The sequence below is a fragment of the Streptomyces sp. NPDC043896 genome (genome assembly GCF_056435605.1).
In genome coordinates, this window is the sequence record NZ_JBWKEE010000004.1 from 146,520 (window position 1) to 204,190 (window position 57,671).

Sequence of the window (57,671 nt, forward strand, 5' to 3'; positions counted from 1 at the left end):
GAAACAAAAACAGAAAAAAAGCAAAAAACCACAGCATCCACAAAACCCCCCCCCCCCCCCCCCCCCCCCCCCCCCCCGGGGCCCTGTGGTCGCGCTGGAGCCCGGTGGTGCCCCCGGGTCAGGCGGCCGAGACCGGCACGCCGTGTTCGGCGGCCAGCCGCTGGAGGTCTTCCAGCTCGGCCTGTTCCACATCCGCGAGGTAGTCGTCGCCCGTCTCACGGGCCTTGCTGAGGTCCGACTGCGTGGCCTTGATGCGCTGCAGGAGACCCGCGGTGAATGCGTCCATGGTGGGTGCGCCCCCTCTGCGTGGGTCGGCGGCGGGAGAGCATGGTGCAGTCCGCCGCGTCAGGGTGTGGTTGGGGTGTGCTGTCGTCCTCCCCGGCACCCTGGGCCCAGAAACCTCGTAAGGCGAGGGAATCCTCACTTCCACCCCGCCCACACGCCCCAGGAGGGCCCCAGGGGCGCCTTACAGCCGGTTTACGGCCGAAACCGGCAGGATGGAGGCGCAACACACGTGTGCCCTGAAGGGGCTCGAAGGAAGGAAACGACGTGCGCGTACTCGTCGTCGAGGACGAGCAGCTGCTCGCCGATGCGGTGGCCACCGGCCTGCGCCGGGAGGCCATGGCCGTGGACGTCGTGTACGACGGCGCCGCGGCACTGGAGCGCGTCGGGGTGAACGACTACGACGTCGTCGTGCTCGACCGGGACCTTCCGCTGGTGCACGGAGACGACGTCTGCCGGAAGATCATCGAACTGGGCATGGCCACGCGCGTGCTCATGCTCACAGCCTCCGGGGACGTCAGCGACCGCGTCGAGGGCCTGGAACTGGGTGCCGACGACTACCTGCCCAAGCCGTTCGCCTTCACCGAGCTGACCGCCCGCGTGCGCGCCCTCGGCCGCCGCACCACCGTCGCGCTCCCGCCCGTACTGGAGCGGGCCGGGATCAAGCTGGACCCGAACCGGCGCGAGGTGTTCCGCGAGGGCCGCGAGGTGCAGCTGGCGCCCAAGGAGTTCGCGGTGCTGGAGGTGCTCATGCGCAGCGAGGGGACCGTGGTGTCCGCCGAGCAGCTGCTGGAGAAGGCCTGGGACGAGAACACCGACCCGTTCACCAACGTGGTCCGGGTGACCGTCATGACCCTGCGCCGCAAGCTCGGGGAGCCGCCCGTCATCGTGACCGTGCCCGGCTCCGGCTACCGGATCTGACCCGATGGCCCCGACGCCGGCGCCACCCGCGGCGCCACCGAAACCGACCTGGGACCCCGGCCAGCCCGAGGGTCCCTTCCCTTGGCTGCGGCCGACCATCCGGATAAGGCTCACGCTGCTGTACGGCGGCATGTTCCTGATCGCCGGCATCCTGCTGCTGTCGATCATCTACCTGCTGGCCGCGCAGGCCCTGAGGGAGGGCAACGCTCTCCCCTTCAAGATCGTCGGCGGCTCGAAGGTCGAGGTCTCCAGCACCACCTGCTCCGGCGTGGGCATCGACCAGTCGATCGACCAGTTCAACGCCGCGATCTCGCAGTGCATCCTCGACCAGCGCAAGCACGCCCTGGACGACCTGCTCAGCCGCTCCCTGATGGCCCTGCTGGGCCTCAGCATCATCGCCTTCGCCTTCGGCTACGCGATGGCCGGCCGGGTGCTCTCGCCGCTCGGCAAGATCACCCGTACGGCCCGCCGGGTGGTGGGCTCCGACCTGACCCGGCGGATCGAGCTGGACGGGCCGGACGACGAGCTGAAGGAGCTCGCCGACACCTTCGACGAGATGCTCGACCGCCTGGAGCGGGCCTTCACGGCCCAGCAGCGGTTCGTGGCCAACGCCTCGCACGAACTGCGGACCCCGCTGGCCATCAACCGGACGCTGCTGGAGGTCCACCTCTCGGACCCCGGAGCCCCGGTGGAGCTCCAGCAGCTGGGCAAGACGCTGCTGGCCACCAACGAGCGCAGCGAGCAGCTGGTCGAGGGCCTGCTGCTGCTGGCCCGCAGCGAGAACCAGATCGTCGAACGCAAGCCGGTCGACCTGGCGGAGGTCGCCTCGCGCGCCATCGACCAGGCCCGCGGCGAGGCCCTCGCCAAGGGCGTGGAGATCCGCGGCGAGCGCGCCCTGGCCGTGGTCCAGGGCAACGGCGTGCTGCTGGAGCGGATCGCCCTCAACCTGGTGCAGAACGCCGTCCGGTACAACGTCCCGGAGGGCGGCTGGGTGGAGGTCACCACCGAGGTCCAGCACGGCCAGGCGGTGCTCGTCGTCTCGAACACGGGTCCCGTGGTTCCCGCGTACGAGGTGGACAACCTCTTCGAGCCCTTCAGGCGGCTGCGTACGGAGCGAACGGGCAGTGACAAGGGTGTGGGGCTCGGCCTGTCGATCGCGCGCTCCGTGGCGCGCGCGCACGGCGGCCGGATCCTGGCAACCCCGCGAGAGGGCGGTGGCCTCGTGATGCGTGTCACGCTGCCCCTCTGATCCGACCGGAACCTGTTCGCCGTCAGCGGAACCGGAGGGCGGCGGACAGGGGCGGTTCCTGTGTGATCGATCACAGTGCCGAGTGTCGGGGCATGCGCGTTCTGTGACCCCAAGGCGGCCGGAAAGCCCGGGAAGTCCGGGTTTCCGGCCCCCCTGGTGGCGGGAATTAGACGGGGTGGCGTTCGTGCAAGACGGCCCCGGGACCGTGTACGGTCCCGCTCGACATCCCGGCCACGGAGTCCTTCGGGTGCGTGGCTGGGTGTCGATTGAGTAACAGACCTTGATGTGAGGCAAAATCTCCGCCTCAGGTCGGGCACAAGTCCGGCCTCTCGCGCGTTACGTGCGCTGAGACACCGCTAAATCCCAGAGGGGGAGAGCGAAAAAATGGCAACGGACTACGACACCCCACGCAAGACCGACGACGACGTCGACAACGACAGCATCGAAGAACTCAAGGCCCGGCGCAGTGACAAGGTCACGTCGAGCGTCGACATCGAGGACTTCGACGGCGCCGAGAGCCTGGAGCTCCCGGGTGCCGACCTCTCCAACGAGGAGCTGGCCGTCCGGGTGCTGCCCAAGCAGGCCGACGAGTTCACCTGCATGAGCTGCTTCCTGGTGCACCACCGCAGCCAGCTGGCGCGCGAGAAGAACGGCCAGCCGATCTGCCGCGACTGCGACTGAGGACGGCCGTGACCGGCTCGACGCCCTTTCGGAAGCGACGTTTCCGGAAATCTGGCGATCCGGAGGCGCAGGCACCGGCGGTGGCCACGGGCCCGGAAACGGGCCCCGCGGACGCCGACGGCCGGCCCTTCGGAACGACTGTCGTGCCGTCCGACACCGCCGCGGCGGTGCCGTCGGCCACAGTGGCGGACGAGGAGTCCCGGGGCAGGCCCGGGACGCGTCGGATGCAAGCCGTCAAGAACGGTGTGCGCAAGGGCGGCGATAGCGCGAAAGCCGCCGCCCTGTACATCACCGAACGGATCATCGAGAACGCCCCGCGCGTTCCGGTACGGGACCTCGCGACCCTGCGCGCGCAGTTCCCCGGCCTCGGCCCCGATCAGCTGGCCGACAAACTGATCGCCGGGGCGGCCAACGGCACCTCGACCGTGGGCGCCGGCATCGGTGCCGCGGCCATGCTGCCCGTCCCGCCCGCGATGCCGGCGGAGCTGGCCGCCGAGATCACCGCGGTCGCCGCGATCGAGCTGAAGCTCATCGCCGAGCTGCACGAGGTCTACGGGCAGCGCCCGCCGGGCGGCCTGAAGGACCGCAGCCTCGCCTACCTCACCTCCTGGACCGAGGAGCGCGGGATCGACCTGACCAAGCCGACCACGCTCAACGCGGCGCTCGGCGGTCAGATGAAGCGCGAACTGCGCCAGCAGATCATGAAGCGGATGTTCCGCAACCTGCCCAACCTCATGCCGTTCATGGTCGGCGCGGCCGTCGGAGCGGTGATGAACCGCCGGGACACCAGGAAACTCGCCGAGAAGGTCCGTGGAGACCTGCGGCGGCGCGCCGTGCCCTGGAACGCCCTGCCCGTCCTGCCGCCCCTGGAGCGCCCCTCCGAGCCCCTTCCCGAGGCCATCAGGCCCGCGATCGAAGGCCCCGACGACCGGGGCTGACCGCCCCGGCCCGGCCGGTGCCGTGACCGGAGGGGCCCGCCGGGCCGCGGCGTCAGGCGCTGGCCGTCCGCGCCGCGCGGATCGCCGCCGCCAGGGCCAGGGGCTCGCGGGTGGAGACGTACACGTACGGGGTCGGGTCCGCCGGGTCGGTGACCTCGATCCGGACCGCCGTCGGGACGTAGCTGCGCATCAGCATGAAGGCCCGGGTGTCGGCCTTGTACGTGCGCCAGGCGCGCGCCTCCTCCGCCTCCAGCACCTCCGGCTCGCCCAGGGCCGCCACCGGGATCCGGGCGTCGCCGGCCGCCAGCGCTCCGTTCACCACGCGCACGCGCGCGGAGCCGTACGAGCTCACCAGCATCCCCGTCAGCGCGGCGCCGCCGACCAGCCCCGCCAGCAGGGGCAGGGTGCCGAGCGGCAGCAGCATCAGCGCGCACGCCACCCCGGTCAGTGCGGCGATCCCCCACCAGGAGCGGGGGGCGGAGAGGCGTTCGTCGTGGTGCGCGGGGGAGGGCTGCATGGGACCAAGCCTCCCACGAGGCGACCGGCGGGTAGCCGCGCGGGTAAGGTCAGCGGCTGTGAGTGGACGAAACACAGCGTTGACGCCTCCGGCCGACGCCGCCGCACCGGTCCGGCACCCCGACGCCCCGGCGCCCGGGGAACTCCTCGGCGCGCACTACGAGCACTGTTTCGGGTGCGGCGGGGGCCAGCCGCACGGGCTCCACCTGGAGGCGCGCGCGGGCGAGGGCGTACGCGTCACCGCGGAGTTCACCGTCAAGCCCGCCCACCAGGGCGCACCCGGTCTGGCCCACGGCGGCGTACTGGCCACCGCGCTGGACGAGACGCTGGGCTCCCTGAACTGGCTGCTGCGCGTGATCGCGGTGACCGGGCGGCTGGAGACCGACTTCGTGCGGCCCGTCCCCGTGGACACCGTGCTGCACCTGGAGGCCGAGGTCACCGCCGTCGCCGGCCGGAAGATCTACTCCACGGCGGTGGGCCGGATAGGCGGCCCGGACGGCCCCGTCGCCGTCCGCGCCGACGCGCTCTTCATCGAGGTGAAGGTCGACCACTTCATCGACAACGGTCGGCCCGAGGAGATCCGGGCGGCGATGTCCGACCCGGACCAGGTCAGGCGCGCACGCGCCTTCGAGGTGAACCCCTGATGTCCCAGAACAACCACGCTCCCGTCGACGTGCTGATCCGCCGCGTCGACCCCGAGGTGCCCATCCCCGCCTACGGCCACCCCGGCGACGCGGGCTGCGACCTGGTGACCACCGTCGCCGCCGAGCTGGAGCCCGGGGAACGGGCCGTGCTGCCCACCGGCGTGTCCATCGCCCTGCCCGACGGCTACGCGGCCTTCGTGCACCCGCGCTCCGGGCTGGCAGCTCGCTGCGGGCTTGCGCTCGTGAATGCCCCGGGGACGGTGGATGCCGGGTACCGTGGGGAGATCAAGGTGATCGTGGTCAATCTCGACCCGCGCGAGAGCGTCCGGTTCGAGCGCTTCGACCGCATTGCCCAGCTGGTTGTCCAGCGGGTCGAGAAGGTGCGCTTCCACGAGGTGGCGGAACTTCCCGGCTCGGCCCGGGCCGACGGGGGGTTCGGCTCCACCGGCGGTCATGCGGCCGTGGCCGGATCCGGGGCTGGTCAGCAGCAGGGTGGGAATGGCTACGCTTCGGTCGTATCCGACCGGGAAGGACAGTGACGTGTTCGGACGTCGCAAGAAGAACGACTCCGCCAAGGACGGCGGCGCGGCCGAGCAGGTCGTGAACGGCGTGGCTGCCGACGAGCAGGCCGGCGACGACTCCGCCGCGCCCCGCAGGCTGAACCTGCCCCCCGCCCCGCGGCCCGACGGCCCGTGGGACGTCTCCGAGGTGCCCGGCAACCCGGCCGACGGCCGCGTCGACCTGGGCGGCATCCTCGTCCCCGGTGTCGAGGGCATGGAACTGCGCGTCGAGGTCGCCGGTGACGCGATCGTGGCGGCCACCGTCGTCCTGAACGACAGCGCCGTGCAGCTCCAGGCCTTCGCCGCGCCCAAGAAGGAGGGCATCTGGGGCGAGGTCCGCGACGAGATCGCCTCGGGCATCACCCAGCAGGGCGGCATCATCGACGAGGTCGACGGCCCGCTGGGCTGGGAGCTGCGCGCGCAGGTCCCCGTCCCGCTGCCCGACGGCCAGACGGGCGCCCAGCTGGTGCGCTTCGTCGGCGTCGACGGCCCGCGCTGGTTCCTGCGCGGCGTCATCTCCGGCCAGGGCGCGGTGCGCCCCGAGTCGGCCGGCGTGCTGGAGCAGATCTTCCGGGAGACCGTCGTCGTCCGCGGCGACGGCCCGATGGCCCCGCGCGACCCGATCGTCCTGAAGCTGCCGAACGACGCCCAGATGGTGCCGGACGGCGTGCAGACGGCCGACGAGCAGGAGGGCTCGCGCTTCTCCGGCGGCATGGGCCAACTGGAGCGCGGCCCGGAGATCACCGAGGTCCGCTGACCCGGACCCGGACCGGTACCCGGACCAGGGTGTCTTCCGGCCCGCGGGCTCCGCTCCCCCCAGGGGGCGGGGGCCGCGGGCCTTCGCGCGTCCGGGACGGGGCGGGCCGCGTCAGGGAAGTGTCAGGGATGTCCGGCAGCCGCCGTTGCGGTACGTGAACAGCGGGAACGTCCCCGAGAATGAGCCCATGGGACGCGGCAGGCTAAGGATCTATCTCGGCGCGGCACCCGGTGTGGGCAAGACGTACGCCATGCTCGCGGAGAGCCACCGCCGGGTCGAGCGGGGCACCGACTGCGTCGTGGGCTTCGTGGAGCACCACGGGCGGCCGCGCACCGAGGTGATGCTGCGGGGCCTCGATCAGGTGCCCAGGCGGGAGCTGTCCTACCGGGGGGCCGTCTTCACCGAGATGGACGTGGACGCGGTGCTCGCCCGCCGCCCCGCCGTGGCCCTGGTGGACGAACTCGCGCACACGAACGTCCCCGGCTCGCGCAACGCCAAGCGCTGGCAGGACGTGGAGGAACTGCTGCGCGCGGGCATCGACGTGGTGACCACCGTCAACATCCAGCACCTGGAGTCCCTCGGGGACGTGGTGGAGACCATAACCGGGGTGCGCCAGCGCGAGACCGTCCCGGACGAGGTGGTGCGGCGGGCCGACCAGATCGAGCTGGTCGACATGGACCCGCAGGCGCTGCGCCGGCGCATGGCGCACGGCAACGTCTACCGGCCGGACAAGGTCGACGCGGCACTGTCGAACTACTTCCGGCCCGGCAACCTGACGGCGCTGCGCGAGCTGGCGCTGCTGTGGGTCGCCGACCGGGCCGACGAGTACCTCCAGCGGTACCGGGGCGAGCACGACATCCGCTCGACCTGGCAGGCCCGCGAGCGGATCGTGGTGGGCCTCACGGGCGGCCCCGAGGGCCGCACCCTCATCCGCCGGGCCGCCCGGATGGCGGCCAAGGGCTCCGGGAGCGAGATCCTCGCCGTCTACATCGCCCGCAGTGACGGGCTGACCTCGGCCTCCCCCAAGGAGCTCGCGGTGCAGCGGACCCTGGTCGAGGACCTGGGCGGAACGTTTCATCATGTGATCGGCGACAACGTCCCCGAGGCGCTCCTCGCCTTCGCCCGCGGGGTCAACGCCACCCAGATCGTCCTGGGCTCCAGCCGCCGCAAGGCCTGGCAGTACGTGCTGGGGCCCGGGGTGGGCGCCACCGTGGCCCGCGACTCGGGGCCCGACCTCGACGTGCACATCGTCACCCACGAGGAGGTGGCCCGGGGGCGGGGGCTGCCCGTGGCCCGCTCGGCGGCCCGGCTCGGCCGGCCGCGGATCGTGGCCGGCTGGGTGGTCGGCGTGGTCTTCCCGGCCCTGCTGTGCCTGCTGCTGACCCACATCGACGCCGATCCCGGCCTCGCCAACGACATGCTGCTCTTCCTGGCGCTGACCGTGGCCGCCGCGCTGCTGGGCGGGCTCTGGCCGGCGCTGGCCTCGGCGGCGTTCGGATCGCTGCTGCTGAACTACTTCTTCGCCCCGCCGGTGCACCGGTTCACCATCTCCGACCCCAGGAACATCATGGCCATCGCCGTGTTCTTCGGGGTCGCCGTGGCGGTGGCCTCGGTGGTGGACCTGGCCGCCCGGCGCACGCACCAGGCCGCCCGGCTGCGGGCCGAGTCCGAGATCCTGTCCACCCTGGCCGGCAGCGTGCTGCGCGGGGAGACCGCCCTGGACGCGCTGCTGGAGCGGGTGCGCGAGACCTTCGCGATGGAGTCGGTGGCCCTGCTGGAACGGCCCGGCGAGGTGGAGCCCTGGATCCGGGCCGGCAGCGTGGGGCCCCGCCCGGCGGCCCGCCCCGAGGACGCCGACGTGGACATGCCGATCAGCGACCACATGGCCCTGGCCCTGTCCGGGCGGGTGCTGCCCGCCGAGGACCGCCGGGTGCTCGGCGCCTTCGCCGCCCAGGCCGCCGTGGTGCTGGACCGCCAGCGCCTGGTGGGGGAGGCCGAGGAGGCCCGCCGGCTGGCCGAGGGCAACCGGATCAGGACCGCCCTGCTGGCCGCCGTCAGCCATGACCTGCGTACGCCCCTGGCCTCCATCAAGGCCTCCGTCAGCTCCCTGCGCTCCGAGGACGTGGACTGGTCCGAGGAGGACCGCGCCGAACTGCTGGCCGGGATCGAGGAGGGCGCCGACCGGCTCGACCACCTCGTGGGCAACCTGCTGGACATGTCCCGGCTGCAGACCGGCACCGTGACGCCCCTGATCCGGGAGATCGACCTCGACGAGGTGGTCCCGATGGCGCTGGGCGGCGTACCGGAGGACAGCGTGCTGCTCGACGTGCCGGAGACGCTGCCGATGGTGGAGGCCGATCCGGGGCTGCTGGAGCGCACCGTGGCCAACGTGGTCGAGAACGCCGTCAAGTACAGCCCCCGCGGGGAGCGGGTCCTCGTCGCCGCCAGCTTCATCGGCGACCGCGTCGAGGTACGCGTCGTCGACCGCGGCCCCGGCGTCCCCGACGAGGCCAAGGACCGCATATTCGCCCCGTTCCAGCGGTACGGCGACGCCCCGCGCGGCGCGGGCGTGGGCCTGGGGCTCGCGGTGGCACGGGGCTTCGCCGAGGCCATGGACGGCACCCTCGCCGCCGAGGACACCCCGGGCGGCGGCCTGACCATGGTGCTCACCCTGCGCGCCGTGGCCCGCGGCGGCCCGCCGGACCCCGCCGGAACCGGGGACGGCCCCGGCGGCGTTGACGGGGCACGGCCCCGGGAGCAGGATCCGACAAGCGGGGACCTCCCCGAACGACAGAAAGCAGGTCCCCGATGACCCGGGTGCTCGTGGTGGACGACGAGCCGCAGATCGTCCGAGCCCTCGTGATCAACCTCAAGGCGCGCAGGTACGAGGTCGACGCGGCTGCCGACGGGGCGGAGGCCCTGGAACTCGCGGCCGCCCGCCACCCCGACGTGGTCGTCCTCGACCTCGGCCTGCCCGACATGGACGGGGTCGAGGTGATCAAGGGGCTCCGCGGCTGGACGCGGGTGCCGATCCTCGTGCTCTCCGCCCGGCACAGCTCCGACGAGAAGGTCGAGGCCCTCGACGCCGGCGCCGACGACTACGTCACCAAGCCCTTCGGCATGGACGAGCTGCTGGCCCGGCTGCGCGCCGCCGTGCGCCGCGCCGAGCCGGCCGCCGGCACCGGCGAGGACGAGGTGGTCGTGGAGACCGACGGGTTCACCGTGGACCTCGCCGCCAAGAAGGCCGTGCGCGAGGGGCGCGACGTACGGCTCACGCCCACCGAGTGGCACCTGCTGGAGGTGCTGGTGCGCAACGGCGGGAAGCTCGTCAGCCAGAAGCAGCTCCTCCAGGAGGTCTGGGGTCCCTCGTACGGGACGGAGACCAACTACCTCCGGGTCTACATGGCCCAGCTGCGCCGCAAGCTGGAGGCGGACCCGTCGCACCCGCGGCACTTCATCACCGAACCGGGGATGGGGTACCGCTTTGAGAAATAACGGGGCTTCGAGAGCCGGCGGGGGCGCCGGTACGCTTCCTGTATGAGTGCTGAACCGCGTCCCGAGAAGCCCGCGAAACCGGCCAGGCCGGCGGGCCGGTTCCGCCGGATGATAGAGCGGCTGTCCACCTCCCAGGAGGAGCTGCATTCGGCGGAACTTCAGGAGGACGCAGAGGCCGCGGGGTGCACGCGGATCTGCGACTGCCACGACCGTCAGATAGTGAAGGTGACCGGGACCCTGCGTACCGTCACCCTCCGGCCCCGCGCGGGCGTGCCGGCCCTGGAGGCCGAGCTGTTCGACGGCTCCGCCGCGCTGGACGTGGTGTGGCTCGGGCGTCGCTCGATCGTGGGAATCGAGCCCGGCCGGCGCATGATCGCTTCGGGGCGGATCTCGATGAGCCACGGCCGCCGGGTGCTCTTCAACCCGAAGTACGAACTCCGACCGCTCGGACAGGAGCACTGACCGGTGACGTCACTCGACAAACCGTCCACGCCGGACCCGGGCGCCGCGCCCGCCGGTGACGACCAGAAGGCGGTCACGCAGGCGGCGCTCTTCGACGCCTTCGGCGGCGTCCGGGGCACCGTGGAGACGATGCTCCCCGGCCTGCTCTTCGTGATGATCTACACGATCAACAAGGACGTGAAGATGTCCGCCATCGCGGCGGGCGTGGTCGCGGTGCTGCTGGTGATCGTCCGGCTGCTGCGCAAGGACACGGTCAAGCACGCCTTCAGCGGTGTCTTCGGCGTCGGCGTCGGTGTCGCCTTCGCCCTCTTCACGGGCAGCGCCAAGGGCTTCTACCTGCCCGGCATGATCTACGGCGTCTGCCTGGGCCTGGCGTTCACGGTCTCGGCGCTGGTCGGGTTCCCGCTGCTGGGCGTGATCCTGGGGCCGGTGTTCCGGGAGAACCTGTCCTGGCGCACCCGCAACCCGGGCCGCAAGAAGGCGTACACCAAGGCCAGCCTGGCCTGGGGCCTTATCTTCCTGGCGAAGTACGCGATCCTCTTCCCGCTGTACTGGTGGGGGGACGAGACGCAGCTGGGCTGGGTGCTGATCGCGCTGAAGCTGCCGCCGATGGTGCTGGCCGTGTACTTCACCTGGGTCTTCCTGGCGAAGGCGCCGCCGCCGATCGACGTGATCGCCGAGTACGAGGCCGAGGAGGCGGCGCAGGCCGCGCAAGCCGCGCAGGCCGGCCCGTCGGCGCAGCCGGGGCAGTCCGGTCGCCACAAGCGGGCCTGAGGACGCGGAGGACGGGAGAAGGGGCGGGGCGGCCACCAGGTCGCCCCGCCCCTTCTCGCGCCGGCCCGCTAGCGGCGCGCCTGGAGGAGGTCCTCCAGCTGCTCCTCGCGGGCCTGGGCGGCCACGAAGAGGAGCTCGTCGCCCGGTTCCAGGGTCTCCTCGCCGTGCGGGGTGAGCACCCGGTTGCCGCGGATGATCGTCACCAGGGACGTGTCCTCCGGCCAGGCGATCTCGCTGATCTGGGTGCCCGCGACGGAGGAGTCGGCCGACAGGGTCAGCTCGACGAGGTTGGCGTCGCCGTGGCTGAAGCGCAGCAGGCGCACCAGGTCGCCGACGCTGACGGCCTCCTCGACCAGGGCCGACATCAGGCGCGGGGTGGAGACCGCGACGTCGACGCCCCAGGACTCGTTGAAGAGCCACTCGTTCTTCGGGTTGTTCACGCGGGCCACCACCCGCGGGACCCCGTACTCGGTCTTCGCGAGCAGGGAGACGACCAGGTTGACCTTGTCGTCGCCCGTCGCGGCGATGACCACGTTGCAGCGCTGGAGCGCCGCCTCGTCGAGCGAGGTGATCTCGCAGGCGTCGGCGAGCAGCCATTCCGCCTGCGGAACCCGCTCCACCGAGATGGCGGTCGGCGCCTTGTCCACGAGGAGCACCTCGTGGCCGTTCTCCAGCAGCTCGCCCGCGATGGAGCGGCCCACGGCCCCGGCTCCGGCGATCGCGACCCTCATGCGTGTGCCTCCTCGGGACCCTCGGCGAAGGCCGCCTCGACCTTGTCGACCTCGTCCGTGCGCATCATCACGTGGACGAGGTCGCCCTCCTGGAGGACGGTCTGCGAAGTCGGCAGCATCGCCTCGCCCAGGCGGGTGAGGAACGCGACACGGACGCCGGTCTCGTCCTGGAGCTTGCTGACCTTGTGGCCGATCCAGGCCGCGGAGGTGTGCACCTCCGCCAGCTGCACGCCGCCGCTCGGGTCGCGCCACAGCGGCTCCGCGCCCGAGGGGAGCAGCCGGCGCAGCATCTGGTCGGCGGTCCACCGTACGGTCGCGACGGTGGGGATGCCGAGGCGCTGGTACACCTCGGCGCGCTTGGGGTCGTAGATGCGGGCGGCGACGTTCTCCACACCGAACATCTCGCGCGCCACGCGGGCGGCGATGATGTTGGAATTGTCACCACTGCTGACGGCGGCGAAGGCGCCCGCCTCCTCGATCCCGGCCTCACGCAGCGTGTCCTGGTCGAAGCCGACGCCGGTGACTCGGCGGCCGCCGAAGGAGGCCCCCAGCCTGCGGAATGCGGTGGGGTCCTGGTCGACCACGGCGACCGTATGCCCCTGCTGTTCCAAGGTCTGCGCGAGAGCGGAACCCACTCTTCCGCAGCCCATAATGACGATGTGCACGGCCGTCCTTCCGGCTGACAGCGGCTCGCTGGTTTCCAGCCTCATTGCATGCTCTGGCTAATCAGGGTCTCAGACCATGGCCCAAGCTACACACGGGCGGTCACCAGTGTGACCATTTGGGGTCCGGCAGGTGCTTCATTGGCGGCGCATTGGTGGGGATCGGGGGCAGGGGGTTCGTCAGCCACATTTCGAACGCTTACGATCCTCTGCGTGTCCAAACTGACCGACGTGCCCAAACGGATCCTGATCGGCCGGGCGCTGCGCAGCGACCGCCTCGGGGAAACGCTCCTCCCCAAGCGGATCGCCCTTCCCGTGTTCGCATCCGACCCCCTCTCCTCGGTGGCATATGCCCCCGGCGAGGTGCTGCTGGTCCTCTCCATCGCGGGTGTGTCGGCGTACCACTTCAGCCCCTGGATCGCCGCCGCGGTCGTCGTGCTGATGTTCACCGTGGTGGCCTCCTACCGCCAGAACGTCCACGCCTACCCGAGCGGCGGCGGCGACTACGAGGTGGCCAACACCAACCTCGGACCGCAGGCCGGCCTCACCGTGGCGAGCGCGCTGCTCGTCGACTACGTCCTCACCGTCGCCGTATCCATTTCCTCCGGCGTGGAGAATCTCGGCTCCGCCGTCGATTTCGTCATCGAGCACAAGGTGCTCTCGGCGATCGTCATGATTCTGCTCCTCACGCTGATGAATCTGCGCGGAGTGAAGGAATCCGGCAAGCTCTTCGCCATCCCCACGTACGTGTTCGTCGGCGCCGTCTTCGTGATGATCGCCTGGGGCGCCTGGCGCGGCCTCGTGATGGGCGACACGATGGAGGCCCCGACCGCCAACCTGGAGATCAAGGCCGAACACCAGGGGCTGGCCGGCTTCGCGCTGGTCTTCCTGCTGCTGCGCGCCTTCTCCTCCGGCTGTGCCGCCCTCACCGGCGTCGAGGCGATCAGCAACGGCGTACCGGCCTTCCGCAAGCCCAAGAGCAAGAACGCCGCCACGACGCTCGCCCTCATGGGCGCCCTGGCCGTCACCATGTTCTGCGGGATCATCGGCCTGGCCATGGCCACCGGCGTGAAGATGGCCGAGGCCCCCGCCACCAACCTGCTGGAGAACGGCGTCCCGGTCGGCGAGGGATTCGTCCAGCACCCGGTGATCTCCCAGGTGGCCGAGGCCGTCTTCGGCAACGGCAGCATCCTGTTCATCGTCCTGGCGACCGCCACCGCGCTCGTCCTCTTCCTGGCCGCGAACACCGCCTACAACGGCTTCCCGCTGCTCGGCTCGATCCTCGCCCAGGACCGCTACCTGCCGCGCCAGCTGCACACCCGCGGCGACCGCCTCGCCTTCTCCAACGGCATCGTGCTGCTCGCGGGCGCCGCCATACTGCTGGTGTGGATCTACGACGCGGACTCCACGAAGCTGATCCAGCTCTACATCGTCGGCGTCTTCGTCTCCTTCACGCTGAGCCAGATCGGCATGGTCCGGCACTGGAACCGCCACCTGAAGACCGAGCGCGACCAGTCCGCCCGCCGCCGGATGATCCGCTCGCGGGCGATCAACACCTTCGGCGCCTTCTTCACGGGCATGGTGCTGGTGGTCGTACTGGCCACCAAGTTCACCCACGGCGCCTGGGTCGCCCTGCTCGGCATGCTGATCTTCTACGGCACGATGAGCGCCATCCGGAAGCACTACGACCGGGTCGCCGCCGAGATCGCCGCCGACGAGGGCCCCAGCGACGACAGCGTGCGCCCCTCCCGGGTCCACTCGATCGTCCTGGTCTCCAAGGTCCACAAGCCGACCCTGCGCGCCCTGGCCTTCGCGAAGCTGACCCGCTCGGACACCCTGGAGGCGCTCAGCATCAGCGTCGACCAGGCCGAGACCAAGGCGCTGCGGACGGAATGGGACCGGCGCGGGATCAACGTCCCGCTGAAGATCCTCGACTCGCCCTACCGCGAGATCACCCGCCCCGTGGTCGAGTACGTGAAGGGGCTGCGCAGCGAGAACCCGCGCGACGCGGTCAGCGTCTACATCCCCGAGTACGTCGTCGGACGCTGGTACGAGCACCTGCTGCACAACCAGAGCGCCCTGCGCCTCAAGGGCCGGCTGCTCTTCACGCCCGGCGTGATGGTCACCTCGGTGCCCTACCAGCTGGAGTCCTCGGAGCTCGCCAAGCGGCGGGCGAAGAAGCGCCAGGAGTGGAACGCTCCGGGCTCGGTGCGCCGTGGCCCCGTCGACACGCCGAGGCCGCGCCAGAAGGACCCGGCGGGCAAGTAGTCCTGGTGGTGAACGGCCGGAGGAGATCCACGTAAACTGGTGGGTCGGTCCTCCGGCCGTTTCCTTTCTTCGATCCACTTTCCTTGGAGCCTCCCCACCATGACCGAGCAGAACGAGAAGCAGTCACTGGTCGGGGAGGAGTACGAGGTCGAGGTCGGCCCCGTCGCGCACGGCGGCCACTGCATCGCCCGCACGTCGGACGGCCGCGTCCTGTTCGTCCGCCACACCCTGCCCGGCGAGAGGGTCGTCGCGCGCGTGACGGAGGGCGAGACGGACTCCCGCTTCCTGCGCGCCGACGCCGTCACCGTCCTCACCGCGTCCAAGGACCGCGTCGAGGCGCCCTGCCCGTACGCCGGCCCCGGCAAGTGCGGCGGCTGCGACTGGCAGCACGCCAAGCCGGGCGCCCAGCGCCGGCTCAAGGGCGAGGTCGTCGCCGAGCAGCTGAAGCGGCTCGCCGGGCTCACCCCGGAGGAGGCCGGCTGGGACGGCACCGTCATGCCGGCCGAGGGCGACAAGCTGCCCGCCGGCCAGGTCCCGCAGTGGCGCACCCGGGTCCAGTACGCGATCGACGAGACCGGGCGCGCCGGCCTGCGCAAGCACCGCTCGCACGACATCGAGCCCGTCGACCACTGCATGATCGCCGCCCCGGGCGTCTCGGAACTCGGCATCGAGAAGCAGGACTGGCCCCAGATGGCGACGGTCGAGGCGATCGCCGCCACGGGCTCCGGCGACCGCCAGGTCGTCCTCACCCCGCGCCCCGGCGGCCGGCTCCCCCTGGTGGAGCTCGACAAGCCGGTCTCGGTGCTCCGGGTCGAGGAGAAGGACGGCGCCACGCACCGCGTCCACGGCCGCCCCTTCGTCCGCGAGCGCGCGGACGGCCGTACGTACCGCGTCGGCATGGGCGGCTTCTGGCAGGTCCACCCTCAGGCCGCCGACACCCTGATCAAGGCCGTCATGCAGGGCCTGATGCCGCGCAAGGGCGAGATGGCCCTCGACCTCTACTGCGGCGTCGGCATCTTCGCGGGGGCCCTCGCGGAACGCCTCGGCGAGACCGGCGCGGTCCTCGGCATCGAGTCGGGCAAGCGCGCGGTGGAGGACGCCCGCCACAACCTGGCGGACTTCCCCCGGGTCCGCATCGAACAGGGCAAGGTCGACACCGCCCTCCCGCGCACCGGCATCACCGAATGCGACCTGATCGTCCTGGACCCGCCCCGCGCGGGCGCCGGCAAGCAGACGGTCCGCCACATCGCGAGCCTCTCGGCCCGCCGCATCGCGTACGTCGCCTGCGACCCGGCGGCCCTGGCCCGCGACCTGGGCTACTTCCAGGCGGCGGGCTACAAGGTCCGCACGCTGCGCGTGTTCGACCTGTTCCCGATGACCCACCACGTGGAGTGCGTCGCCATTCTGGAACCGGCCCGAGAGGACCTCTGACCTGGGGTTTCTTGGGGCTGCTCGGTTTGCTCGACCTGTTTCCTCTTGTGCAACGAGTGGAAGCGGGCGAGGCCGTCCGGCCTGCGGTTTCCGGGGTTTCCGCGGGCGGTCAGCTCGTGGAGTGGGTGGGCGGCGGCAAGTCTTGACGCACGAATGACGCACGTTCTGAGAGTCCGTCAGCCAGGTTGGCCGCGTAGACGTGCGTGCGCGGCAGGGCCGCTGCGCGGGGCAGCCCAAGCGGGTCGCGACATGGCACTCGGAAGGGTCGAGGTGATCCATCCGAGTGCCAGTGACGCGGCTTTCGGGCGGACCCTGTCACGGCTGCGGGTGGAGCCGGTGACCCAGGTGATGCGCAGTCGGCCGCTGCTCTGCTGCGGGCTCCGGTCTCCACGGCAACAAGTACGCCATCGACGCGATGCTCTCTGCCGCGGGCCTTGCCCAGCCAGGCCGGCTGACGATCCTGACTTCCGACGTGGAGGAAATTCGAATGCTCACGGCGGAGCACCCGCGGGTGCTGGCCGAGAAGGTCTGACTGAGGCACCGACGCGGGTGGTTTCGGCGCGGACGAGTGACCGGTCCGCCGCCAGGACCCGCGCTGGTGCCCCGGAGACAAGGTCGGGCCTGGCCCACTGCTGTCGGTCCGGGCGGTTGGCGACGGAGCCCACCCAGGTCAGGAGTAACGCCCCGGTGGCGTGCTTATTACCGGTCGCGGCCATCGGACGGGAGAGAAAGTGCAGTCTCGGGGCCGAATGGCCGGCCTTCGGCCAGGACCAGGCGGACCGCGCGCAGGACGCTCAGGTCGGTCAGTGGGTCGCCCTCGACGACGAGGAGGTCGGCGCGGTGACCGGGGGCGAGCCGGCCGGTGTCGTGGGCGATGCCCAGCGCCTCGGCCGCTCCTGCCGTGGCAAGGTCGATGATCTCGGCCGGCGTCATTCCGATGTGTTCGAAGAACTCCAGGCTGGAGACGAAGCCGTCGAAGACGGCGCGGGGCACACCGGCGTCGGTTCCAGGCAGGAGTCGTACCCCGCTCTCCGTCATCCACCGGATCCGCCCGAACATCTCCTCGGCCCGCTCCGGGCCGAAGCGCTCCGCGAAGCCCCGCCAGTCGGGACTGGCGGCAGGGCAGACGGCGATGCCCTGGTCGGCCATGGCGGCCACCAGTTCTTTGCGTACGTCGAAGCCGTCCCGGGCCATCCAGGTGCAGTGCTCGATGCTGTCGACGCCGGCGGCCACTGCGGCCGCGATGCCCTCCGTGCCGTGCGCGTGGGCGGCCACCGGCAGCCCGGCCCTATGGGCCTCCTCCACGACGACGCGCATCTCGCGCATGGTGAACTGGGCCTGCCAGACAGGTGGTCCGCCCTTGGTGATGCCGCCTCCGGTGGACATCACCTTGATGAGGTCGACACCGCTTGCCGCGTTACGGCGTACTGCGGCGCGGATCGCGCCTTCGCCTTCGACCTCCCCGCCGAGGAACCAACAGTGCCCGCCGGGCGCGGTCAGAGGTGTCCCGGCGGCGAGGATGCGCGGACCCGACAGCCGCCCGGCCGTAATCTCGTCCCGTAGGCGGACGGCCAGTCCTCCCCTGTCGCCGAGATCGCGTACGGTCGTGACTCCTGTGGCTAGGAGCTGTGCCGAGCGCATCGCCATCCCGGCGTACAGGTCGGTGTCGGACGAGGCCCGCAGGGTCTCCACGGGGTCGGGGCCGGCGTCGAGCGCGAGGTGGACGTGGGCGTCGATGAGCCCGGGCAGCAACGTACCTTCGGGGAAGTGAAGACGGGGAACTGCGGGTTCGACCTGTGCCTCGACCTCCGGGCGCGGTCCGGCGGCCACGATCACGCCCCGCCGGACATGCACGGCCCCGTCGCGAACCACCCTCCCGCCGGGGCCGGAGACCATCCGCTCCGCCGAAATCACGGTGTGCATCATGCGCCTTCCTGGTAGGTCCGCAGCGCGTCCGAGAGCGCCACGAGCTGCCTCACGTCGTCGTCAAGGTCGTTGCCTCCGGGCAGGGCCACGGCAATGGCTCGTCCGGGTGCCGGTGCTCCCGCCGTGTACGCGGCCAGCGCCTTGCGAAGGTGTACCGCTGCTCGTCCTGGTGGGAGTGGGGCGGAGGGTTCCATCGGGGCATCCAGCTCTGCGAGATAGGGGCTGATGCGTACGAGACCGTCCCGGCACTCGATGGCGCGCCGGTAGTACCGGCGGTGAATCCCGCGGACGCGCAGCGCGTCGCGCAAGCCCCCTGCAGGCGTGCGGTGGAGGGAGTCCTCCGGGAAAGCCTCGTGCAGAGCCGTCCACAGCGGGGTCAGCCGCCGGTACATCCGACGACGATGCGCCCACAGGCGGCCGGTCCTCCATCGCGTGGCGGCCGCAGGATAGAGAATCCCCGCGACGAACAGCGGGATCGCGATGTCCAGGAGCAGCTTCGCTCCAACTATGAGGGCCGCCGGTACGGATTCGCCGGCCCAGCGCGTCACGGTGAGCGTCTCGCGAAGCGACCCCATCAGCACCATGGCGGTCAACGCGGCCGCCACCAGCCGCAAACCGGTGCGCAGCGGCTCGTTTGACACCCGTACGTAGTGCAATGTCCACCACAGTGCCAAGGCCAGCCCGTAGACGAGGTAGATACCTGCCGCGAGGTAGAAGAGAGCGACTCCCGGTTCGCGCATGTTCGCCGTCGCGTACGTATGGGCGCGTTCTGGCCCCGGTGTGATAGCCATGGCCAATGTGGCGATACCGATGGCGGAGGTCAGGGGTATCAGTTCCCTCCGTGCGCGCTTGTTGCCCGCCGTGCGATCCGATGCCGAATAGAGGAAGACGCATTGCAGGAAGTAGACAAGGACGAGAAGCAGTGCGTTCTGCAGCAGCTTCGCGATTCCGTCACCGGTCAGTGAATCGACGTACCGTGCAACTGAGGTGAGTCCCAGAGGGAATGACAGTGCGGCGCAGAGGATGCATAGCGTTACCGACCGGAGGACCCTGTCGGAGGGTGCCTTGACCAGCTGGCTAATCTTCCAGCAGAGCGCCAGGAGGAGAATTCCTCCGAGGAGTGAGGACAGCACCACGGCTATAACCACCCCAGTCTGTCACCCAGTGCGGAATTAATGCGTCGAGCCGATTGGTCGTCCCCTGTCTTCGGGGTCACGCGGTTCAGTACGGAGGCCCATTCCAGGATGATGGTGGCGACAAGCTCGGCTTCTCGTTCCCGGTCATCGTCGTACGAGGTTCGTCGGAGCGCTCGCTTGATGACGTCGACGGACAGCTCTGGGGCCATCGACTGCCAGAACTCGTCGTCCATTTCGTCGCTCTGGTGGCCTGCCAGAATGTGGCCGACCTCGTGCAGGATGATGTGATCCTGATGGGCCCTGCTGGTCTCCCTCTGGTAGAAGATGTAGTCCGCCGATTTGCTGGCAATCCACACGCCGTAGGGTCCGGGAACAGGCAGGGGGTAGTCGATCAGTCGGATGGGGCGCCGCCTATGCTCTCCCAATGCCCGGCAGAAGGCTGGCACATGAAGTGGTGGCTGGATTCCAAGGGACCGGAGAGTTCGCCTGCATTGGCGTCTCAGCTCTCGCTCTTTCAAGGCGTCTCTCCGATCGCGTTGCCAGGGTGCGATCCCATCCAACAGCGCGGCTCTGCAGGCGGCCAGCAGAGAATCAGTCAATCACGGGGAAGGATTTCCCGTTCCGCCTGCTCCAGGCGATACACGACATCGAGCAGGTCCATCACCTGCTTCCGATGCTCGGGCGACAACTGACCGGCTCGCATGGCCATCAGTTTCACGTCGTCGCCCTTGGACGCCTCGTGGAGCCGGGCTTGCTCGGAGGCGAGGGCTTCCAGCTGTTCCGTGATCCGGTCTGCCGCCTCGTCCTCGACGAAGTAAGCGGTCGGCACGCCGAAGAACCCAGCCAATGCCTGAAGGTGCTTGAGCGTCGGGTTGTTCTTTCGCCCGTTGCGGAGCTGCCAGATGTAGCTCTGGGAGATGGAGACGTCTGCAGTCGACTGCCTGATCGCGGCGGCGACGTACTCGTTGCTGTACTCGTGATGCGGATCGGGACGAACCGTTGCGAAGAGCTGGTTCAGCCTGTCGGCCAGGCTCTGCCCTGCCTTGTCGCTCATGGCCCCTCCGGCCCTCACCGGGTCTCCACCTGTGTCAACAACGATCGTGCCAGTTTTGGGACATGAGTTGAAGGGGGTGGGCCGTCAAGTTATGGTCCCCACACGCAAGTTCCACTGGTGTGCAGACCCTCCGCTCACTGGGTCTTCACCTGAGTTGAGGCAGCCGAGAGGTCTACGCCTCGTTCGCCAGTGGCTCTTTCCGTCCTCAGGCACAGGGGGAGGCACGTCGTCATGCGACCGAGATCAACGATGCCCGAGTGGGTGCCGGCTCTGCACCGCGTCAGCCGGCTCAGCAGCAGAGAGCTCCAGGTGTTCCGGCTACTGGCCGACGGGGCCAGCAACGCCGAGATCGCCGACGAACTGGTGGTGACGGAGCGGACGGTACGCGCCCACACCGGCAGCATCCTCTCGAAGTTGGAACTCCAGTCACGCCTGAAGGTGTGTCTGACTGCGTTCGCATACACGCAAAGACTGGCTCTGAAGCCAATGGGCACGGGGCTGCAGGGGGGGCAGAGTGGAGTCATCACAGCACGGGAGGAGGTGAATGAGATGAAGAAGTTCTACGAGGCCCCTGCTCTGATCGAGCGTGGCGCGTTCGCGGCCGCTACGGCCGGGTTCGGCCGGATCCTCTCCGACCAGCTGGTTGGTCGGCTGATCCCGTAACCGCGGCTCAACGAGGTAGGAAGGTACCCGGCATCCCATGGACAGTTTTGTGGTGGCACCTGACCACGATGCGGCCACTGCGGCTGTCGGGTGCCTTCCCTTCGAGCCGACACACGTCGTGCCCCACCCTTCCGGGCGGCCCTGGATCCTGGCAGACCTGCCCTTCGCCACTCTCTCCGTCGTCCACGCAGACGGGAAGACGCTCGCCCTCATAGGGCCTGGCGACGTGCCCCAGGACCAGATGGCAACTGCCCTTTCAGCATGCGCGAGCGTTGCGGACCTGGACGGATTCATCACCTCGCTGCCCGGGGTGTTCCACGTCATCGCCCGCATTGCCGGGAGATCTCGCGTACAAGGCACCGCGTCGGGGCTCCGGCAGGTGTCCTACACAGAGCACGTCGGCCACATCTGGGCCAGCGACCGGGCCCGCACGCTCGCGCGGCTGACGGGGGCACCGCTGGATCGGTCCGCGCTGGCGCTCCGGCTGCTGGAGCCCGTGCCCCATCCCTTACCCGAGCGTGGGCTGTGGCGCGGCATCGAGACAGTCCCACCGGGGCACTGTCTCGTCCTGAGCAACGGGCGGGACAGGCGGGTCGAGTGCTGGTGGTGCCCGCCGGCACCGAGCAGAACGCTGGCCGCCGGCGCGGATCGGGTACGGGAAGCCCTGAGCCTTTCGGTTCGGCAGCATGCGCGGGGGCGGACGAGAGTCAGCAGCGAACTGTCGGGCGGCTTCGACTCCACGGCACTGTTCTTCCTCGCCGAGCGGGAGCAACCGGTCATGGCCGTGACGGCCGCCAGCCGCGACCCCTTGGACGAGGACGCGGCCTGGGCCGCACGCGCCGTGAGCCACGCCTGCCAGGTCGACCACCGAGTGATCCCGGCCGAACGCCTGCCGCTGGTCTACGCACAGCTGGACCGGGCGACCGAGCCGCTGGACGAGCCGTCCATCGCCGTCGCCAGCCGGGCACGAGTCCTGGCAATGACGGAGATTCCGCGCCGGGAGGGCGCAGACCTCCACCTCACCGGCCACGGCGGTGACCACTTGTTCGTCGGCCTGCCGACCCTGACCGCAGACCTCCTACGCAGCCGGCCCTTGCTGGCCCTGCGCCACATGAATGCCTATCGCGGCATGTTCGGCTGGCCGTGGATCGGCATGGCCAGACAACTGATCAGCCCTGGCTCCTACCAGCGCTGGTTGGCGACGTCGGCGACTTCGGGCACCGGGGCGGACCCGCGGTTCCCCATTCTCACCTGGGGACTCGGGGCGACCATGCCGCCCTGGCTCACACCATCCGCCGTAGAGACGATTCACGAGGAAGTCCGGCAGGCCGCGCAGACGGCGGCACCGCTGGCCTCCACCCCGGGACGCCATCTCGAGCTCGACGGGATTCGCGACGGAGCCCGCCTCGCGCGAGCTCTGACGGACATCACCGCCTTTGCCGGACTGCCCCTCTCCATGCCCTTCTTCGACGACCGGGTAATGGAGGCCGCACTCGCAGTGCGTATCGAGGACCGGGCCCGGCCCTTCGCCTACAAGCCGCTGCTCGCCGCCGCCATGCACGGCATCGTGGCCCCCGACCTGCTCACAAGGACGACCAAGGGGGTAGGAAGCATGGACCTGGCAGTGGGGCTGCGCACTTACGCGCCGCATCTCAGCCAACTCTGGTCCGACTCACGGCTTGCGGAACTTGGCCTGGTCGACGGGCAGCGCCTGGCATGCCTGTGCGCACGCCCGGACTCCGTCGAACTGGACGACGGCGCGCTGCTCACCACCGTGGCCTGTGAGCTGTGGCTCCGCAGCCTGGAGCAGGCATAGCACAGACAGGAGACACTTATGGGTTTCAAGCTGCACGACCACATCTCGATGGTGCCCACCGAATACGGATCGGTCCTGCTGGACGAGCGCACTGGCGCCTACTTCCAGCTGAACCCCACGGGCACGAAAGTGGTGACTGGCCTGATCGAACAGCACGACCCGGCGCACGTCGCGAGGAAGCTCGTGGCCGAGTACGACATCGGCGAAGAGCAGGCGGCCTCCGATGTCGCAGCGCTCATCGCCCAGCTGCGTGAGGCGGAGCTGGTTCAGCCATGAGCGCCGGGATGACCATGCCCACCCGAGAGCCGGGCGGTGTATGGCGGCGGGCGAAGGTAAGTAGCGCCGTGCTGGCCGGGCTGCTCCTGGCGCGCATGGCCCCGCATCGGATCCGCTCCTTCATGCGGCGGGCGGCGGACGGAGCCCGGCAGGCGGAGTACGAGACGGTGGAGCGGTACTACCGTGCTGTAGCCGCGGCCAGCCCCCGCTGTGCCGGGTGGCAGGGATGCCTCCCCCGCTCGATCGCGGTGGCGCTCCTGTGCCGGGCTGAGGGCAGGTGGCCGGACTGGAACGTCGGTGTCCGCCGGACGCCGCCCTTCGCGGCACATGCCTGGCTCGAAGCGGATGGAAGGGTCGTCGCCGAGCCGGGGACGCCGACGGCCTACGGGGTGCTCATGCATGTGGGGGCTGCTGATGTCTCCTAGTCGGGACACGGCCAAGCCCGTGGGGCTCGCGGCACTCCTTCACCTGCTCCGGCCGCACCGGGGTCTTGTCGCCTGTGCGGTCACTCTGGTGATCGCCGCCTCCGTGCTCGGTCTCGCGCAGCCGGTGCTCGCCGGCCGGATCATCGACCGCGTCCGCACGTCCGAGCCCATCGCCGGCCTTGTGCTGACCCTCGCCGCCCTCTTCGTGGCGCAGACGCTGATCGACACCGCCGGCCGCTACCTCCTCGAGCGCAGTGGCGAGAGCGTCGTCCTGGGGATACGGCGGCTGCTCGTTCAGCGGCTGATCCGCCTGCATCTGCCCGTACTCCACACCCATCGCACCGGAGACCTGATATCCCGCGCCACCGGCGACACCCAGGCACTGCGCGACAGCATCACGCGCAGTCTCGTGGAGATCGCCGTGGGAGCCCTCACCGTCGCGGGCGCGTCCGTGCTCATGGTCGCCATCGACCCTGTCCTGTTCCTCGTCGTGCTGGGCGTTTTCGCCGTCGCCGCGCTGGGGGTGGCGGTCGTCCTGGACCGCATCCGACAAGCGGCGGAGCAGTCCCGAACTGCGGTGGGGGTGCTGACTGCGGATCTCGAAAGGAGCCTCTCGGCGATCCGGACCATCCGGATCCACCGGGCAGAGCAAGTGGAGACGGACCGGCTCCTGGCGTCGGCCGAGGCAGCCTTCGCCGCAGGGATCAGAGGCGCACGGCTCGCCGCCACCGCCCAGCCCGCGATCCAGCTCGCCGCCTCTGGTTCCTTCCTCCTCGTCCTCGTGGTGGGCGGCATGCGCGTCGCCTCGGGAGATCTCCAACTCGGCGACCTGGTCGCCGTACTGCTCTACGCCACCTACCTGGTGATGCCCCTCGGCAACCTGCTGGAAGGTCTCACCACGCTCAAGCGGGCCATGGGAGCACTTCAGCGGGTACAGGAGGCCCTGGACCTGCCCACCGAATCAGACGAAAGCGCACCGAGCGCGATCGCAGCAGCCGCTCCAGGTGTCCCCACGCTCTCCTTCGCCGACGTCCGCTTCTCCTACGACGACCGCCCCGCGCTGAGCGGAGTCAGCTTCGAGCTCCCCCGCGGGTCGAGGACGGCACTCGTCGGCACATCCGGATCAGGCAAGTCGACGATCCTCTCCCTGATCTGCCGGTTCTACGAGCCGACGAGCGGCACCATAACCTACCTCGGCCACAACGCAGTTGACTTGACCCGCGCTCAGTGCCGACAGTTCGTGTCCCTCGTCGAGCAGAGCGCACCAGTACTCCACGGAACGATCCGCGAGAACCTGTGTATGGGTCGGCCATCGGATGCGGCCGACATCGACAGAGTCCTGCACCAGGTCAACCTCCACGACTGGGTCCAGGGCCTGCCCGACGGCGTTGACACCCAGGTGGGTGAGCACGGGTCGCAGCTGTCCGGCGGCGAGCGCCAACGCCTGGCGATCGCACGGGCTCTGCTGACCCGGCCCGCCCTCCTGCTTCTCGACGAGCCGACCTCCAGCCTCGATGCGGAGAACGAGAAGACGGTGATGGACGGACTGCGCCGCCTCCACGGGGACTGCGTCACCGTGCTGATCGTTGCCCATCGCCTCTCGACCGTGCGCGATGCCGACCACATCCTTGTCGTCGACGACGGCGAGGTGGTCGCAGCAGGCAGCCACCACGAACTGGCGCATACCAGCGAGCACTACCGGCTCTTGCTGGGCAGCCAGATCACGGACGACGACCAAACCGACTTCTCGGGAGTGCAGAAGTGACCGCCGATCTTGAGTTCGTAGAGGCGGCGAGCGGACTCGCCCCCATCGCGCTCCGCGCTGCCGCCACTCTGCGGATGGCCGACCACATAGCCGCAGGCCACGACACCGCCCTGTCGCTGGCCGAGCGGACGGGCACCGACCCAGACCTGCTCGGTCGCGTGCTCAGCTTCCTCGCATGCCGCGGCGTGTTCGCCGAGCCGAGCCCGGGAACGTACGCGCTCACCCCCCTATCCCTCACTCTCTTGGAGGGCCACCCCTCGGGCCTACGCGAATGGCTCGATGCTTCAGGAGCCGGGGCGCGCATGGACGCCGCTGTCGGAGACCTCCTCGGCGCATTACGCAGCGGCGAGCCCTCCTACCCCAGGCTGCACGGGCGGCCCTTCTACGAGGACCTCGCCCTCCAAAGTCGGGGCCCGACCTTCGACGGCCTGCGCCACACGCACGCCGAGAGCTACGTCACGGACCTACTGGCCGCGTATCCCTGGGACCGGGCCAGGCGCATGGTCGACGTGGGTGGTGGCACGGGAGTTCTCGTCGAAGCCCTCATGCGCACCCACAGCACCTTGCGCACCGTGCTTGTGGACCTCCCCGGTGCGGTGGCGGCCGCCACCGCCCGTATCGCAGCCGCAGGCTTCGGCGATCGGTTCACCCCAGTGACCGGCAGCTTTTTCGACCCCCTGCCGGGCACCGCGGATGTGTACACACTCGTCAACGTCATCCACAACTGGAACGACGAACAGGCGTCCGCCATTCTGCGCCGCTGCGCCGAAGCCGGCCGAAAGGACTCCACCTTCGTCATCGTGGAGCGACTCGTGGACGACGCCGACCCCCGAGCGATCACCGCCATGGATCTGCGCATGTTCCTGTTCCTCGGCGGAAGGGAGCGGACCGCGGCCCAGATCCGCGAGGTCGCGAGCGCAGCTGGCATGGCACACCAGTCGACGATCAAGACCCCACCGGGACTGCATCTACTCGTATTCCGCAAGAAACTCTCCTGAGGAGACTCGCCGGGTTCGGGGCGGCGGACGGTGACGTGAGTCCGAGCTGATCGTTCCTGTGGCGGCCACGTCGAGTCCGACGACCGGAGCTCCCAGCCGTTGACGGCAGGTAATCCCAGTCCACCTCGCACATCACGCTTCTCGGCGTCGCCGGCCAGACCCTGTCCAGGGTGTGGCCGACGACGCCGTGCCGGTTTCCGCTAGCCTGGCTGGGGTGCTTCCGGAGGGCGGCTCGCTGGAACAGCGCGTCGGCCCGTAAGGCAGGCCGGCGCTAGTGACGCTCGTTTGACGCACGGCGTCCTCGAGGGCAGGTGGATAGGGTCCCTGACCTGCGGCTTTGTTGTTTATCTCAGCATCGATATCTTTGCGATGACCCACCACGTGGAGTGCGTGGCGATCCTGGAGCCGGTGCGCGAGGACGCCTGACCTGCCCGGACGAAGAGGCGAGGTTCCCCGACGGGCCCTTGACTGCCTCGCCCCTTCGTCTCCGCGGCCAGGCAGGAAGCCCTGGGTGCCAGGGGCAGTGGTGGCGTGAGCCGCTTGTCGGGCACGGCGCTCATCAGTTCACACGACGGTTACCGGGTGACCCTGGCGCTCACCGCGATCACGTCGAGGCTGCGCAGTGAGGCCTAGCCGCCGTGGATGCGGGTGGAGGCCGGGGCCAGAGCGCACGCGAAGCCGGCGGTGGCTCCTCCAGCGCTTGTGGTGACACCGGTGCGGGCCGGAGACGGTCGGGACCAGTGCGAATCGGCCAAGTACCGAAGTCCCTGCCGATCATGGACGAGGCTCCACGAAAATGGCGGGCAATGGACACGATCTCTTCCCGGGCGGAGGGTCCGCCCGGCGGCTACGGGCCTTTCGCGCACCTCACCGCTCCGAACGTGCTGCTCTACCGGGCGGTGATGCGGGCCTTCCTCGTCGCCAAAGAGCGGTTCGCCGTGCACCTGCGGCCCGAGGACGTGTACGCGGGGCTGGCCCCCGAGCGCCGGCCGGCAGAGGTCGACGCCGTGGTCAAGGCGCTCGACAGCCTGGTGGCGTGGGGGAACCTGCGGGCCGATCCGGACACCGGGCGGGTCACCGCCGTCGAGGACTTCTACCGCAAGCGGTTCATCTACCAGCTCACGCGGGAGGGCGAGGCGGCCGAGGAGGCCCTGGCCGCGTACGACGAGGCGCTCGGACGGCGGGGAGCGCTGCAGGCCGTCGCGCTGCACGACATCGTGACGCAGCTGCGCGCCCTGCTCGTGCTGGCGGCCGAGGAGGAACCCGATCCGGCCAAGACGCATCTGGCGCTGGACGGGCTGGCGAGCCGGTTCGGCGCGCTCGCCGACAATGCGCGGGCCTTCATGGGCTCCCTCCAGCGGACCATCGACCTCCACGACGTGGGGGAGGAGGTCTTCCTCGCCTACAAGGACCAGCTCATCCAGTACCTGGAGCGGTTCATCCAGGACCTGATCACCCTTGGCGGCCGCATCGCCCGGCTGATCCTGGAGCTGGAGGCGGGCGGCAGCATCGAGCGGCTGTTGCGGGCCGCGGCCGCACGCGAGGCGGCGGACGCCAGCCCGCAGGAGGCGGTGTACGCGGAGCGGGCCGCGTACGAGCGGTGGGCCGGCCGGTGGGCGGGGCTGGCGGCCTGGTTCCTCACCCGGGACGGGCGGGAGTCGCAGGCCCGGCTGCTGCGCGGCCGGGCACTCGGCGCGGTCCCGCAGCTGCTGGCCGTCGTACGGTCGCTGAACGAGCGGCGGGCCGGGCGTTCGGACCGCTCCGCAGACTTCCGTACCCTCGCGCGCTGGTTCGCCGAAGCGCCCGACGACGACGCCCGGCACCGGCTGTGGCGCACCGCCTTCGGTCTCTACCCGGCCCGGCACCTCACCGTGGACCCCGAGACGCTGGCAGCCCGCCACGCCCGTCCCGAGCCCGCCGGAACGGCGTGGGCCGATGCGGCACCACTGCGGATCAGCCCGCAGCTGCGCCGCACGGGAAGCTACGAGCGGCGTGGCAAACCCCGCAAGGTCGAGGACCGGCAGCAGGCTCGCCGACTGCTCGCCGAGACGGCTGCCAAGCAGGCCGCCGAGACGGCCGCCGCCCGGGCCCGGCTCGTGACCCACGGCATCACCAGGCTGTCCGGACTCGGCGAGCTCGATCCCCTCAGCTTCCGGCTGTTCCTCCAGCTCCTCGGCGACGCGCTGGCCACCTGGCGGCCCGGGATGACGCACACCGCCGCGACCAGTGGCGACGGCTCGATGGAGATCCGGCTGACCGCACTGACCGACGGATCCACGGCCGAGGTCCGGAGCCCGGACGGGTTCTTCCGGGGTCCGGACCACACCATCGAGATCGTCGACCTCACCGAAGGAAGGGGCGGGGCGTGATGACGACGCCGCTCACCGAAGTACTCGACGGGCAGCACGCCGCCGAGCGGCGAAAGGCCGCTCGTGCCCTGCTGAAGCAGCCGCTGCTGCTGGCCCACGGTGCGTACGCCGACGAGTTCCGGCTCGTACGCCGCCACGCCTCCGAGCTGCGCGAGTGGTTCGAACGCAACACCGGATGGTCCCTCCGGGTCGACGCCGAGAGCGCCCGGCTGGGCAGGATCCCCGGTGTGCTGGACAACGCCACACACCCGGCGCGCGAGGTCTCCCGCAGTGCCGTCCCGTTCAGCCGCCGTCGGTACGTCCTGCTCTGCCTCGGCCTGGCCGCCCTCGAACGCGGCGAGTCGCAGATCGCTCTGGGCCGCCTCGCCGACCAGATCGTGCTGGACGCCAAGGACCCCCGGCTGGCCGAGGCGGGCATCCAGTTCACCCTGGACCGCCGTGACGAGCGGGTCGACCTGGCCGCCGTCGTACGGCTCCTGCTCCACCTCGGAGTCCTGCGGCGCGTCGCCGGCGACGAGGACGCGTACGTCAGCGGAGCCGGCGACGTCCTCTACGACGTCGAACGGCGGGTGCTCGCAGGTCTGCTCGCCACCCGCCTGGGGCCCTCGACCGTCCGGGCCGAAACGCCGGAGGGCCGGCTCGCCGAGCTCGCCGCGGAAACCGCCCTCGACAGCGACGAACTGCGCTTCCGCGCCATGCGATGGTCACTGACCCGGCGACTGCTCGACGACCCGGTCCTCTACTACGACGAGCTGACCGACGCAGAACTCGGCTACCTCACGCGCCAGCGCGGCTTCCTCACCGCCCGTATCAACGAACTGACCGGGCTGGTCGCCGAAGTACGTGCCGAAGGCATCGCCATGGTCGACCCCGAGGACGACCTCACCGACGTCCGCATGCCGGAATCGGGCACCCGCGGCCATGTCACCCTCCTGCTCGCCGAGTACCTCACGGCGGTCGCAGGTGTGGCCGTACCCATGGCCGACCTCGAACGCCGTGTGGTGGAACTGGCTGCCGAGCATTCCGGATTCTGGTCCAAATCGGCGCGGGAGCCCGGGGCCGAGGCCGACCTGGCCGAGCAGGCCGTCGCCCGGCTGGCTGCTCTCGGCCTGGTTTCCCGCACCGCCGACGGCGTCCTGCCACGCCCGGCACTCGCCCGCTACGCGGTCGGCGAGACCGTCGTGCTCGAACCCCGGACCACCGGCACGGCGCAGGTGCCGGCGCAGCGAAAGGCGTACCTGCCTTGACCCACCGTCCCGTACTCCCCGCCCCGGCGCGCCCTCGCTGGCAGCCGCTGCGGATCGGTCTCGTCGACCTCTTCCACTACGACGTGGAGGAGTTCCACTTCCGCGACGGCCGGCTGTTGCTCCGGGGGAACAACGGCACCGGCAAGTCCAAGGTGCTGGCCCTGACCCTGCCCTTCCTGCTCGACGGGGACCTCGGCGCCCGCCGGGTCGAACCGGACGGCGACGCCGGCAAGCGGATGGAGTGGAACCTCCTGCTCGGTGGTGAGCACCCGCACTCCGAACGCCTCGGCTATACCTGGGTGGAGTTCGGCCGCCGGGACGAGGTGAGCGGCGAGGAGCAGTTCCGTACCCTGCTCTGCGGGCTCAAGGCCGTCAGCGGACGCGGTATCGCCCGGCACTGGTGGGCGGTGACCGGCCAGCGGATCGACCACGGGCCCGCCGACGCGCGCGCGGACGGGTCACTGAGCCTGCTCGACGCCACCGGCACCGTCCTGTCACGGGACCGGCTCATCGAGGCCGTCGACGGACGGGGATTGGTCTATGACCAGGCCAAGTCCTACCGCCGGGCCGTCGACGAGGCCCTGTTCGGCCTCGGGGAGCAGCGCTACGCCGCCCTCGTGGACCTGCTCGTCCAACTGCGTCAGCCGCAGCTGTCCAAGCGCCCCAACGAGGCCGCCCTGTCCCGTGCCCTCACCGAGGCCCTCCCGCCGATGGACCAGGCCGTCATCGCGGACGTGGCCGAGGCCTTCCGCTCCCTGGACGAGGAGAAGGAGGAGCTGCGGGCGGCCGGGGCGGCGGAGAAGGCCGCCTCCACATTCCTGGACCACTACCGGCGCTATGCCCGCGCCGCCTCCCGCCGTCGCGCCCGCCTCCCGCGCAGCGAGCACTCGAAGTACGAGCAGCTGCTGCGCGATCTCGCCGAGGCGCAGGCAGAGAAGACCGCGGCGGAGGAGGAGCGGACGGCCGCGGAGGAGCGCGTCGCCGCACTGGCCGAGACCCGGGCGCGGCTGGAGGCGGCCGACGCGGCCCTGCGCGAGGGCCCGGAGATGCGCAGCGCCCACGAACTGGAGCGGACCGCACAGGCGTTGGAGCGGGCCGAGAGCGACCTCAACCGCGCGCACGACGACCGGGAGAATGCGTCCGTGCAGCACACCAGGGCGCTCAGCCGTCTCGGTGCCGCGGAGAACCGGCTCAGCTCCGCCCAGGAGCTGGCCGGGGCCACGCTCCTGCGGGCCCGGGAAGCGGCGGCGGCAGCCCGGATGAGCCTCCCCGGAGACGAAGGACGGACGGCTGCCGACCTGCGGACCGCGGTATCGGAGGCGACCGACCGCAGACGCCGCACCCTCACACACGTGGAGGCGCTTGCCGACCAGGCCGAAGAGGCGGCGGCATGGCGCCGGACGGCCGTACTCCGGCTCGACGAGACGGAGACCGAGCTGGCGCACGCCACCGAGGTGCTGGACGCCGCCAGGGGCACGGAGCAGGCCGCGGGACGGGCTCTGGTCGACGCCGTACGCGAGCACGCCGGCCGGTGCGGGGAGCTGGCGTACGCCGACGCGGCCGGACTCCTGGACGAGCTCCAGGAGTGGACCCGGCACCAGGACGGCCCCTACCCGGCACGCCTGCGCGCGGCGGAGGCGCACAGCGCCACCGCCGCCTGGCTCGCCGACCAGGCGGCGCAAGCGGCACAGCACCGCGCCGGCCTGGCAGCCCGGACCCGCGAGGCGGAACAGGAACTCGCCGGGCTGGAGTCCGGTGGCCGGCGCGGGCCGCAGGCCCCTTACACCCGGACACCCGGCCTGCGGGACCAGACGCCCGGTGCACCACTGTGGAGGCTGATCGACTTCCGGGACGAGGTCACGGACCAGGACCGTGCCGGGCTGGAGGCGGCGCTGGAGGGGGCCGGCCTGCTGGACGCGTGGGTGCGCCCTGACGGAGCGGCCCTCTCCGCGGACGGTCATGACGTACTCCTCGCCCCGGACACCGGACCGGTGGAGGGGCAGTCCCTCGCCCACGTACTGCGCCCGGCCGTCGACCACGGCGACGCCCGCGCCGCACAGGTCGGAGCGGAGGCGGTGACCCGGATCCTGGAGGCGATCGGCCTCGGCGGTACCTCGGGGGGTACCGCCGCGACGTGGATCGCGCCGGACGGACGCCACCGCGTCGGAGTCCTCACCGGCCGCTGGGCCAAACCCGCCGCCGAGTACATCGGAGAGGGCGCCCGGGAAGCCGCGAGGCGCGTGCGGATCACGGCACTGCGGGCGGAACTCGCGCTCCTGGGGCAGGCGTCTGCCGAGGCCGACTCGCAGGCGCAGGCTCTGGCGACGCGTCGGCGTACGCTCGACGGAGAGCTGGCCTCCGTGCCCGACGACGCCCCCCTGATGCGGGCGCACGCCGAGACCGCGGCTGCCGCCGACACCGTGCGCCGCGCCCGGAACCGCCGCGACGAGCGGGCCGCCGAGGCCGCGGCCGCAGCCGAGCAAGCCGAGTCCGCCACCGTCGAGCTGCGGGAGACCGCAGCCGATCTGGGGCTGCCCGCGGACCGGCCGGCGCTGGCCGCCGTACGCCGGGCCCTCGCCGAACTCGACGTCGTCCTGGCCGGACTCTGGCCCGCACTCCGTGAGCGGAGCGAGGCCTCCCGGCAGGCGGACGACGAACGTGAGGAGGCGGTTCGGGCAGGTGAGCGGAGCGCGGAACTCGCGGCGCGGGCAGAAGAGGCCGCCCACGAGGTGGCGGCCGCGGACGAGAGACTGGCCACGCTGCGTGCGACCGTCGGCGCCGCCGTGGCGGAGCTGGAGCGGCTCCTGGCGGAGACCGCGGAAGCGCTGCGCGGCTGCGCGGCCGACCGGCGGCGTGCCCAGGACCGGCGCACGGAGGCTGACCGACGGGCCAGCCGGGCGGAGGGAGCGATCGCCCAGTTGGAGAAGGCCGTCACCGAAGCCGCCTCGGCGCGCTCCGAGGCCATCGCCGCGCTCCAGCGCTTCACCGCCACCGGACTGATCGCCATCGCGCTTCCCGAGCTCGCCGTACCGGCCGCCGACGACGGCCCGTGGGCCCCCACGCCGGCCATCGCCCTGGCCCGTGCCCTCGAATCGGAGCTGTCGGCAACCGACGATTCGGACGGTGCGTGGGAGCGTGTGCAGCGGCGTCTGAGCGAGGAGTTGAAGATCCTCCAGGACGCACTTTCGCGGCACGGCAACTCGGCCTCGGCCCGCATGGTCGAGGACGGAATGATCGTAGACGTCGTCTACCAGGGGCGTGAGCGAGCAGTACCCGAACTCGCCGAGGCGCTGGGGGCCGAGGTCGGCGAACTCACCCGCATCCTCTCCGCACACGAGCGCGAGATCCTCGAAACCCACCTCATCACCGAGGTGGCCGGAACCCTCCAGGAGCTGATCGCGGCCGCCGAGCGGCAGGTGCTCGCCATGAACTCCGAGCTGGAGGACCGGCCGACTTCCACCGGTATGAGGCTGCGCCTGGTGTGGCGGCCTTCCCGCAAGGCGCCGGTCGGACTCGCCCAGGCCCGTGGCCGGCTGCTCCAGACCGCTGATGCCTGGACGGCCGGGGACCGGGCCGCCGTCGGTGAGTTCCTTCAGGCACAGATCGCCCGGCAGCAGACCGAGGACGCGGCGGGCAGCTGGCTGGAGCACCTCACCGCCGCCCTCGACTACCGCTCCTGGCACGAGTTCGCCGTTGAGCGCCAGCAGCACGGCCGTTGGGTGCCCGCCACGGGACCCGCCTCCGGAGGCGAACGCGTCCTGGCCGTGTCCGTTCCCCTGTTCGCCGCCGCCTCCTCGCACTACGCGAGCGCGGGCAGCCCGTATGCGCCGCGTCTGGTGACCCTGGACGAGGCGTTCGCCGGTGTGGACGACGACTCGCGCGCCAAGTGCCTGGGGCTCCTGCACGCCTTCGATCTGGACGTGGTCATGACCAGCGAGCGGGAGTGGGCGTGCTATCCGCAGGTGCCGGGCATCGCCATCGCCCAGCTCGCCCGCGTCGACGAGGTGGCCGCAGTCCTCGTCACCCGGTGGGAGTGGGACGGCACGGCCCGCACACGCCGCGCGGACCCGGTGCGTCAGGCGGACCCGGAGCCCCTGTGGACGTGAACGCTTCACCGGTCGACGAACCGCGCCTGCGCCGGCTGCTCGGCGGTGCCGACCTGGCCTGGCTGGTGGAGCGCGCGCGCCGGCGGCTGGAACGCGGACAGCCACTCACCGGGGCGGTCTCGCTGGCCGTGCCGAGCCCGGCCGAGCGGGCGGCGGCCGAGCGCCTGCTGGGACGGGCACCTGGCGCCGGAAGGGCACTGACGGTCCGGCTCGACGCCGTGGACGCGGTGCTGGTCAGGTCGGGCGTCAGCCCCCAAGGCCTCGAGGCCGCCGTGACGGTGCTCACCGGACGGGTCGTCCCGCTCGACGAGGTCCGCAGGAACGAGGAACAGGTCTGGAGGGAGGCGTACGAGCCCCTCACCCGGCTGGCCGCAGACCGGCCCGCGTACGCCGCCTGGGCCGTTCGTGTGCGTGACGACGGCCTGGTGCGCCGCCTCGCCCGCACTCCCGCCGCCGCCCGTCCGCTGCTGGAGCAGACCGTGCGCGTCCTGCGGGAGCTGCCCGTCGAACCGGCCCGGTCGCTTGCGGTCTTCGCCGCGGATGTTCTGGGAAGTGCCCACGCACTCGACGAAGGCACACCGGTGACCACCCTCGCGCTCTCCGGCACCCGTGCTCTGACCGGACACCCCGAAGGAGCGGGAGCGGCCTGGCGGCGGGCCGTGTGGGCCTCGGCCGGCCTGCTCCGGGACGACGTCTCCTCGACCGTGCTCACCCTCAACCTCCGGGGGACCACGGCCCTGGACTGGATGGCCGATGCGGGTGAGCCGTGCGTACTCACCCTTCGGCAGCTCACGCGCCGACCGCCGCGGACGGCACCGCCCGTGGTCCACGTCTGTGAGAACCCCGCCGTCCTGTCCGCCGCGGCGGACAGCCACGGACCGGGTGCCCGGCCGCTGGTCTGCGTTCAGGGCCAGCCGTCGGCCGCCGCGCTGACCCTCCTCGCCCGACTGCACGGGCTCGGTGCCGTCCTGCGGTACCACGGCGACTTCGACTGGGGCGGGCTGCGCATCGCCACGACGCTGTCGGGGCACGTGCCCTGGGTGCCCTGGCGGTACACATCCGCTGATTACCGCGCGGCGGTGGCAGCCAGTGGTCCTGATCTGCGGCCGTTGGAGGGGAAGCCGGCGATGTCGCCGTGGGACCCGGACCTGGCACACGCTCTTGCCGAGCACGCCCTGCGCGTTGAGGAGGAGGCCGTCATGGACGTGCTGCTCTCGGACCTCGCGGGGGACGGCCGCCACGCGGCCTGAGTCCGGTCCGGGCTCCCGTCCGTACGCGTCGTCAAATTCGTGGCCCGGTGGGGGCTCCTCGAACTCGTGGGCGGACGGATGGGGTTCGCGGGGGAGGGGGACGCGGGGTGGCGGTCGGGTGGCCGTGCGGAGGCGTGAACGGGACCTTCCTGTTCCCAGGGGTTGGCTGGATGTCGCCTACGCGGCATTCGGGTGCCTGTGAGTCCGCACCGATTGATTCCAGCCAATGTCGAGATGATCGATCAGCTTTCGGTCATGGTGTCTCACCAGTCGCACTGCTTGCGTCGCGGCTCTTTTCTGTCAGCGGCAGACAGGTAGTGTGATCGCGCTGCCGGGCCCGGTGGCGACGGGGGGAGACACAGTTGGGCGAGACACTCAGATTCGGAATTCTCGGACCACTCATGGTGACCGTGGGGGAACGGGCGGTTCAGGTCGGGGGTGCCCGGCAACGTACGATTCTGGCCCTTCTGCTCCTGAGCCCGGGGCGTATCGTTCCGGTTGACACCCTCGTGGACGTGGTCTGGAACGGTCGTCCGCCAGCCACCGCCCGGACCCAGGTCGCCATCGTCATCGCGGCCCTGCGCAAGGCCATCAAGAGCGAGGGGGTGGCCGAGGAGGTCATCGTCACGGCGCACCCCGGCTACCTGCTGCGCCCCGACGGGCACGTCCTCGACACCGCCACCTTCACCGGGCTGGTCGCCGAGGCCGAGGAGGCCGTGCGCACGCACCGGCCCGCCGAAGCGGCGCGCTGCTACGCCGAGGCGCTCGCGCTCTGGCGCGGGCCGGCGCTCACCGGCGTCACCGGACAGCTCGTCGAGGACGAGGCGGCCCGGTGGGAAGAGGTGCGCATCAACGCCTACGAGGCGATGACGGGCGTCCAGCTGGAGCTGGGCCGGCACCAGCTGCTGCTGCCCGAACTGGCCGCCGCCGTAAGGGAACACCCGCTGCGCGAGCGGACCCGGTACCACCTGATCCTCGCCCAGTACCGTTCCGGCCGGCGGGCCGAGGCGATGGAGAGCTTCCGGGAGGCGCGGCGCCAGTTCATCGACGAGCTCGGCATGGACCCGGGCCCCGAACTCCAGGAGCTGCACGACGCGATCCTGCGGGACGACCCGTCGCTGGCCTTCGAGCCGCCGGCGGCCGGTGTCTTGGACGGCGTGGACGGCACCGCCGACGCCTTAGGAGCACGCGGGCGCGTCGTGCCCTCCGAACTCCCGCCCGATGTGCCGGGGTTCGCGGGCCGGGGCGCCGAACTGGACTCCCTCGACACCCTCGTGGAGGACCAGGGGGAGGGGGGCCGGGCGCCGACCGTCGGGCTGATCACCGGTGTCGCGGGGGTGGGCAAGACCGGTCTGGCGGTCCGCTGGGCGCACCGTGTTACCGAACAGTACCCCGATGGGCGGCTGTTCGCGGACCTGCGCGGGTATGACGAGCACCACGCCCCGACCACCGCCGGGGACATACTGAGCCGCTTCCTGCGCTCGCTCGGCGTGGAGAGCGACGACGTGCCCAACGGCCTGGAGGACCGGATCGCGCTGTACCGCAGCGTGCTCGCGGAACGCCGGGTGCTGATCGTGCTGGACAACGTACGGACCTTCGCGCAGATCCGTCCGCTGCTGCCCGGCAGCGGCGGCTGCACCGTGCTCGTCACCAGCCGGGAACAGCTGGAGCAGCTGGTGACCTGGCCGCAGCGGGGCCGGGTGCACCTGGGGGTACTGCCCGAGGGGGACGCGGTCGAGCTGCTCGGCCGGATCGTCGGCGAGGCCCGGATACAGGCCGCTCCCGAGGACGCGGCGCGGCTGGCGGAGCTGTGCGACCGGCTGCCGCTGGCGCTGCGCATCGCCGCGGCCCGGCTGGCGTCGAAGCCGCACTGGACGGTGCGCCACCTGGTGACCCGGCTCAACGACGGGCGGCGCCGGCTGGACGAGCTCAGCCAGGGCGAGTCCCAGGTCCGGGCCAGCTTCGAGCTGAGCTACCGGTACCTGCACAAGGACGCCGCCCGGCTCTACCGGCTCCTCGGGCTGCTCGGCGTACCCGACTTCACCGCCTGGGTCGGCGCCGCGCTGCTGGACGGGGACGTCATGGACGCGGAGCGGCTGATAGAGCACCTGGTGGACGCGCAGTTCCTGGAGGTCGTCGGCGTCGACGCCACCGGGCAGCTGCGCTACCGCTTCCAGAACCTGATGCGGCTGTACGCGGAGGAGCTGGCGCGGGAGGAGGAGGACGAAGAGGAGAGGCTGGCGGCTTGCGAGCGGGTGTTCCGTTCCTGTCTGACCATCGCGGAGCAGGCCTTCCGGCGTGAGAAGGGCGGAGACTACGGCACCGTGCGGGGCGACGAACCGCGACGTGACGTCGACTCCGTCCTGATGGAGGAGCTGTTGGCGGCGCCGCTGGAGTGGTTCGAGGCGGAGCGACTGTCCCTGGTGGCGGTCGTCGAGCAGGCGGCTGGACTGGGCATGGACGACCTGGCGTGGGACCTGGTCATGTCCATGGAGGTCCTGTTCGAGTCGCGGAACTACCTGGAAGACTGGCGCCGGTGCAGCGAGTACGCCCTCGAAGTGGCCCGCGACGCCGGCAACCTGCGCGGGTGGGCGGCGATGGAGCAGCAGCTCGGTGTGGTCGAGCTGCGGCTCCGCCGGCTGACCGAGTCCACCGTGCGGCAGGAGAAGGCGCTGGGGCTCTACACGGAAGCGGGTGATTCGCGCGGCAGGGCCCTGGTCCTCAACAACCTCGCCTTCATCGACCGGATCCGGGGCGACTACGACCTGGGGATGAGCCGGCTGCGAGAGGCACTCGAGGTCTTCCGGGCGCAGGACGACCGGACCACCCAGGCCTACGCCCTCCAGTTCATGGCACAGATCGCCCTCGAACAGGGCCAGCCGGAGGTGGCGGTGGAGCTGAGCATGGACTCCCTGCGGGTGTGCGAGGGCATCAAGGGGGGCGGCCGCACGCTGGCCCTGGCCACGCACCGGCTGGCCAGCGCCTACCTGGCGCTGGGGCACCTGGGGGCGGCGGAGGAGAACTTCTCCCGGGTGGTGGACATAGTCAGGGAGAAGTCCGATCTGCTCGGGCTCGCCTACGCGCTGCTCGGGCTCGCCGAGACCAGGCTCAAGGCGGGCGCGGTGGACGGCGCCGAGCGGACGTTCGCGGAGGCCCTGGAGGTGGCCCACCGAACCCGGAGCCCCATGGTCGAGGGGCAGATCCAGCTGGCTCTGGGCGAGGCCTGCCGGCAGTCGGGCCGGCTGGAGGCGGCGGCGACGCACGCGGCCGCCGCACTGGCCATGTTCCAGGGCATCGGCTCTCCGCCCTGGGAGGCGAAGGCGGCGGCTGCGCTGCGCCGGGTGGACGAAGCGGCAGGGGGGCCGGAGGTGCCGGGGGGAGTGGCCGTAACCGGCCAATAACCCGGCGATAAACCGGATCCCTAGCGTCATCGCAGACGAGAAAACTGCCAAGCTGTGGAGTCTGCGATGTCACGTACGACCGGCGCGCCCTCTTTCGCCGTGATACCCGGCGCCCAGGTGCACGAAGTCCTGGACGGCCGTGCGCCCGAAGTGGTCGGACTGATCGAATCCGCCTATCGGGTGCACGGCGAGGGCGGCACGGTCAATCCGCCCTCCTATTTCCTGCGCTTTCCCGACCGGCCCACGTCGCGGATCATCGCGCTCCCGGCCTCCATCGGGGGAGAGGCCCCGGTCGACGGGCTGAAGTGGATTTCCAGCTTCCCCGACAACGTGGCGGCCGGAATTCCGCGCGCCTCCGCCGTGCTGATCCTCAACGACCCCGAGACCGGATATCCGCTGGCCTGCCTGGAGTCCTCCATCATCAGCGCGGCCCGCACCGCCGCCTCCGCCGCGCTGGCGGCCGACCGGCTCAGCCCGGCGGGCCGGCGGCCGCGCCGGATCGGATTCTTCGGCGTCGGCCTGATCGCCCGCTTCATCCACCAGTACCTGGCCGGCACGGGCTGGGAGTTCGACGAGATCGGCGTGCACGACCTGTCCGCCGAGCACTCCGAGGGCTTCGCCGACTACCTGACCCGCTCCGGGGAGCAGGGGCCCGTCACCGTCCACGACAGCGCCGAGAAGCTGATCCGCGGCAGCGACCTGGTCGTCTTCGCGACCGTCGCCGGCACTCCGCACGTCACCGAGCCCGACTGGTTCGGCCACAACCCGCTCGTGCTGCACGTCTCGCTGCGCGACCTGTCGCCCGAGGTGATCCTCTCCGGCTTCAACGTCGTCGACGACGTCGAGCACTGCCTCAAGGCCGACACCTCCCCCCACCTGGCCGAACAGCTCACCCGCAGCCGCGACTTCGTCGACGGGACGCTGTACGACGTGCTCTCCGGGCAGCTGGCCGTCCCCGAGGACAAGCCCGTCTTCTTCTCGCCCTTCGGCCTGGGCGTCCTCGACCTCGCGGTCGGCCGGCACATCCACGACACCCTGCGCGAGCGCGGCGACCTCGCGGTCGTCGAGGACTTCTTCCACGAGATGCGCCGCTACGGCTGAGACCGCCCGGCCCCGCGCACACCCCTCACGCGCCGCCCGCCCGGCGCGACACGGCCGCTCCGCACGGCCCCGAGCCATCCGAGGAAAGTGATTCAGTGACCACACTGCTCGACACCGCCACTCGGGCGCCGGCCGGTCATGGCCGGCGCCCCCTCCCCATCCGGATCGAGGAGACCGTTCTCGACCCGCACCCCCCGATCGAGCTGTACGAGGCCCTGCGGGGGCGGTTCGGGGAGGACGTCTTCCTCCTGGAGTCCCTGGAGAGCCCCGAGTTCGACGGGAACTCCGCCGTCGTGGGCTTCGGCCGCCTCGCCGAGCTGCGCATCCGCGCCGGGCGGATCTCCGCCGCCGGCGTGCCGTCCGTACTGGCCGAGCTGTCCCGGGTCGCCGACGGGCTGGGGCTGGCCGCCGGTCCCGGCGGCGACCGGATCTTCGAACGCCCCGGGCAGGTCTGGGACGTCCTGCGGGCCGTCCAGGCGCGCTTCGACGTCGACAGCACCCGCCCCGAGTACGCCTTCGGCTTCCTCGCCACCATCGGTTACGGCGCCGCCTGGTACATGGAGGAGCTGCCCGTCCGGGAGCACACCGACGAGGGGGCGCCCGACCTGGTCCTGACCCTGTTCCAGGACACCGTCTGGTACGACCTGGACGCCGGGACGGCCGTCCGGCTGGCCGCCCGCAGCGAGGAGTTCGGCCCCGACGGCGGCCCCGCCGCCCGTACCGACCTGGCCGGCATCGTCGAGCGGCTGACCGCCGGGATGGCCGAGCCCGCCGGACGCGTGCCCGACGCCCCCGCCCCGCGCGCCGTCCGCGACAGCACCGACGAGGAGGCCTTCCACGCCAACGTGGAACGCTGCCTGCGGCACATCGGCGTCGGCGACATCTACCAGATCCAGATCGGCCACCGAATCGAGGTCGAGACCGACCTGACCCCGCTCGACGTCTACCGGCGGCTGCGCGGACGCAACCCGTCCCCGTACATGTACCTCGTCCCCCGTGACGGCTCCACCCTGATCGGCGCCAGCCCCGAGGTGCTCTTCCGCACCGAGGGCGACCGCATCGTGATGCGCCCCATCGCCGGCACCACCCCGCGCAGCGGCGACCCCGCCGTGGACGGGCCGCGCGTCGAAGCCCTGCTCGCCAGCGAGAAGGAGCAGGCCGAGCACGTGATGCTGGTCGACCTGTGCCGCAACGACATCGGCCGGGTGTGCCTGCCCACCACCCTCGACGCCCCCCAGCTGATGACGGTCGAGACCTTCAGCCACGTCTTCCACCTGGTCTCCACCGTCGAGGGCAGCCTCGCCCCCGGCGAGGACACCTGGTCCTCGCTGGCCGCGACCTTCCCCGCCGGGACGGTCACCGGCGCCCCCAAGATCCGAGCCATGGAGATCATCTCCGAACTGGAGTGCGAGCCGCGCGACATGTACGCCGGTGCCGTCGGGCTCGTCGACGTACGCGGCTGGTCCCGCCTCGCGCTGTGCATCCGCACGGTCACCCACGACGGAACGGCCTACTCCACCCAGAGCTGCGCCGGCATCGTCGCCGACTCCTCGCCCGCCGCCGAGTGGCGCGAGACCCTGCACAAGATGGGGGCGGCCTACTGGGCGCTCACCGGTGAGGAGCTGCTCCCGTGAAGGTCCTGCTCGTCGACGCCTACGACAGCTTCACCCACATCATCGACCAGTACCTGCGCACCCTCGGCGCCGACACCGAGGTCGTCCGCTCCCGCACGGAGAGCCCCGACGAGCTCGCCGCGCGGCTCCCGGACGCCGTGGTCCTCGGCCCCGGCCCGGGCCACCCCGCCGCATCGGGCCACGTCGAGCTGGTGCACCGCTTCGCCGGACGGGTGCCGCTGCTCGGCATCTGCCTGGGCCACCAGGCCATCGGCCTGGCCTACGGCGGCCGCGTACAGGTGGCGGACCGGCTCAAGCACGGCAAGACCAGCGAGGTGGCCCACGACGGGGCCGGGGTCTTCGCCGGGCTCGGCGCGACCATGACCGCCACCCGCTACCACTCCCTCATCGTCGCCGAACCCCTGCCGCAGGAGCTGCTGGCCACCGCGCACGCCGTCGACGACGGCTACGTGATGGGCCTCCGCCACCGCACCCTCTCCGTCGAAGGGGTGCAGTTCCACCCCGAGTCCATCACCACCATCGGCGGGATGCGGCTCCTGCGGAACTTCCTCACCACCGCACGCCACCGGCCGGCCGGCACCCTCGCCGGGTGACGGAGGAGCATCGAAGGAGCGATCTCGTGGAGCACGTGGATTCCTGGCGGGCCCTGCCCGCAGCACAACAGCCCGAATGGCCCGACGCCGCCGCCCTGGCGGAGGTGCGGGCACGCCTGCGGGAGGCCGTCCCGCTGGTGGTCGCCGCCGAGTGCGAGCAGCTCAAGTACCGGCTCGGCGCCGTCGCCCGGGGCGAGGCCTTCCTCCTCCAGGGCGGGGACTGCGCCGAGACCTTCGCGGACGTCCGCGAGGACTCGGTGCGCCGCAAGGTGCAGACCCTGTTGCAGATGGCGCTGGTCCTCCAGTACGCGGCCTCCGTACCGGTCGTCAAGATCGGCCGGATGGCGGGCCAGTACGCCAAACCCCGCTCCAAGCCCACCGAGACGCGGGGCGGCCTGACCCTGCCGGCCTACCGGGGCGACGCCGTCAACGGCTTCCCCTTCGAGGCGGCCGAGCGCACCCCCGATCCGGACCGGCTGCTGCGCATGCACCAGGCCGCCTCCGGCACGATCAACCTCGTCCGGGCCTTCACCACCGGCGGCTACGCGGACCTGCGCCAGGCGCACGCCTGGAACCAGGACTTCGTGGCCCGCTCGCCCGTCGGGGAGCGCTACGCGGCGCTCGCCACCCAGATCGACCAGGCCCTCAACTTCATGCGGGCCTGCGGCGCCGACGAACGCATCCAGCACGCCGTGGAGTTCTACGTCAGCCACGAGGGCCTGCTCCTGGAGTACGAGGAACCGCTGGTCCGCGAGGACCCGGCGACCGGCCGGCGCTACGCCACCAGCGGGCACATGCTCTGGATCGGGGAACGCACCCGGGACCTGGACGGCGCCCACGTGGAGTTCTTCTCGCGGATCGCCAACCCGGTCGCGGTGAAACTCGGGCCGACGACGGACTCCGACACCGTGTTGCGGCTGATCGACCGGCTCGACCCGGAACGCGAGCCGGGCCGGCTCACCTTCGTCGTCCGGATGGGCGCCGGGCAGGTCCGCGACCGGCTGCCCGAACTGGTGGAGAAGACGGCCGCGGAGGGCGCGCCGGTGGCCTGGGTGAGCGATCCCATGCACGGCAACACCTTCGAGGCGCCGTCCGGCCTCAAGACCCGCCGCTTCGACGACATCGTCGACGAGGTGAAGGGCTTCTTCGAGGTCCACCGCGAGCTCGGGACGCATCCCGGGGGCGTGCACCTGGAATTCACCGGGGGCGACGTCACGGAATGCGTGGGAGGGGGTGAGGAAGTGAGCCTGGACGGACTGAGCGAACGCTACGAGTCCACTTGTGACCCCCGGCTCAACCGCACCCAGTCGCTGGACCTCGCATTCCTGGTCGCCGAGATGTACCGGGAACGCTGAATTCCGGTTATCGCCGTTATCGCGAGGCTCCCACGAGGGCGCCCCGATGAGGTCTCAAGCGGCCCGCCAGTGGCGGTCAAGAGGGTTCCCCAACGTTTGTCATCGCCTTGTGGACCCCTCCTGACCTGCGGGTATATCGTCCTTATCGAAATGGCGCGGCGCCCGAAGACGGAGCGATATCAGCTCGAAGCCGCTCCTTCCTAGTGTTCTTCTCACCGGAACAAAGCGAAGCTCAAGCGGTACTCAACGGGGAGAAGAACAGAGATGCAGACCACGTGGCGCACCCAGGTCAAGCGCATCACCATCGCGATCATCGCCGTCATGACGATCGCGGGTGGCGTGCAGATCGCCGACGAAGGCGCTCCGGCCGGCGGCACCAGCAGCGCCGGCACCGGAGTGACCGCGGACGCCACGACCCCGCAGGCTCCGACCGCGGCCCCCACCCCGTCGCCGTCCGCCACCAAGGACAACGACGAGTGGAGCTGAGCGGCGGGGCCTCGCCCACCACTCACCCGAGGGAGACCCAAGTGACCACCGCCAGACCGGAACCCGCCCGCGAGGCGCGCAGCTGGCCCGCCCTGCTGGAGACCCTGCTCGCCGGCCGTGACCTGGCCCCCGCCGACACGGCCTGGGCCATGGACCGGGTGATGAGCGGGGAAGCCGCCGACGCCCAGCTCGCCGGCTTCCTGGTCGCCCTGCGCGGCAAGGGGGAGACGGTCGGTGAACTGGAGGGCCTGGTACGGGCCATGCTCCACCACGCGGTGCCCCTCGACGTCCCCGGAGCCACGGTCGACGTCGTCGGCACGGGCGGCGACGGGGCCCGTACCGTCAACATCTCGACCATGTCGGCGATCGTCGCGGCCGGCGCCGGCGCCCGGGTGGTCAAGCACGGCAACCGGGCGTCGAGTTCGGCCTCCGGTTCCGCGGACGTACTGGAAGCCCTGGGCGTGCGGCTGCGCCTGGACCCGGCGCGGGTCGCCGCCCTCGTGGACGAGGCGGGGATCACCTTCTGCTTCGCCCCGGACTTCCACCCGTCGATGCGGCACGCCGCCGCGGTCCGCAAGCAGCTGGGGATCCCGACCGTCTTCAACGCCCTCGGGCCGCTGACCAACCCGGCCCGGCCGACCGCCCAGGCGGTCGGCGTCGCCGACGCCCGGCTGCTCCCGCTGATCGCGGGGGTACTGGCCCGCCGGGGCGGCAGCGCCCTGGTGTTCCGCGGGGACGACGGCCTCGACGAGCTCAGCGTCACCACCACCTCGACCGTGCTCAGCGTCGAGGGGGGCAGGGTCCGGGAGGAACCCTTCGACCCCCGCGACGTGGGCATCGCGCCCGCCCCGGTGGACGCGCTGCGCGGCGGGGACGCCGGGCACAACGCCCTGGTGGCCCGGCGGCTGTTCGCCGGCGGGGAGCGCGGCCCGGTACGCGACGCGGTGCTGCTCTCGGCCGCCGCCGCGCTGGCCGCGGCCGAGCCGTCCCGGGGCCGCAACGTCACCGAGCGGCTGCGCGAAGGGGTCGCCGCCGCGGCGGCCTCCCTGGACTCGGGGGCCGCGGAGGCGGTCCTGGAGCGCTGGGTGCGGGCCGCGGCCGGGCACGCCGAGGCACCGCTCGCCGCCGCCGGGCGGTGAGCGGTACGTACGGCAGGACACGCGGACGCGCCGCGGTGCGGCCGGGCCGGTCCCTGGGAGGGGGACGGCCCGGCCGTACCGGCGGCGGCCGGCGTCGCGGGGTCAGGGTTGCAGGGCGGCCGCCTTCGCCGGCAGCCGTACCGGCTCGTGGACCAGCGGCCCCTCGGCGGCGTCGTCGGCCTCCTTTCCCGGGGGTACGCCCCGGCGGATCCAGGACAGGGCCGGCGAGGTGACCGCCGTGGTGAGCAGGGCCATCAGGACCAGCATCGTGAAGAGTTCCGGCCCGATCACCCCCAGCTCCAGGCCCAGGTTCAGCACCACCAGTTCGGTCAGGCCGCGGCAGTTCATCAGCGCCCCGATCGACATCGCGTCCCGCCAGGACTGGCCGGTGGCCCGGGCGGCCGCCGTACTGCCGCCCCACTTGCCGAGGAAGGCGACGACCATGACGGCCGCGGCCCACAGCCACATCACCGGATCGGCGGCGATCAGCCCCACGTCGGTCTTCAGGCCGGTGTTGACGAAGAACAGGGGCAGCAGGATGGGGATGGTGAAGGCCCGCAGCCGGGCCGCGCACAGCTCGATCACCCGGGAACCGCGCGGGGTGATCACCCCGAAGACGAAGGCGCCGAACAGGGCGTGCACGCCGATCTTGTCGGTGGTGAAGGCGGACAGGCACAGCCCGCTGAAGAGCACCACCAGGACGACGGAGTCCACCGTACGGGCGGCCCGTACCGCCCACTTGGCGAGCAGCGGCCGGATCGCGTAGATCATGAACGCCAGGAACAGGGCCGCCAGCGCCGCCGTGGTGACCGCCTCGACGGGGGAGCTGCTGGTGCTGACGGCGACGACCGCGGCCAGCAGGCACCAGGCGGTCACGTCGTCCACCGCCGCGCAGGCCATGGCCAGGGCGCCGATCCGGGTGTTGTAGAGGCCCCGGTCGGTCAGGATCCGGGCGAGCACCGGGAAGGCCGTGATGCTCATGGACACCGCGATGAACAGGACGAACGCGAGCTGCGTGACCCCCTTCGGGGCCATCGTGTCGTACATCAGCAGGGCCAGCCCCGAGCCGAGCAGCAGCGGGAGCGCGATGCTCGCCTGACTGACGCCGATGGCCGTACGGCTGTGCCCGCGCAGGGCCGAGAGGTTGAGCTCCAGGCCCACCAGGAACATGAACGCCAGCAGACCGATGTTTCCGAACGCCCCGGTGAACGGCAGGACCGTCCCGGGGAACAGCCATGCCTGGGCGCCGGGCCACAGCCAGCCGAGCATCGAGGGGCCGAGCAGGATGCCGACGGCGATCTCGCCGACCACCGGCGGCTGACCGAGCCGGCGGAAGAGCATGGCGCCGGCCTTGCACGCGAGGATGACGGCCGGGATCGCGATCAGCAGGTCGGGCAACGGGTCACGGGCGGACACGGGCCGCTCCCTCCGGGGCCGACGGAGTGACGAGCGGGGCGGGTATCGCCGGCAGGGGCGGGGCCGCCGCGGGTGGGCCGGGGACGGCCGTGGCGTCGGTCCAGCGGGCGTATCTGCGCTTGCCGTACAGCAGGGGCTCCTCGCCGTCGTGCAGCGAGACCCGGCTGATCCGGACGAACACGGCGGTGTGGTCTCCGAACTCGACGGCCTGGGTGACCTCCCCGTCGGCGATCGCGTGCGAGGCCTCCGCCAGGTGCGGGCCGCCGGCCCCCAGCGGCAGCCGCCACTCGACGCGCTCGAAACGGTCCGGGGTGCCCGAGGCGAACAGGTCGGAGACGGGCCGGGCGTTCTCGTGGAGCAGGTTGACCGCCACGTGCCCGGTCTCCAGGACGGCCTGGACGGTCGGGCTCCCGGTGCGCAGGCACAGCACCACGGTGGGCGGGGACAGGGCGACGCTGGCGAGCGAGCTGCAGGTCATGCCGCGCGGCTCGGAGTCCGTACCGATCGTGGTGATCACCGAGACGCCGGAGGGGAAGGCCGACATCAGGGGCCTGATGTCGGCTTCCGCCGTGCTGTCGGACAGGCCGGCGGGGGAGGAGGCGGACGGCTTCGAGGTGGCTGTCATGGGTGGGACTCTCCTGGGGCTCTGGGGTGCGGCGCGGGCCCGGAAGCCGGAGGGAGGGGCCGGCTCCGGGCCTGTGCACCGGAAGGGGAGGGCGACGCGTACTAGCCGTGCAGCTTGCGCAGGTAGTCGTACGTGCTGGGGAGGGTGTCGAGGAGGTGGTCCTGCTCCTGCTTGACCTTGCCGAACATGGCCTCGGCGCCGGCCACGGAGTCGGGCTTGTGCGCGAGGATCGGCAGCGGGGCGTCCGGCTCCAGGCCGAGGCCGGCGAACACGCAGTAGTAGCTGCCGTTCGTCCAGAAGTTGCGGAATTCGGCCTCGAAGTTGCCGTAGTACGTGGACTCGTCCGCGATCGGGGAATTGATCGGCAGGCCGGCCTTGTAGGCGGCGATCTTCTCCTGGATGTTCTTCGGGAGCGTCAGCTCCTTGTTCGCCCGCCAGAACGGCGTGTCGTTGCGCGGCGCGTAGTAGAAGTGCGCCTGGATGAAGTCGCGGGTGTCGTCGAACATCACCTCGATCTCGTGGTTGAAGCTGTTCGCCAGCTCCGGGTTGAAGTTGCGGTCCGGGAAGTGCTTGGCGAGCTGGTAGATGGCCGCGGTGATGAAGTAGATGCCGGTGGATTCCAGCGGCTCCAGGAACGCGGAGGAGAGGCCGATGCTCACCACGTTGTTCACCCAGGCGCGGCGGTTGCGGCCGACCCGGAACTTCACGTGGTTGAACTTCGTCGTCTCCGGGTCCAGGCCCCACAGGGCGCTGAATTCCCTGGTCGCCTCCTCCTTCGTCGTGAACTTGCTGGAGTAGACGTAGCCGGAGCCGAAGCGGCCCAGCATCGGGATCTTCCAGGTCCAGCCGGAGGACATCGCGATCGCGGAGGTGTACGGCTCGATGCCGTTCGCCTCGTCGTCGTGCGGTACCGCGGTGGCGACGGCGCTGTCGCACAGCAGGTGGTCGCTCATGTCGATGAACGGCTCTTCCATGGCCTGGTTGATGAGCAGCCCGCGGAAGCCCGAGCAGTCCACGAACAGGTCGGCGTCCAGCACCCGGCCGGCCTTGGTGTGCAGGGCCTTGACGAAGCCGCGCTCGTCCTTCTCCGCGTGCGTCATCTCGTCCTGGACGTGGTTGACGCCCTGCTTCTCGGTGGCGAAGCGGCGCAGGAAGTCGGCGACGAGGGCGGCGTCGAAGTGCCAGGCGTAGCGGGTGGACGGGGTGCCGTCGAGCCACTTCGGGGACTTCTTCGCGTCCATCACCGGGGGCTCGCGGAAGCACGCGTAGTCGAACGGCTCCTCGGTCTGGCCCTCCAGCTTGCGCTTGGCCCAGTAGTGCGACATCGGGACGTTGTCGCTGTCGGGCAGGATGCCGAAGGGGTGGTAGAAGTGGTCCGGGCCGCCGTTCTCCAGCTCACGGGCGTCGGGCTGGCCCTGGCCGCCGGTCCGCCAGTTCACGAACCGCACCGCCATCTTGAAGCTGGCGTTGCACTCCCGCATCCACTCCTCCTCGGCGATGCCGAGGTAGTCGAAGAGGACCTTGTGGAGGTTGGGGACGGTGGCCTCGCCGACACCGATCCGCGGAATCGCCGGCGCCTCCAGGACGGTGATGTCCACGGTTCCCTGGAGCGCCTTCCCGAGATAGGCGGCGGTCATCCAGCCGGCGGTACCGCCGCCCAGGATGACGACTTTCTGAATGCGCGAGTCGGTGCCGGTCATGTAGGGACTCTCTCTTCCGTCTGCATGGGGAGTTCCGTTGTGCGATGGGAAGAGATTCCGGCCGTCGACTATGCGCCACCTATAACCGGCCGTATGGCGTCGATATAGCGGATTGGCCGAATCTCGGTCCCGTTGTATCCGCGCCCCGCAACTCCCAGCAGAGGATGGCTGCATCAGATGCCGTACGACGAAGGGACGAAGGGAATCCTCTCGACAGTGGGAGGAACGCCGCTCATCGAACTGGAGCGTTTGCTGCCGGGCCTCGGCTCGCGGGTGTTCGCGAAGGTGGAGCGGTTCAATCCCGGAGGAAGTATCAAAGACCGCTCGGCACTTTCCATGGTGCTGGCGCGCATCAGGTCGGGGGAACTCGTTCCCGGCAGGTCCACGGTGATCGAGTCCAGTTCCGGAAACCTCGCGATCGGGCTCGCCCAGATCTGCGGCTATTTCGGGCTGCGCTTCATCTGCGTGGTGGACGCCCGCACGACCCGGCAGAACGTCGCGATCCTGCGGGCCTACGGGGCCGAGGTCGAGATCGTCGTCGACCCCGACCCCGCCACCGGCGAACTCCTGCCCGCCCGGCTGCGACGGGTCGCCGACCTCGTCGCCGAGACCCCCGACGCCTACTGGCCCGACCAGTACTCCAACCCGCTCAACCCGGTCGCCCACCAGACCACCATGCGCGAGATCGCCGAGGCCCTCGACGGCCGCGTCGACCAGCTCATCGTGGCCGCCGGCACCAGCGGAACCCTCGGCGGCTGCGCCGAGTACATCCGCCGGCACGGCATGACCACCACCGTCAACGCCGTCGACGCCATCGGCAGCGTGCTCTTCGCCCCGCCCGAGCGGGTCACCCGGCTGATCCCCGGCCACGGCGCCTCCGTCGTGCCCCGGCTGCTGCGCCCCTCGGACGCCGACCGGGTCATCCACGTCGGCGACCTCGACTGCGTCGTGGGCTGCCGGCGCCTCGTCCGCCAGGAGGCGGTCCTCGCCGGCGGCTCCTCAGGGGCCGTGGTCGCCGCGCTCGAACGGATCGCCCCCGACATCATCCCGGGCTCCAACGTGGTGCTCGTCCTGCCCGACGGCGGCGACCGCTACCTGGAGACGATCTACGACGACGCCTGGGTGCACCGCCAGTTCGGCGAGGTCTCCCACCTGTGGAAGGACCCGCAGCCCGCCGTCACCCCGCACCTGGTGGATATAGGCCACGGATAGCGGCCGCTCCCACCATCGAACCATCGCCCCCGCACCATCCCCACCCAACGGAGGAATTCGGATGACCACCCAGATCCCCACCCTCGACGCCGAGCGCAAGGAGCAGATCAAGGAGATCGTCTGCGACATCCTCGAACTCGACCTGGACGAGGTGACCGAGACCAGCCTCTTCAAGGAGGAGCACGACGCGGACTCGCTGCGCACCATCGAGATCCTCGCCTCCCTGGAGCGCGTCTTCGGCATCACCCTGGAGCAGGCCGAGCTCAGCCGCATGGTCAACCTGGTCGGCGTGTACGCCGTGATCGCGGAGGCCGAGGGCAAGTGACCTCCGAGACGGCCGCGACGGGGCGGCGAACCGCCGCCCGGCACCGGGTGGTGATCACGGGTCTCGGTGTCGTGACGAGCATCGGCACGGGCGTCGACGCCTTCGCCGAGGGCCTGCGGGCCGGACGCAGCGGGGCCAAGCCCATCGGCGCGTTCGACACCACCGGCTTCGCCCATTCCAACGCCTGCGAGATCACCGACTTCGAGCCCGAGGCCTGGCTGCGCGAGCTGCCGGCCGACGAGCTCGGCCGGGCCGCCCAGTTCGCGGTCGCCGGGGCCCGCATGGCGGTGGCCGACGGCGGACTCACCGAGGCGGACGTCCGGGCCAGGCGCTCCCTGGTCTCGGTCGGCACCACCGACGGCGAGTCCCGCGACCTGGACCACCTCACCGGCCTCCAGGTCGCCCAGGGAGAGGACACCCTCGACCCGGTCGTCGCCCGGCGGGTCTGGCCGGGCCGGCTCTCCGCCGGCATCGTCCGCGAACTGGGCCTGGAAGACGTCGAGACGGTCACCGTCCCGACCGCCTGCGCCGCCGGGAACTACGCCGTCGGCTACGGCTACGACGCCATCAGCTCCGGAGACGTCGAGATGGCCCTGTGCGGCGGGGCCGACGCCCTGTGCCGCAAGACCTTCACCGGCTTCTACCGGCTCGGCACCATCGCCCCCGACGTGTGCCGGCCCTTCGACGCCGACCGGCAGGGCATCCTCACCGGCGAGGGCGCCGGCATCCTGCTGATGGAGTCCCTGGAATCCGCGCTCGCCCGCGGCGCCCGCATCTACGCCGAGGTGCTCGGGTACGGGCTGTCCTGCGACGCCAGCCACCCGGTCGCCCCCGACCGGGACTCGATCGCCCGCTGCATCACCGCCGCGCACGCCAACGCCGGCATCACCCCCGCCGACGTCGACTTCATCTCCGCGCACGGCACGGGCACCAAGGCCAACGACGTCACCGAGGTCGGCGCGATCCGCCAGGTGTTCGGCGAGGACCTGCCCCGCACCGTCTCCATCAAGTCGATGATCGGCCACACCATGGGCGCCGCCAGCGCCCTGGCCTCGGCGGCCTGCGCCCTCGCCCTGCGCGAGGGGTTCATCCCGCCGACCATCAACCACCGCACCACCGACCCCGAGTGCGGGGTGGACTGCGTACCGAACGAGGCGGTCGAGGCCGACCTCAAGGTCGTGCAGAACAACGGGCTCGCCTTCGGCGGGAACAACGCCGTGCTGGTCCTCGGCCACTGGGAAGACGAGAGGAGCGCCGTCGCATGAGCACGGCAGCGGAACCCCGCGAGCGGCAGCTCGTCATCTCGGGCTGGGCGGTGACCTCCCCCTACGGGCTGGGCCGGCGCTCCTTCGCCGAGGGACTCCTCGCACGGACGGCGGCCACCGCCCCCGTCGACGCCGAGAAGTGGCCCGTCCCGTACGAGGACGCGGGCCTGATCCCCGGCTTCGACATCAAGGAGGTGCTCGGCCGCAAGGGCACCCGCTCCATGGACCGGGCCACCGGCATCGCCGTCGTCACCGTCGGCGAGCTCCTGGAGGACTTCGGCCGGGGCCTGGCCGCCGACCCGGAGAAGACCGGGCTGGTGCTCGGCACCTCCGGCAGCGTCCAGTCCATCATGGACTTCACCAAGGACGCCCTGACGGGGGAGAAGCCCTACCTCGTCGACCCGGCCCGGTTCCCCAACACCGTGATGAACTGCCCGACCGGCCAGAGCGCCATCCGGCACACCCTCAAGGGCCCCAACGTCACCGTCTCCGGCGGCTCCGCCACGGGCCTGCTCGCCCTGAACTACGCATCCCGGCTGCTGCGCGGCGGCCACGCCAACGCCCTGCTGGCCGGCGCGGCCGAGGAGTTCTCCGTCCAGCGGGCCCGCCTGGAGCGGGTCGCCGACCACGGCGGCGCCGAGGCCGGCCCGCTCGGCGAGGGCGCCGCGCTGTTCCTGCTGGAGAGCGGGGACGCCGCCCGCGACGGGGGCCGCCAGGTACTGGCCACCGTCCTCGGCTCCCGCTTCCGGGCCTTCCCCGAGACCGGCCGGGCCGGCTCCGCGCTGGACCGGTGCGTGGCGGAGGTGCTCGCCGACGCGGGCGCCGCCCCCGAGGACGTCGCCCTGGTCGCGCCCGGCACACCGCCCGGGCCGCTGGGCAAGCAGGAGGAGTCCGCGCTCGAATCCGTCGCGGGCGAGCGGATCGCCGTACGCCCCCTCGTCGGCGACGCCACCGCCGCGTCGGCCGCCTTCCAGCTGGCCGCGGTACTGGCCCACGCCGGCGCCGAACCCGCCCTGGTGGACCGGCTCGCCCTGGTCACCGCCATCGACCGGGACGGCACCGTCGGAGCCACCCTGCTGCGGCTCGGCTGAACCCGCCGGGGGGCGCACGCCGACGCGCCCCCCCGCCCGCACCACGTGCACCCACACGCACCAGCGTCCCGAAGAGAGAGGACCCAATCCATGTCCGAGACACCGAGGCCGGTAGCCCTCGTCACCGGCGGCTCCCGCGGCATCGGCCGGGCCGTGGTGGAGATCCTGGCACGGGACGGCCACGACGTGGCCTTCTGCTACCAGTCCAACGAGGAGGCCGCCCGGCTCGCCGCCAAGGCCGCCGAGGCGCTGGGCGCGCGGGTGCTCGCCCGCCGGGTGGACGTCACCGACCGCGAGCAGGTCCGGGCCTTCACCGCCGAGGCCGAGGCGGAACTCGGCCCGGTGGAGGTACTGGTCACCGCCGCCGGCATCGTCCGCGACGGCCACCTGGCGATGATGAAGGACGAGGACTGGGACGCCGTCGTCCGCACCAACCTCGACGGCACCTTCAACTTCGCCAAGGCACTGGCCTTCCCGATGATGAAGCGCCGCCGGGGCACCATCATCACCCTGTCCTCGGTCGCCGCCGCCGGCAACGCCACCCAGAGCAACTACTCGGCCACCAAGGCCGGGATCATCGGCTTCACCAAGGCCCTGGCCAAGGAGTCCGGCCGCAGCGGCCTGCGCGCCAACGCCGTGGCCCCCGGCTTCATCTCCACCGACATGGTCGGCGGCCTGTCCGAGAAGCACGCGAAGGAGATGACGGCCCGCATCCCGCTGCGCCGCTTCGGAGAGCCGCACGAGGTCGCCGAGCTGGTGTCCTTCCTCGCCTCCGACCGCGCCTCCTACATCACCGGACAGGTCTTCCACATCGACGGCGGTCTGGTCGTCTGACCCGCCCGACCACCGGGACCAGCCTGATTCACAGAGGAGTTCGACATGGCCGGCCGTGCCGCCAAACCGCCCCGGTTCTACTTCAACCTGCGCAGCCCCTACAACTTCTTCGCCCTGCACGACATCGAGCGCGAGCACCCCGGGCTGCTCGACCGGGCCGAATGGCGCCCCTTCTGGGAGCCGGACGAGACCAGCGCCCGGCTGCTCGACGAGGCCGGCGGGCAGTTCCCGTACACGCCGATGAGCCGCGCCAAGCAGTTCTACATCCTGCGCGACGTACGCCGCCTCGCCGCCGACCGGGGCCTGGCCCTGACCTGGCCGACCGACCGCTCCCCCTGGTGGGAGCCGGCACACCTGACCTGGTTCCTCGCCTCCGACGCCGGCCTCGGCCGGGAGTGGGTGGAGCGCGCCGGACGGGCCCGCTGGCTGGAGGGCCGCGACATCTGCGACCCGGCCACCGTCGTCGCACTCGCCGCGGAGATCGGCCTGGACCGGGCCGCCGTGGCCGCCGCCACCGACGACCCGGAGCTGCGCGCCCGGGGTGCGGCCGCCCTGATGGACGTGCACCGCGACGGGGTCTTCGGAGTCCCGTACTTCATCCACGGCAGCGAGCCGTACTGGGGCCTGGACCGGGTGGCCGCCTTCGCCGCCTCCTTCGCGGACGCCGCCGGGGACGCCCCCGCCACCGCGCCCGCCGAGAAGGAACTCGCGGCGGTCGGCGCCGGCCGCACCACGGACATGAGCCACGCGGGAGGCTGCGGATGAGCGCGACCACCGTGGAGGCGCTGCCCCTGACCGCGATCCAGCAGTCGATGTGGACGGCCTACCGGGTCTCGCCCGAGGCCTCCGCCTACAACATCGTCATGCCGCTGCGGCTGCGCGGCCGCGTCGACCCCGCCGCCATGGACGCCGCCGTCACCGCCGTCGGCGCCCGCCAGGAACTGCTGCGCTCCGTCTTCACCGAGACCGCCGGCGGCGTCCGCCGCACCGTCAGCGAACAGCCCCTGGTCCGGCTGGAGTTCCGCGACCTCGACGGAGCCGGCGAGGCCGAGCTGCACCGTGCCGCCGAGGAGGCCGGCGCCCGCCCCTTCCGGCTGGAGTCCGGAGCCTTCCGGGTGGTGCTGCTGCGCCGCACCGACGAGGACTGGGCCCTGGTCACCTCCGCCCACCACATCGTCAGCGACTTCACCTCCCGCTGGCTGCTCGTCCGCGACGTCCTCGACGCCTACGAGGGCATCGCGGCCGGCACCGAGCCCGCCTGGCGGCCCATCCCCGGCTCCTACGCCGACCACACCGCCGAGGAACTGCGCTACACCGCCTCCGAGGCGGGGCGCCGGGCCGCCGCGCTGTGGCAGGAATCGGTGGCCGGAGCCGCCGCCGCCGAACTGCCCCTGGACCGGCCCCGGCCCGCCCTGCGCTCCTACCGGGGCGGAACCGTCGTACGGCAGCTCGCGCCGGACACCGCCGCCGGCCTGCCCGCCGCGGCCTCCGCCGCCGGGGTGACGCCCTTCGCGTACCTGCTCTCCGTCTTCCAGGCCCTCACCCACCGCTGGACCGGCCAGGACGCCTTCGTCCTCGGGGTCCCGGCCACCAGCCGGATGGGCCGCGCCCAGCGGGACGTGATCGGCTGCTTCCTCAACACCATGCCGGTCCGCGCCGACTTCGACGCGCGCTCCACCTTCCGCAGCGCCGCCGCCCAGGCCGGCGAGCGGGTCATGCGCGGCATGGTCAACGTGCGCTACCCCTGCGCCCTGGCCTTCCCCCGGGCCACCGTCTTCCGCACCGCGCTGTTCCTGGTCCAGATGGACCGCATGGAGCCGCCCGTGCCCAACGTCCCGCCGGGCGCGGGCGAGGGCCCGTCCGTCCCGTACGCCGGACTGGACATCGCCCTGATCGACGTCCCCCAGCAGGAGGGCCAGCTGGACCTGCTGCTGCGCATCGAGCAGACCCCGGACGGCATCACCGCCGTCTTCTCGTACGACACGGACGTGCTGGACCGCGACACCGTCGCCCGCTTCGCCGACGGCTACGAGCGGATGCTCGCGGCCGCCGTCAAGGAGCCGGACACCCCCGTCGCCGATGTGGACCTGGCCGGCGAGGGCGAGCTGGCGGCCCTCCTCGCGCTGGGCAACGGCGGCGGCGCCCCCGACGGCTTCGGCTCCTTCGACGAGTTCGAGTCCTTCGAGAACGCCTGGGACCACCGGTGAGCCCCGCGATCGCCGTCGTCGGCGCGGGCCTGGGCGGCCTCACCGCCGCCGCCGCCCTCTTCGCCCGAGGCCTGGACGTCACCGTGTACGAGCGCGGCGATACCCTGCGCGAGCAGGGCGTCGGCATGCACCTCGGCCCCAACGGCACCCGGCTGCTGGAGCGCCTCGGCCTCGGCCCGCGTCTGGCCGAACTGGCCGTGCGCCCCGAGGCCCTGGAGGTCCGCGCCTTCCACGACGGCACGCAGATCGCGGTGCAGGAGATGGGCGAGGCCTGGGAGCGGCAGTTCCGCGCCCCCTACCTCACCGTCCACCGCGGCGACCTGCACCGGACGCTGGCCGCGCTGGTCCCGGCGGAGCGGGTGCGCACCGGGAAGGAACTGGTCCGGTACGAGGAGCGCCCCGACGGGGTGCTGCTGGAGTTCGCGGACGGCACCACGGACCGGGCCGGCGTACTGATCGGCGCCGACGGGGTGCACTCGGCGGTGCGCCGCGCCCTGGCCGGCGACGAGACCCCCGTCTACTCGGGGAACAGCGCCCTGCGCGGCCTGGTCGACGCGGCGGACGTACCGTCCCTCGACCCCGCCCGGATGTACATGTTCGCCGGCCCCGGGGCACGGGTGCTGTGCTACCCGGTCTCCGGCGGGCGGCAGTTCACCTACGTGGTCGTGGCGCCGGCGCCCGAGGGCGACGCCGAGTCCTGGACCAGTGCCGGCGACCGGGCCCACCTGGACGCCGCGCTCGCCGGCTGGGCACCCCAGGTCCGCGAGCTGGTCGGCGCGGCGGGCGAGGTGCGCCGCTGGGCCCTGTACGACCGCGCCCCCCTGGAGCGCTGGAGCACCGCCCGCACCACCCTGCTCGGAGACGCCGCCCACCCGATGCTCCCGCACCACGGACAGGGCGCCAACCAGGCCGTCGAGGACGCCGTCGCCCTCGCCGTCTGCCTCGCCGAGGCCGGCCAGGACGCCCCGGGCGTCACCACCGCCCTGGAGCGCTACGAGGCACTCCGCCGCCCGCACACCACCCGGGTGCAGCTCGGCTCCCGCGAGGGCGCCAAGCCCCGCGGCGGACCGGGCGGCGGACCCGGCGGCGGACCCGGCGGCGACGTCCGGGGCGCGGCCGCCGACGTCGGCTGGATCCTCGACCACGACGTGGAGGCCGCCCTGCGCACCCCGGTGACCAGCACGGCCGCCTGAACCGCCCACCCCACCCCCACGGGCCCCCGACGCCATCCGGCGCCGGGGGCCCGTCCCGCGTTCCGGCCCGTATATGCGCTCGATAGGGCATCGATAGCGCCCTCTTCAAGGATGACCACACCTGATCACGCGAAGGGAACAGCGATGACCGAACAGCAGAACGGCACCCACGCGGACGACCGGCAGCCGGAGACCCGCTACCGCGTCGTCCTCAACGACGAGGAGCAGTACTCGATCTGGTGGGCCGAGCGCGAACTCCCCGCCGGATGGACCGCCGAGGGCACCGAGGGCACCCGCGAGGAATGCCTCGCCCGCATCACCGAGGTGTGGACCGACCTGCGCCCCGCGAGCCTGCGCCGGCGGATGTCCGCCGCCTCCGCGGCCTGACACACCCGCACCGCCGGGCCCGTCCCGGTCCGCCAAGGCCTCGGGCACGGCCGACGCCACCCGATCCCGATGAAGGAGAGAACGTGAACGACCGTACGCAGTCGGGATCCGCCCCCGGCCGTCTGCTCCTGCCCGCCCTGTTCAGGGCCCAGGCCGCCCGCACCCCCCAGGCCCCCGCCGTCCTCGACGCCGACGGAACCGCCCTCGGCTACGCCGCCCTGGACCGGCTCGCCTGCCGCTACGCCGCCGCCCTGCGCGCCCGGGGAGTGGCCCCCGGCGACTTCGTCGGCGTCTGCCTGCCGCGC

General features: G+C 71.5%; 51 protein-coding genes and 1 pseudogene (1 of these 52 only partly in view). 41 read left to right on the forward strand and 11 right to left on the reverse strand.

Features of this window, described 5'->3' with window-relative positions; translation table 11 throughout:
- Positions 1–118: 118 nt before the first annotated feature.
- On the reverse strand, positions 119–286 hold the full coding sequence (locus AC069X_RS07150) for a hypothetical protein (protein WP_164720975.1): 168 nt from the start codon (positions 284–286) through the stop codon (positions 119–121).
- Between the two features lie 263 nt (positions 287–549).
- Here AC069X_RS07150 and AC069X_RS07155 point away from each other — a divergent pair, with 263 nt between their 5' ends.
- The 4 genes from AC069X_RS07155 (at position 550) to AC069X_RS07170 (ending at position 4,071) form a co-directional block, all read left to right on the forward strand.
- Complete coding sequence (locus tag AC069X_RS07155; RefSeq protein WP_045948703.1) at positions 550–1,203, forward strand: response regulator transcription factor; 654 nt, start codon at positions 550–552, stop codon at positions 1,201–1,203.
- Between the two features lie 4 nt (positions 1,204–1,207).
- Positions 1,208–2,452, forward strand: a complete 1,245-nt coding sequence (locus AC069X_RS07160; RefSeq protein WP_478725985.1) for a sensor histidine kinase — start codon at positions 1,208–1,210, stop codon at positions 2,450–2,452.
- 384 nt (positions 2,453–2,836) lie between these two features.
- The gene (locus AC069X_RS07165; protein WP_007267048.1) at positions 2,837–3,133 is read left to right on the forward strand and encodes a DUF4193 domain-containing protein; all 297 of its coding nucleotides are present in this window, start codon (positions 2,837–2,839) and stop codon (positions 3,131–3,133) included.
- Positions 3,134–3,141: 8 nt separating this feature from the next.
- Positions 3,142–4,071 carry a hypothetical protein gene (locus tag AC069X_RS07170; protein WP_478725987.1) on the forward strand — a complete coding sequence of 310 codons (930 nt, stop codon included), beginning with the start codon at positions 3,142–3,144 and terminating at the stop codon, positions 4,069–4,071.
- Positions 4,072–4,123: 52 nt separating this feature from the next.
- Here AC069X_RS07170 and AC069X_RS07175 read toward each other — a convergent pair whose 3' ends face one another.
- Positions 4,124–4,588, reverse strand: coding sequence for a DUF3093 domain-containing protein (locus AC069X_RS07175; RefSeq protein ID WP_478725989.1), 465 nt, complete (start codon positions 4,586–4,588; stop codon positions 4,124–4,126).
- Positions 4,589–4,646: 58 nt separating this feature from the next.
- On the opposite strand from AC069X_RS07175, the gene AC069X_RS07180 reads away from it, so the two are divergent.
- The 7 genes from AC069X_RS07180 (at position 4,647) to AC069X_RS07210 (ending at position 11,279) form a co-directional block, all read left to right on the forward strand.
- Complete coding sequence (locus AC069X_RS07180) at positions 4,647–5,231, forward strand: PaaI family thioesterase (RefSeq protein ID WP_478725990.1); 585 nt, start codon at positions 4,647–4,649, stop codon at positions 5,229–5,231.
- A complete protein-coding gene (dut, locus tag AC069X_RS07185; RefSeq protein WP_469114681.1) occupies positions 5,231–5,770 on the forward strand; it encodes a dUTP diphosphatase in 540 nt (179 codons plus the stop codon). Before AC069X_RS07180 ends, dut begins: the two co-directional genes overlap by 1 nt.
- Position 5,771: 1 nt before the next feature.
- Complete coding sequence (locus tag AC069X_RS07190) at positions 5,772–6,548, forward strand: DUF3710 domain-containing protein (protein ID WP_478725993.1); 777 nt, start codon at positions 5,772–5,774, stop codon at positions 6,546–6,548.
- Between the two features lie 187 nt (positions 6,549–6,735).
- On the forward strand, positions 6,736–9,360 hold the full coding sequence (locus tag AC069X_RS07195; protein ID WP_478725995.1) for a DUF4118 domain-containing protein: 2,625 nt from the start codon (positions 6,736–6,738) through the stop codon (positions 9,358–9,360).
- Positions 9,357–10,043, forward strand: a complete 687-nt coding sequence (locus tag AC069X_RS07200; protein ID WP_478725997.1) for a response regulator — start codon at positions 9,357–9,359, stop codon at positions 10,041–10,043. The genes AC069X_RS07195 and AC069X_RS07200 overlap by 4 nt, the downstream gene beginning before the upstream one ends.
- 42 nt (positions 10,044–10,085) lie before the next feature.
- Complete coding sequence (locus AC069X_RS07205) at positions 10,086–10,505, forward strand: OB-fold nucleic acid binding domain-containing protein (RefSeq protein WP_125816976.1); 420 nt, start codon at positions 10,086–10,088, stop codon at positions 10,503–10,505.
- Positions 10,506–10,508: 3 nt separating this feature from the next.
- A complete protein-coding gene (locus AC069X_RS07210) occupies positions 10,509–11,279 on the forward strand; it encodes a DUF3159 domain-containing protein (RefSeq protein ID WP_478725999.1) in 771 nt (256 codons plus the stop codon).
- A gap of 68 nt (positions 11,280–11,347) precedes the next feature.
- Here AC069X_RS07210 and AC069X_RS07215 read toward each other — a convergent pair whose 3' ends face one another.
- Both AC069X_RS07215 and AC069X_RS07220 read right to left on the reverse strand, forming a co-directional pair.
- On the reverse strand, positions 11,348–12,010 hold the full coding sequence (locus AC069X_RS07215; protein WP_478726001.1) for a potassium channel family protein: 663 nt from the start codon (positions 12,008–12,010) through the stop codon (positions 11,348–11,350).
- A complete protein-coding gene (locus AC069X_RS07220) occupies positions 12,007–12,675 on the reverse strand; it encodes a potassium channel family protein (RefSeq protein ID WP_478726003.1) in 669 nt (222 codons plus the stop codon). The genes AC069X_RS07215 and AC069X_RS07220 overlap by 4 nt, the downstream gene beginning before the upstream one ends.
- A gap of 210 nt (positions 12,676–12,885) precedes the next feature.
- Between AC069X_RS07220 and AC069X_RS07225 the strand changes: the two genes are divergently transcribed.
- The 3 genes and pseudogenes from AC069X_RS07225 to AC069X_RS07235 all read left to right on the forward strand — a co-directional run.
- Positions 12,886–14,940, forward strand: a complete 2,055-nt coding sequence (locus AC069X_RS07225; RefSeq protein ID WP_478726004.1) for an APC family permease — start codon at positions 12,886–12,888, stop codon at positions 14,938–14,940.
- Between the two features lie 99 nt (positions 14,941–15,039).
- Positions 15,040–16,371 carry a class I SAM-dependent RNA methyltransferase gene (locus tag AC069X_RS07230; RefSeq protein ID WP_478726006.1) on the forward strand — a complete coding sequence of 444 codons (1,332 nt, stop codon included), beginning with the start codon at positions 15,040–15,042 and terminating at the stop codon, positions 16,369–16,371.
- A 264-nt stretch (positions 16,372–16,635) separates the two neighbouring features.
- Positions 16,636–16,903 (forward strand): annotated as a pseudogene (locus AC069X_RS07235) (DNA-binding protein); the annotation flags it as partial.
- Between the two features lie 167 nt (positions 16,904–17,070).
- Here AC069X_RS07235 and AC069X_RS07240 read toward each other — a convergent pair.
- From AC069X_RS07240 to AC069X_RS07255, 4 genes are all read right to left on the reverse strand, one after another.
- Positions 17,071–18,297, reverse strand: a complete 1,227-nt coding sequence (locus AC069X_RS07240; RefSeq protein WP_478726008.1) for a metal-dependent hydrolase family protein — start codon at positions 18,295–18,297, stop codon at positions 17,071–17,073.
- Positions 18,294–19,433 (reverse strand): MAB_1171c family putative transporter, encoded by a 1,140-nt coding sequence (locus AC069X_RS07245; RefSeq protein WP_478726009.1) that lies wholly within the window; start codon positions 19,431–19,433, stop codon positions 18,294–18,296. The genes AC069X_RS07240 and AC069X_RS07245 overlap by 4 nt, the downstream gene beginning before the upstream one ends.
- Before the next feature lie 2 nt (positions 19,434–19,435).
- Complete coding sequence (locus tag AC069X_RS07250) at positions 19,436–19,789, reverse strand: hypothetical protein (protein ID WP_478726011.1); 354 nt, start codon at positions 19,787–19,789, stop codon at positions 19,436–19,438.
- A 239-nt stretch (positions 19,790–20,028) separates the two neighbouring features.
- A complete protein-coding gene (locus AC069X_RS07255; RefSeq protein ID WP_478726013.1) occupies positions 20,029–20,487 on the reverse strand; it encodes a helix-turn-helix domain-containing protein in 459 nt (152 codons plus the stop codon).
- A gap of 189 nt (positions 20,488–20,676) precedes the next feature.
- Here AC069X_RS07255 and AC069X_RS07260 point away from each other — a divergent pair, with 189 nt between their 5' ends.
- From AC069X_RS07260 to trpD, 17 genes are all read left to right on the forward strand, one after another.
- Positions 20,677–21,150, forward strand: coding sequence for a response regulator transcription factor (locus AC069X_RS07260; protein WP_478726015.1), 474 nt, complete (start codon positions 20,677–20,679; stop codon positions 21,148–21,150).
- A gap of 37 nt (positions 21,151–21,187) precedes the next feature.
- Positions 21,188–22,966, forward strand: coding sequence for an asparagine synthase-related protein (locus AC069X_RS07265; protein ID WP_478726017.1), 1,779 nt, complete (start codon positions 21,188–21,190; stop codon positions 22,964–22,966).
- A gap of 18 nt (positions 22,967–22,984) precedes the next feature.
- On the forward strand, positions 22,985–23,242 hold the full coding sequence (locus AC069X_RS07270) for a lasso peptide biosynthesis PqqD family chaperone (RefSeq protein ID WP_478726018.1): 258 nt from the start codon (positions 22,985–22,987) through the stop codon (positions 23,240–23,242).
- Between the two features lie 14 nt (positions 23,243–23,256).
- A complete protein-coding gene (locus AC069X_RS07275) occupies positions 23,257–23,667 on the forward strand; it encodes a lasso peptide biosynthesis B2 protein (RefSeq protein ID WP_478726360.1) in 411 nt (136 codons plus the stop codon).
- Positions 23,657–25,432 (forward strand): ABC transporter ATP-binding protein, encoded by a 1,776-nt coding sequence (locus AC069X_RS07280; protein ID WP_478726362.1) that lies wholly within the window; start codon positions 23,657–23,659, stop codon positions 25,430–25,432. The genes AC069X_RS07275 and AC069X_RS07280 overlap by 11 nt, the downstream gene beginning before the upstream one ends.
- Positions 25,429–26,430 carry a methyltransferase gene (locus AC069X_RS07285; RefSeq protein ID WP_478726020.1) on the forward strand — a complete coding sequence of 334 codons (1,002 nt, stop codon included), beginning with the start codon at positions 25,429–25,431 and terminating at the stop codon, positions 26,428–26,430. The genes AC069X_RS07280 and AC069X_RS07285 overlap by 4 nt, the downstream gene beginning before the upstream one ends.
- 806 nt (positions 26,431–27,236) lie before the next feature.
- Entirely contained in the window at positions 27,237–28,799 is a 1,563-nt protein-coding gene (locus AC069X_RS07290; RefSeq protein WP_478726021.1) for a TIGR02677 family protein, read from the forward strand.
- Positions 28,799–30,046: a TIGR02678 family protein gene (locus AC069X_RS07295; protein ID WP_478726023.1), complete on the forward strand. Its 1,248-nt coding sequence runs from the start codon at positions 28,799–28,801 to the stop codon at positions 30,044–30,046. The genes AC069X_RS07290 and AC069X_RS07295 overlap by 1 nt, the downstream gene beginning before the upstream one ends.
- Complete coding sequence (locus AC069X_RS07300) at positions 30,043–34,152, forward strand: TIGR02680 family protein (RefSeq protein WP_478726025.1); 4,110 nt, start codon at positions 30,043–30,045, stop codon at positions 34,150–34,152. The genes AC069X_RS07295 and AC069X_RS07300 overlap by 4 nt, the downstream gene beginning before the upstream one ends.
- Positions 34,149–35,402, forward strand: a complete 1,254-nt coding sequence (locus AC069X_RS07305; RefSeq protein ID WP_478726026.1) for a TIGR02679 family protein — start codon at positions 34,149–34,151, stop codon at positions 35,400–35,402. The genes AC069X_RS07300 and AC069X_RS07305 overlap by 4 nt, the downstream gene beginning before the upstream one ends.
- Before the next feature lie 401 nt (positions 35,403–35,803).
- A complete protein-coding gene (locus AC069X_RS07310) occupies positions 35,804–38,803 on the forward strand; it encodes an AfsR/SARP family transcriptional regulator (protein WP_478726028.1) in 3,000 nt (999 codons plus the stop codon).
- A gap of 66 nt (positions 38,804–38,869) precedes the next feature.
- A complete protein-coding gene (sbnB, locus tag AC069X_RS07315; protein WP_478726029.1) occupies positions 38,870–39,904 on the forward strand; it encodes a 2,3-diaminopropionate biosynthesis protein SbnB in 1,035 nt (344 codons plus the stop codon).
- Positions 39,905–39,999: 95 nt separating this feature from the next.
- On the forward strand, positions 40,000–41,538 hold the full coding sequence (locus tag AC069X_RS07320) for an anthranilate synthase component I family protein (RefSeq protein ID WP_478726031.1): 1,539 nt from the start codon (positions 40,000–40,002) through the stop codon (positions 41,536–41,538).
- Complete coding sequence (locus AC069X_RS07325; RefSeq protein ID WP_478726033.1) at positions 41,535–42,131, forward strand: anthranilate synthase component II; 597 nt, start codon at positions 41,535–41,537, stop codon at positions 42,129–42,131. The genes AC069X_RS07320 and AC069X_RS07325 overlap by 4 nt, the downstream gene beginning before the upstream one ends.
- Positions 42,132–42,157: 26 nt before the next feature.
- A complete protein-coding gene (locus AC069X_RS07330) occupies positions 42,158–43,486 on the forward strand; it encodes a class II 3-deoxy-7-phosphoheptulonate synthase (protein WP_478726035.1) in 1,329 nt (442 codons plus the stop codon).
- Positions 43,487–43,750: 264 nt separating this feature from the next.
- Positions 43,751–43,972: a hypothetical protein gene (locus AC069X_RS07335; protein WP_478726037.1), complete on the forward strand. Its 222-nt coding sequence runs from the start codon at positions 43,751–43,753 to the stop codon at positions 43,970–43,972.
- A 41-nt stretch (positions 43,973–44,013) separates the two neighbouring features.
- Positions 44,014–45,111, forward strand: a complete 1,098-nt coding sequence (trpD, locus tag AC069X_RS07340) for an anthranilate phosphoribosyltransferase (RefSeq protein WP_478726039.1) — start codon at positions 44,014–44,016, stop codon at positions 45,109–45,111.
- 102 nt (positions 45,112–45,213) lie between these two features.
- On the opposite strand, the gene AC069X_RS07345 is transcribed toward trpD, so the two are convergent.
- The 3 genes from AC069X_RS07345 to AC069X_RS07355 all read right to left on the reverse strand — a co-directional run bounded on the left by AC069X_RS07345 (position 45,214) and on the right by AC069X_RS07355 (position 48,852).
- Positions 45,214–46,527, reverse strand: coding sequence for a cation:proton antiporter (locus AC069X_RS07345; protein ID WP_478726041.1), 1,314 nt, complete (start codon positions 46,525–46,527; stop codon positions 45,214–45,216).
- On the reverse strand, positions 46,514–47,152 hold the full coding sequence (locus AC069X_RS07350; protein ID WP_478726043.1) for a flavin reductase family protein: 639 nt from the start codon (positions 47,150–47,152) through the stop codon (positions 46,514–46,516). Before AC069X_RS07350 ends, AC069X_RS07345 begins: the two co-directional genes overlap by 14 nt.
- A 101-nt stretch (positions 47,153–47,253) precedes the next feature.
- The gene (locus AC069X_RS07355) at positions 47,254–48,852 is read right to left on the reverse strand and encodes a tryptophan halogenase family protein (protein WP_478726045.1); all 1,599 of its coding nucleotides are present in this window, start codon (positions 48,850–48,852) and stop codon (positions 47,254–47,256) included.
- 177 nt (positions 48,853–49,029) lie between these two features.
- On the opposite strand from AC069X_RS07355, the gene sbnA reads away from it, so the two are divergent.
- From sbnA to AC069X_RS07405, 10 genes are all read left to right on the forward strand, one after another.
- Complete coding sequence (gene sbnA, locus AC069X_RS07360; RefSeq protein ID WP_478726047.1) at positions 49,030–50,064, forward strand: 2,3-diaminopropionate biosynthesis protein SbnA; 1,035 nt, start codon at positions 49,030–49,032, stop codon at positions 50,062–50,064.
- Between the two features lie 61 nt (positions 50,065–50,125).
- A complete protein-coding gene (locus AC069X_RS07365) occupies positions 50,126–50,389 on the forward strand; it encodes an acyl carrier protein (protein WP_467894902.1) in 264 nt (87 codons plus the stop codon).
- Positions 50,386–51,654, forward strand: a complete 1,269-nt coding sequence (locus tag AC069X_RS07370) for a beta-ketoacyl-[acyl-carrier-protein] synthase family protein (RefSeq protein WP_478726049.1) — start codon at positions 50,386–50,388, stop codon at positions 51,652–51,654. Before AC069X_RS07365 ends, AC069X_RS07370 begins: the two co-directional genes overlap by 4 nt.
- Entirely contained in the window at positions 51,651–52,745 is a 1,095-nt protein-coding gene (locus AC069X_RS07375) for a beta-ketoacyl synthase N-terminal-like domain-containing protein (protein ID WP_478726051.1), read from the forward strand. Before AC069X_RS07370 ends, AC069X_RS07375 begins: the two co-directional genes overlap by 4 nt.
- Positions 52,746–52,835: 90 nt before the next feature.
- The gene (gene fabG / locus AC069X_RS07380; RefSeq protein WP_478726053.1) at positions 52,836–53,579 is read left to right on the forward strand and encodes a 3-oxoacyl-[acyl-carrier-protein] reductase; all 744 of its coding nucleotides are present in this window, start codon (positions 52,836–52,838) and stop codon (positions 53,577–53,579) included.
- A gap of 45 nt (positions 53,580–53,624) precedes the next feature.
- Positions 53,625–54,344 (forward strand): DsbA family protein, encoded by a 720-nt coding sequence (locus AC069X_RS07385; RefSeq protein ID WP_478726055.1) that lies wholly within the window; start codon positions 53,625–53,627, stop codon positions 54,342–54,344.
- The gene (locus AC069X_RS07390) at positions 54,341–55,786 is read left to right on the forward strand and encodes a condensation domain-containing protein (RefSeq protein WP_478726057.1); all 1,446 of its coding nucleotides are present in this window, start codon (positions 54,341–54,343) and stop codon (positions 55,784–55,786) included. The genes AC069X_RS07385 and AC069X_RS07390 overlap by 4 nt, the downstream gene beginning before the upstream one ends.
- Complete coding sequence (locus AC069X_RS07395) at positions 55,783–56,979, forward strand: FAD-dependent monooxygenase (RefSeq protein WP_478726058.1); 1,197 nt, start codon at positions 55,783–55,785, stop codon at positions 56,977–56,979. The genes AC069X_RS07390 and AC069X_RS07395 overlap by 4 nt, the downstream gene beginning before the upstream one ends.
- 144 nt (positions 56,980–57,123) lie before the next feature.
- Entirely contained in the window at positions 57,124–57,366 is a 243-nt protein-coding gene (locus AC069X_RS07400) for an MbtH family protein (RefSeq protein ID WP_478726060.1), read from the forward strand.
- Positions 57,367–57,449: 83 nt separating this feature from the next.
- Positions 57,450–57,671, forward strand: partial view of an amino acid adenylation domain-containing protein gene (locus tag AC069X_RS07405; protein WP_478726062.1) — the start only. Its footprint extends 5,025 nt past the window's final position; only the first 222 of its 5,247 coding nucleotides appear in the window; it begins with the start codon at positions 57,450–57,452; its stop codon lies beyond the right edge, outside the window.

Excerpts from the sequence above, each read along its gene's own strand:
- AC069X_RS07205 (WP_125816976.1), top strand. The coding sequence starts at position 10,086 with ATGAGTGCTGAACCGCGTCCCGAGAAGCCCGCGAAACCGGCCAGGCCG.
- AC069X_RS07175 (WP_478725989.1), bottom strand. The coding sequence starts at position 4,588 with ATGCAGCCCTCCCCCGCGCACCACGACGAACGCCTCTCCGCCCCCCGC.
- AC069X_RS07265 (WP_478726017.1), top strand. The coding sequence starts at position 21,188 with ATGGACAGTTTTGTGGTGGCACCTGACCACGATGCGGCCACTGCGGCT.
- AC069X_RS07390 (WP_478726057.1), top strand. The coding sequence starts at position 54,341 with ATGAGCGCGACCACCGTGGAGGCGCTGCCCCTGACCGCGATCCAGCAG.
- AC069X_RS07280 (WP_478726362.1), top strand. The coding sequence starts at position 23,657 with ATGTCTCCTAGTCGGGACACGGCCAAGCCCGTGGGGCTCGCGGCACTC.
- AC069X_RS07385 (WP_478726055.1), top strand. The coding sequence starts at position 53,625 with ATGGCCGGCCGTGCCGCCAAACCGCCCCGGTTCTACTTCAACCTGCGC.
- AC069X_RS07195 (WP_478725995.1), top strand. The coding sequence starts at position 6,736 with ATGGGACGCGGCAGGCTAAGGATCTATCTCGGCGCGGCACCCGGTGTG.
- AC069X_RS07255 (WP_478726013.1), bottom strand. The coding sequence starts at position 20,487 with ATGAGCGACAAGGCAGGGCAGAGCCTGGCCGACAGGCTGAACCAGCTC.
- AC069X_RS07215 (WP_478726001.1), bottom strand. The coding sequence starts at position 12,010 with ATGAGGGTCGCGATCGCCGGAGCCGGGGCCGTGGGCCGCTCCATCGCG.
- fabG (WP_478726053.1), top strand. The coding sequence starts at position 52,836 with ATGTCCGAGACACCGAGGCCGGTAGCCCTCGTCACCGGCGGCTCCCGC.
- AC069X_RS07150 (WP_164720975.1), bottom strand. The coding sequence starts at position 286 with ATGGACGCATTCACCGCGGGTCTCCTGCAGCGCATCAAGGCCACGCAG.
- AC069X_RS07400 (WP_478726060.1), top strand. The coding sequence starts at position 57,124 with ATGACCGAACAGCAGAACGGCACCCACGCGGACGACCGGCAGCCGGAG.
- AC069X_RS07165 (WP_007267048.1), top strand. The coding sequence starts at position 2,837 with ATGGCAACGGACTACGACACCCCACGCAAGACCGACGACGACGTCGAC.
- dut (WP_469114681.1), top strand. The coding sequence starts at position 5,231 with ATGTCCCAGAACAACCACGCTCCCGTCGACGTGCTGATCCGCCGCGTC.
- AC069X_RS07240 (WP_478726008.1), bottom strand. The coding sequence starts at position 18,297 with ATGATGCACACCGTGATTTCGGCGGAGCGGATGGTCTCCGGCCCCGGC.
- AC069X_RS07270 (WP_478726018.1), top strand. The coding sequence starts at position 22,985 with ATGGGTTTCAAGCTGCACGACCACATCTCGATGGTGCCCACCGAATAC.
- AC069X_RS07230 (WP_478726006.1), top strand. The coding sequence starts at position 15,040 with ATGACCGAGCAGAACGAGAAGCAGTCACTGGTCGGGGAGGAGTACGAG.
- AC069X_RS07275 (WP_478726360.1), top strand. The coding sequence starts at position 23,257 with ATGCCCACCCGAGAGCCGGGCGGTGTATGGCGGCGGGCGAAGGTAAGT.
- AC069X_RS07310 (WP_478726028.1), top strand. The coding sequence starts at position 35,804 with ATGGTGACCGTGGGGGAACGGGCGGTTCAGGTCGGGGGTGCCCGGCAA.
- AC069X_RS07365 (WP_467894902.1), top strand. The coding sequence starts at position 50,126 with ATGACCACCCAGATCCCCACCCTCGACGCCGAGCGCAAGGAGCAGATC.
- AC069X_RS07350 (WP_478726043.1), bottom strand. The coding sequence starts at position 47,152 with ATGACAGCCACCTCGAAGCCGTCCGCCTCCTCCCCCGCCGGCCTGTCC.
- AC069X_RS07200 (WP_478725997.1), top strand. The coding sequence starts at position 9,357 with ATGACCCGGGTGCTCGTGGTGGACGACGAGCCGCAGATCGTCCGAGCC.
- AC069X_RS07335 (WP_478726037.1), top strand. The coding sequence starts at position 43,751 with ATGCAGACCACGTGGCGCACCCAGGTCAAGCGCATCACCATCGCGATC.
- sbnA (WP_478726047.1), top strand. The coding sequence starts at position 49,030 with ATGCCGTACGACGAAGGGACGAAGGGAATCCTCTCGACAGTGGGAGGA.
- sbnB (WP_478726029.1), top strand. The coding sequence starts at position 38,870 with ATGTCACGTACGACCGGCGCGCCCTCTTTCGCCGTGATACCCGGCGCC.
- AC069X_RS07375 (WP_478726051.1), top strand. The coding sequence starts at position 51,651 with ATGAGCACGGCAGCGGAACCCCGCGAGCGGCAGCTCGTCATCTCGGGC.
- AC069X_RS07290 (WP_478726021.1), top strand. The coding sequence starts at position 27,237 with ATGGACACGATCTCTTCCCGGGCGGAGGGTCCGCCCGGCGGCTACGGG.
- AC069X_RS07295 (WP_478726023.1), top strand. The coding sequence starts at position 28,799 with ATGACGACGCCGCTCACCGAAGTACTCGACGGGCAGCACGCCGCCGAG.
- AC069X_RS07160 (WP_478725985.1), top strand. The coding sequence starts at position 1,208 with ATGGCCCCGACGCCGGCGCCACCCGCGGCGCCACCGAAACCGACCTGG.
- AC069X_RS07355 (WP_478726045.1), bottom strand. The coding sequence starts at position 48,852 with ATGACCGGCACCGACTCGCGCATTCAGAAAGTCGTCATCCTGGGCGGC.